Source organism: Bartonella krasnovii, assembly GCF_003606345.3.
GTDB lineage: Bacteria > Pseudomonadota > Alphaproteobacteria > Rhizobiales > Rhizobiaceae > Bartonella > Bartonella krasnovii.
In genome coordinates, this window is the sequence record NZ_CP031844.2 from 1,768,014 (window position 1) to 1,825,684 (window position 57,671).

Here is a 57,671-nt window from a genome sequence, read left to right on the forward strand (position 1 = left end):
TCAATAAATATTTTTAAATTAGCCCGTGCTGCTTCTTGACCAATAAAGTCATCGAGAACTTGTGGTCTTAAGGAACGATCCGGATCGTTGGGAAGGGGCGCAGCCCCTAAAAGGCGTTGATCTTCATCTTTATGCATTGTTACCTTTTATTCAAGTAGGAGAAGAGAGCAATTTAAGACTATGGCGGATCAAGAGGGCAGAAGAAATAGTTTCTCCTTCAAGGCTGTTCATGGAAAGAGCAAGAGCGCGGGCTGCTTGCTCACGTTCAAAGCCTAGCTTCATCAAAGCGGAAAGCGCATCCTGCGCAGGTTGATTAGTCACCTCATGCTGCGGAACCGAAACCGTCTTAACCGCTTGTTCAAAGGGGAGTGTTTTACTTTTCAACTCACCCACAATTCTTTCGCTGACTTTTTTACCAACGCCTGGTGCTCGACTAATCATCGCCCCATCGTTTAAAGCAATAGCTTGTGCAAGTTCATCTGGTGATAAAGTGCCCAAGATTGCTAGAGCAACCTTAGCCCCTACGCCTGGAACATTTTGGAGCATACAAAACCACTCCTGTTCAGCCCTTGTTGCAAAACCAAAAAGGCGGATTGCCTCTTCCCGAACATGCGTTTCAATAAAGAGACTTAATGCCTCCCCAACAGAGGGCAAGGAAGGACGCAACCGATTTGAGATAAAAACAACATAGCCCACACCATGAACATCAAGAACGATATAATCCTCAAAGATATGTTCAAGCGTCCCCTTTAATTTGCCAATCATGTTTTCACCCCAATCATATCGCCATCCTTGCCTGATAAGATTGATCAATCCTCTTACGATGCATACTATGACAAAGAGCAAGAGCAAGGGCATCCGCCGCATCATTGCTATCAAATTCAGCCCGTGGGAGAAGAACTTTTACCATCATATGAATTTGTTCTTTCGCCCCATGTCCAACACCAATAACCGATTTTTTCACCTTATTGGGTGCATATTCAAAAACAGGACACTTTGCCTGTGCAGGAACCAACAGCGCAATCGCACGTGCTTGCCCAAGTTTTAGCGTTGCTGTCGCATCTTTGTTAACAAACACATGTTCCACCGCAGCTTCATGGGGCATAAATTGATGCACAACCTCTGAAAGACCTTTATGGATCTGACAGAGTCTGGAAGCTAGATCACACTTTACATCGGAAGAAACTGTCCCTGCAGCAACAAACTGAAGACGATTACCCGCAAGATCGATAACGCCCCACCCAGTATACCGTAGTCCGGGATCAATGCCTATAATACGAATCGTCTCTGCCATAACCCCCAGTTTATACACTTTTCCCCCTTTTGAATAAAGGCTCGCCCACAAAGAAAACAGCAGCAAAACATAAAACCCGTAAAAAGAGGGGCATGTGTCATGATTTATACAGTATAACACACGAACAAACAGCAGCTTTACAAGATGTAAAAATGCCATCACCCCCCCTTCACACCTAACAAACAAAAGATAAAGTATAAAAACTCCCCTTCTATCTCATCTCCAATGTCATAATGATTAAACCATCCCAAACGATCAAAGAGAGAATCCATACATTCATAGGTATAAAAATTCTCCTCTCTGGATAATATATACGCCACCGAGTCTTTTTTCGTTATACCGCCCAAAAGCTGTTTTAAGTAATCCGATTTGTTTTGCTACTGGATTTTCATCTTCTAAAGTACTGGAAGCTGCCGCTTGCCTAGCCTGCACGCATATATTTTATACGAGCCTCTCAAACGGGCGTGAATGAGCAACAAATTGGCGGAAAATTTCTGGGAGTTCGTCCCAATGAGGCGTTTCAAATTCTAATGAGGGAGTCTGAAGGGAAACTTTGACGATTTCTTTTTTTATTTAGTCTGATGATATCTCCCCTTAAACAAAAGCCAAGAGAATATCTTCTAAGAACGCCCAAAGGCTGTTTTGAGCAATTCGATTTGTTTTGCTACTGGATTTTCATCTTCTAAAGTACTGGAAGCTGCCGCTTCTAACCCTGCACGCATATATTTTATACGAGCCTCTCAAACGGGCGTGAATGAGCAACAAATTGGCGGAAAATTTCTGGGAGTTCGTCCCAATGAGGCGTTTCAAATTCTAATGAGGGAGTCTGAAGGGAAACTTTGACGATTTCTTTTTTTATTTAGTCTGATGATATCTCCCCTTAAACAAAAGCCAAGAGAATATCTTCTAAGAACGCCCAAAGGCTGTTTTGAGCAATTCGATTTGTTTTGCTACTGGATTTTCATCTTCTAAAGTACTGGAAGCTGCCGCTTCCCACCCTGCACGCATATATTTTATACGAGCCTCTCAAACGGGCGTGAATGAGCAACAAATTGGCGGAAAATTTCTGGGAGTTCGTTCCAATGAGGCATTTCAAATTCTAATGAGGGAGTCTGAAGGGAAACTTTGACGATTTCTTTTTTTATTTAGTCTGATGATATCTCCCCTTAAACAAAAGCCAAGAGAATATCTTCTAAGAACGCCCAAAGGCTGTTTTGAGCAATTCGATTTGTTTTGCTACTGGATTTTCATCTTCTAAAGTACTGGAAGCTGCCGCTTCCCACCCTGCACGCATATATTTTATACGAGCTTCTAAACGCAGTGAATGAGCAACAAATTGGCGGAAAATTTCTGGGAGTTCGTTCCAATGAGGGGTTTCAAATTCTAATGAGGGAGTCTGAAGGGAAACTTTGACGATTTCTTTTTTTATTTGTTCTGATGACATTTCCCCTTCGCGCTCTGCCCGAAGAAGAAGGAGTTGAGAGGCTATTTGCATCAGCCGTGTACTTAAATACATCGCCTCTTTTGCATAGAGTGCAGAAATTTCTGCTGAAAGGGAACGCGCGACAACTTTCCCTTCTGAATCGATATAGGCTGCTGTTTTTTCAATCAGTGCCATCGTCTCTTCATAGAGACGATTAAAAGCATTTTCAAAAGCATTATGCTCAATCATGATAATAGGTTCATCATAGGGACGTTTATGTACGCTCACGCTTTTATACTCCAAGGATCAGCACAAAACCACACCGTTCAATATTACATCACTCAACGAACAGAGTCTTAAAAAGTTTCTTTTGTTGCTGTATAGAATGCTTTTTTTAAAAATGACTACCTCTTTTAATTTTTTTGTGCAATGCACTTTTTATACTAAGGTTAACGCAGCCGCACAAGGACCATGGGACCTCGTTTTTCTTATAAACGGATCAACTTCCTTGAAAAGGCCCCCTGCAAAGAGCGCCGTTTTTCATAATAATAGGCAACACCAAATTGCAGAGCAATACCTGTTATCATTAAGAGGCTATCGGAAAAAAACGTTCCTGTCATCACTGTTTTGATAATTTGTCCAAACATGGCAAAAATAGTTCCTGTTACAAAGACCGGTAAACTATGTTTTCCTAAGATTGCTAAAGGATGTTTCTCTGAAACAGAAAACCATTTATTGATGCACGGCAACGAAAGAATAAGAAAGGATAATGCAAGAACATGGAGCAAACGCGGCAAGCTTAAAAAAGTTTTATTAAAGTTGAGCAATGGGGAAGACCATCCCAACCAACCCAAAACGCCCCACCAATTTAAGCGAACCCATAACAGTGCCACCAAGAGATAGCCTGCCGCACAAACCACCCAAAAAGACTTAAAAGCGATTGTTTTTCCTTGTTTAAGCGCTAAGGTGCTGGTCAAGCCTATGACAAACAAGAATTGCCAAGACAAAGGGTTCAAAAACCATTTTCCCTTTATTGGATAAGAAGGGGGGGCAATTTTATACAGTCCGCAGATAAGATAGAGTATAAATGAGCCCAAAAGCAGCCACTTTGTCTGTTTACGCCCCACATATAGGATAAAAGGCGCAAAAAACATCAAAACCATATAAAGCGGCAGAATATTATTATAGCCTAATTGATGTCCCAAGCTTAAACTATGCAAAAATGCTGTAAGCGGCTGTGCGACAAAAAGCCCCATATTGTTCATCGCTAACAGTTTTTCTGTTCTCCATAAGAAAAAGGCTCCTAAAAACAGACTTAATGTGACAAAAGTAGTCAAAAGATATGCACCATAGAGCTGCAAAGCCCTGTACCAAAGTTTACGCACAATGAAGGAAAAAGACTTCTTCTGTAACCGCGCATGAAAGCTTAAACCCAGTGAAACGCCTGAAAGCAGAACAAAAACTTCTGCAGAATCAGAAAAGCCAAAATTTTTATGGGTTATATGCTCATAGAGCGTTCCGGGAATATGGTTGATAAAAATCGTCAATAAGGCTAAAGAACGAAAAACATCAATGCGTGTATCACGACGAAAAGACTGCGTCTTATGATCAACAACGGCTTGGTATTTCATAAAAATGGACTCCCACGCGTCACAAAACTTTGAAGTTACATAAAATGGTGGTTACCCTTATCACAAACAAGCATGAAAAGGATGAAGCTTTAATTTTTAAGAGTCAAGTTTCTTTTTAAGTATTTCTTTTTAAAAGGCAAAAGAACTAAAATAACCATACGCATATCACAATAAAAAAGAAGTTGGGATCATCGCAAAGAAAGTAAGATGAAACTTTAACTTTTAAGTATTATTTTTTTAAAGAGATATTATTTTTTAAGAGACTGGGATATGGCATGACACAACGAAAAAACAAACCGATTGAATCCCCTCTTGTTCCTCAATTGGTTTTAACCCTTGATGTTCGGCGCAAAATTCCACACAGCTTTTTGCGTCCCATTTTGCAAACAAAATCTTTTGCCTGTGTCATCCTTTACGATTCTGAACGGCAGAAAGATGATGGCTCTTTTTTACAAAAACAGGCTCAAACTTACGCAGAAGATATTCAAAACAATGACGCCGCTCTTCTTATCGCTGGTGACAGTCGTATTGCTGGACGTATAAAGGCTGATGGATTACACATAGAAGATGATCTTAACGCTCTTGAAAGCTTTAAAAATCAGCAAAAGGAACAAAAAATCATTGGCTTTGGCAATCTACGCAATCGCCATAGTGCTATGCTTGCCGCAGAAACAGAGGTTGATTATCTTCTCTTTGGCAAATTAGGGGCTGATAAAAAACCCCAAGCGCACCCTCGCAATCTTCAGTTAGCCACATGGTGGGCAGAGATTATGGAAACTCCCGCCATTATTCAAGCCGGCAGTGATTTTGCAAATTTTGATGAAGCCTTAAAAACGAGATGTGAATTCATTGCCGTAGAAGAAGTTATTTTGGGGAACGACAATCCTTTGTCTCTGCTTCAACTTTGCCAAGAAAAATGTAAAAACGCCCCCTTGTAAAGCGCCTCCTTTTACAACTTTTCTTGTAAAGGAAAAAGCCTCTAAGATAACGTATACGCCCAAAACTACATGGGCACCCCCCACTCACGTCTTGTAACCACAGCCCTATAGATACACATATTCCGTAAACATAAAGATCCTATAGATCCAAAGAACCTATTGCTCAAAACGATAGCCCCCGCCCTTCTTCAAACAGCAAGCGATTGCGCAAATGTTAATGAAGAGACCGCTTGTGAATTCATTACCGTGGATGAAATCATTTTACTCCTCTTAACAAACACGGGAGCTGGGATCATGATTTTGGGACTCGTTCCAGAGAGGTTGAGAGGCGAGAATAGCCTCTCATTCAAAAAACAAATTTTGTAAGTCAAAAAACTATTTTTATTTGCCAATTTTCTGAAATTACTTTATGACTTAAAAGGTATTTTTGGTCGCATACGCAACGACCAATAGGGATTAAAAACCCTAAGTCCGATACATAAAATGAACCCACTGTGTGGGTATCCCGGAATTCCGGGAGATTTTGCTATGTCCAGGTGTGTCTTACGCACTAAAAGCAAAATGCTGACTCGGACTCAGTGTTTTTAACTCCCGGAATACTTATGCGAGGGCGCTCGCAACCGGCGGGAGGAAAAATGCAATCTCAAAATCTCAATATTGATCTTTTGGTTGGCAAAAAAATTCGCTTAAAACGAAAAATACTCAAAATGTCTCAAAAAACCTTAGGGGACGCTTTAGGCGTCAGTTTCCAACAAATTCAAAAATACGAAAACGGCTTAAATCGTGTAAGTGCAGGGCGTTTAATGGAAATTTCTGATATTTTGAATGTTCCGATTTCCTTTTTTTATGCGGATATCATGCCAAAACAACAGCCTTCATACTATCATGATGAAGCGATCTCCAATAGAGAAGAATACCTACTGCTTAAAAGATTTAGAACACTTACTTCGATAAAACAAAGGGCCATTTTACAATTACTCTCTGAACCCAATGAAAGCTTTTAATATCACGTGAGTACGACAAGCTCTATTCATCAGAAGTTATCTGTAGAACATCTCCCTCTTCAATATGGAGGCTTTTTCATTGTACCAAACCACACACTCTTTCATAAAATAAAACAATCTTCATTTTTTATTACTCATCTGCTGAAATTACTTTATGATTTAAATGGTATTTTTGGTCGTATACGCAACAATCAACGTGGATTAAAAGCCCTAAGACCCAATACATAAAAACAAATCCATTTGCAGGTATCCCAGAATTCCGGTAGATTTTGCTATGTCCAGGTGCTCTTTAGCACTAAAAGCAAAAAAGCTGATTTGAGTTCAGTATTTTTGACTCCCGGAATACGCATAAGGGGGTGCTCGCAACCGACGGGAGGAAAAATGCAAACCAACAATCTTTATAACGGCATTTTCATGAATAAATAAAACACTCTGTATAATTTGCTTCCAGCAAGCCAATATTCAATGCGCAAAATAACTCTACTTTTTTCTTTCTTTTTACCCCTCTCAACAAACACGGAGGTAGATGTCATGATTTTGATCATCGTTCCAGAGAGGTTGAGAGATAAGAATAACCTCTCATTCAATTAAAGAGAGGTAGGGAATTCACGTCGGGCATGTACGACAGCTACAATTTCGATCTGATTTGCAGCTACTCGATACAATATAAGGTAATTTGGATGTGCTATAATTTCCCGTAACCCTAATATCCTCTCACTCTGTCTGTACAGATATGGATGTTCAGCCAATGGCAGTACAGATGTTTCCAAAAACCTTTTCATTCGGCGTGCAGCGGATGGATTTTCACGAGCAATGTAAGTTAAAATCTGACGCAAATCATCGCGAGCCGAAGACAACCAAACAACCGGAAGCATCACTTTTTCTGTTCATTTTCAAGCTGACTGATTATAACGTCCATTTCAGCCATGACCTCATCATGCGGAATAGGAGGAGATAGGTTTGCAAGACTTATCGCGACCTTATCGCGCAACCACGCCGTGTGGCTGCTTTCCTGTTCAATAGTTTCGAACTCTGAAATGAACGGAGAAAGGGTGTTTTTCATAGGGGCATGTCCTTTCTATTCCTTGATATTAAAGGTAATGACTATTGGTTATGTTGTCAATATTAACAAATTGAAAATGTTTAACTTTTAAGAAGACAAAGTTTTTTGATCTTAAAACTTAAAGCTTTTTACCCCTCTCAACAAAACGGGGGCTGATATCATATTTTGATCATCGTTCCAGAGAGGTTGAGAGGCGAGAATAGCCTCTCATTCAAAAAACAAATTTTGTAAGTCAAAAAACTATTTTTATTTGCCAATTTTCTAAAATTACTTTACACATTAAAAGGTGTTTTGGTCGCATACGCGGGCGACCAATAGGGCCTTGAAAACCCGAAAACTCAAACATGAATCTATCCCACTGTGTGGGTATCCCGGAATTCCGGGGGTTTTTGCTATGTCCAGGTGCTCACTAGCACTAAAAGCAAAAAGGCTGATTTGAGTTCAGTATTTTCAAGCTCCCGGAATACTCATGCGAGGGCGCTCGCAACCGGCGGGAGGGTAAAATGCAAACCAACAATCTTAATATTGATCTTTTGGTCGGCAAAAAAATTCGTTTGAGACGAAAATTACTCAAAATGTCTCAAACAACTTTAGGAAACGCTTTAGGCGTCAGTTTCCAACAAATTCAAAAATATGAAAACGGCTTAAATCGTGTAAGTGCAGGGCGTTTAATGGAAATTTCCGATATTTTGAATGTTCCGATTTCCTTTTTTTATGCGGATATCATGCCAAAACAACAGCCTCCATACCACCATGATGAAGCGATCTCCAATAGAGAAGAATACCTGCTGCTTAAAAGATTTAGAACGCTCACTTCGATAAAACAAAGGGCCATTTTACAATTACTCTCTGACCCCAATGAAAGCTTTTAATATCACGTGAGTACGACAAGCTCTGTGCATCTGCATACATGACAAACACCCCCCCAAAGAGCAGCGCTTGAAAATTTATTGGGGCAATCTGTAGGAGCATCTCATGCAATCATTTTACTTTGTCCGCTAAGCATAAGCTTTAAATATTATGAAAGATAAGGGTAGTTTTTTTAAAAATATTTAAATATTGATAAATAAATACTTGTTAATATACTAATATATGCTAGTAAAATAATAGAAAAATTATTTTTTCTCTTATGAAAGAACTTTCTTAAGAAAAAACGAAACAGAAAAAGTAAAAATGATAGAGGGGGGAATGAAGATGTTAAAATATTTATTTCTGTTACAACTTTTGTTAGTGGCTGGTTGTGCATCTTCGGGGAACTATGTATCGAATTATGTTGATGAAAATCTTGTGGAGAAGGATATAGAGATAAGATTAATCAAAAAAGATCTTGCTAACGGTATCAAAAGATCTTTAACATTAAATCCAACCACACTTCCCCTCTTATAAAGTGATACAATAGAAAGCTTTACGCCTTTATTTATTCGATCTGTTGCGGCGAACGGGAGAGAATATGATTTATACAGATCAACCCCCAAAAGCAGCCAAACATGGGTGTGGAATTGTTTTTCACACGAACACCAAAGGATGATGGACGTATAATTTCTGTACTTCAGTATGATTGGTCTGGAGAACCAAGTTATTATCTACGTATTTATCAGAATAAATAAGCCCGCTCTTTGAATATGGACATTCTCTCTATTTCAAACATAAAGACTTAAATTTTTTTTTGCAAAAGATAAAGAGATTTGATCTCATTTTATCGGCTCTAACAAGTGTTCAGACACCCGAAAACCCGAAATGTTAAGGAGTATTTAGCCTTAAAAGTTATCCTTTTGAAGGTAAGGCATGTTCCTTTTCGCTTTATAGGAACAGATGTGGAACTTGTTGATGTATCAAGATGGCAATTGATGAAAAGAACAAAAACAAATAATGCATAATCCTGCATATCTGGACAAAGTTTTGAAAATAGCTTTCTTGGAAGGAATAGATCTAACAATACAAAAGTTAGCGGATCATCTCCATATGACGAGGTCTTCTCTCTCAAAAGTAATGAACGGACATGCTTTTATGAGTAGCGCGCTTGCAGTTAAGTTAGAATTGGCTGTTTTTTGTAAAGCAAAGTTTTAGTTAGATATGCAAACAAATTATAATTTATAACAAACAAAGCAACAGGCCTCCCTATTTTTCCTCTGTTTTCTGATTCACCTTAAACACTGCTTTAATTTCGTTCATATGGTACTTTGCTTTGTTTTTAGCTGCTACTCATTGCCTTCGTTTTTTTGAAGTTTTTTATTTGTTTCTATTACGAAGCATTTTCTATCGACTGTTTTGACATAAAAGAATGCCATTTATTTTCTTTCGTCTTATTCAATGAGCACAGTAGTAAAAAGAGCTGATAAAAGCCTCAACATTTGTTTAAAAGTAAGGCAATTTTACAGCTCATCATGGATGAGAATAGAAGCTAACCTCATGTAACTCGTGCACACCACGCTCTTGATAACGCAATACACACTATAGAGCCTATACGCTCTCTTCTCCTCAATATTTCACATTTTTCATAAGCAGTTCTTCATAAGCAGTTTATGGTGTATTTGTAAAAGTAGCCTCATGGTAGACGCTTTTTTATTTTAGGGTGATGCATATTGATAAGAGAAGGTACCTCTCTGAGTCATTCTTTCATTATCGTTGTTTAAAGGTGTTAAAAACAGCACTGTTTAAAACAGTCTGGTTCTTATCGATGTTTATGCTATTTTATAAAGGGACCTTCCTTAACTGAAATGAAAAAGAAGAAAGCCATGGGATTCTGATACCGCTTGTAATGATGAACAAAAAATGTGAAAATTCTGATCGATAATGAGGAGGAGATATCGATGATCAAGAGAGGTGTTAAACTGCTTGTCCTAGGAATGGTAGGGCTTACAAGTTCTGTTGTAAGTTCTACTGGCAACACTGATGAATCGGCAAATTTTGAACACTCTTTCAATACGATTCAAGAATCTTCCCCCCCAGAAGAACCTTTTCACCCCTTAAAAGCTGGAGACTATGACCAAGCCTATGACTATTACATCCAAGGCTATTATTTAAAAGCTTTTCGAGAAGCGCTTCGACGTGCTGAAAAGAATGATCCTTTTGCGCAAACACTTCTTGCCCGAATTTATATGGAAGGATGTGCTGTTCCTGTTGACGGGGCACGGGCTGCTTTATGGTTTGAACGCGCTGCAAAACAAGGGGAACCCCAAGCGCAACTTCGCTATGGGCTTATGTTATTTGATGGTAATTTTGTAAAACAAAATCAAGAGCTTGGTGCACAATATATTCGAAAAGCTGTCGACGCAGGCGTTAAAGAAGCCTATTTTTATTATGGACAACTGCTTCTTTATAAAGCCTCCCAGGAAAAACAAAATCTTCCCGGCGTTTCTTCTTCAAGCCGTGAAAATGAAGCCATCGAGCAAGCTTTAAAATGGCATTTAAAAGGGGCTGCTCTTGGAGATGCTGAAGCTGCTTTTGCGGCGGCAAAAATTCTTTCTTTAGGTACGTTAAATCGACCAAAGGATGATCGTAATGCCCGCAAACTAATGGAGGCCGCAGCTCAAAACAATCACTTAAAAGCGCAACTTTATTTAGCACAATGGCTGATAGAAGGCCGTGGAGGTGCAAAGGATTTTGACCATGCTTTTCATTTGCTGCTTCACAATGCCAATAACATGGTCGCCCCCGCCCAAATTTCTCTTGCAAGACTTTATCGAGACGGTATCGGAACAAAAGGCGATATAATAATGGCAGCAGCATGGTATATGCTTGCGAAAGAAGCAAAAATGCAAGCCCCTGATCTTGAAAAAATGCTCCAAGGTATGGACAACAAACAACAAGAAAAGGCGCGCAAAGAAGCAATAAAGCTCCTTCCTGTTTTTTAAAATGCACTGTATCATTTGCTGAACACTATCCAATGTGCAAAATAAGCTATCCGCGACACTGTAAAATATTGTCCTCAAAATATGGAAAGATCAGAAGATCAAAAGAGCGCTGCTTTATTGCTTTCATAAAAAACACAGCACTTCTCGTTTAAAAAGCTGTTTTTTATTGTAAATTTCTTGAAATTACTTTACACATTAAAAGGTGTTTTGGTCGCATACGCGGGCGACCAAGAGGGCTTTAAAAACCCGAAACCTATGCGTAAATCTGCCCCACTCTGTGGGTATCCCGGAATTCCGGGAGATTTTGCACTGTCCAGGTGCTTACTAGCACTAAAAGCAAAATGCTGATTCGAGTTCAGTATTTTAGACTCCCGGAATACGCATAAGAGGCGCTCGCACTAGGCGGGGGAAAATGCAATCTAACCTCATGTGACTCGTGCACACCACACTCTCGATAACGCGATACGCGCTGTTCAAAGCCATATATAGATGCTTTATTGCTTTCATGAAAAACACGCCGCTTCTTATGCAAAAAACTGTTTTTTATTGCCAATCTGCTGAAATTACTTTACACATTAAAAGGTATTTTGGTCGCATACGCGGGCGACCAAGAGGGCTTTAAAAACCCGAAACCTACGCGTAAATCTGCCCCACTCTGTAGGTATCTTGGAATTCCGGGAGATTTTGCACTGTCCAGGTGCTTACCAGCACTAAAAGCAAAAAAGGCTGATTAGGTTTCAGTATTTTAGACTCCCGGAATACGCATAAAAGGCGCTCGCACTAGGCGGGGGCAAATGCAATCCCAAAATCTCAATATTGATCTTTTGGTCGGCAAAAAAATTCGCTTAAGACGAAAATTACTCAAAATGTCTCAAAAAACCTTAGGGGATGCTTTAGGCGTCAGTTTCCAACAAATTCAAAAATATGAAAACGGCTTAAATCGCGTAAGTGCGGGGCGTTTAATGGAAATTTCCGATATTTTGAATGTTCCGATTTCCTTTTTTTTATGCCGATATCATCACAAAACAACGCCCCCCATACCATTATGATGAAGTCATCTCGAACACTGAAGAATACCTGCTGCTCAAAAGATTTAGAACGCTTACCTCGATAAAACAAAAAGCTTTTTTACAGCTTATCATGGATGAGAATGCAAGCTAACACCACGCACGAGCACACCACACTCTCGATAACGCGATACACACTGTTCAAAGCCATATATGGATACTTTACTGCTTTCATAAAAACACACCGCCCCTCATTAAAAAGCTATTTTTTATTGCCAATCTGCTGAAATTACTTTATGAATCAAAAGGTGTTTTGGTCGCCTACGCAACGACCAAGAGGGCCTTGAAAACCCGAAACCTACGCGTAAATCTGCCCCACTTTGTGGGTATCCCGGAATTCCGGGAGTTTTTGCTATGTCCAGGTGCTTACCAGCACTAAAAGCAAAAAAGGCTGATTAGGTTTCAGTATTTTCAAGCTCCCGGAATACTTATGCGAGGGCGCTCGCAACCGGAGGGGGCAAATGCAATCCAAAATCTTAATATTGATCTTTTGGTCGGCAAAAAAATTCGCTTAAGACGAAAATTACTCAAAATGTCTCAAAAAACCTTAGGGGATGCTTTAGGCGTCAGTTTCCAACAAATTCAAAAATATGAAAACGGCTTAAATCGTGTAAGCGCGGGGCGTTTAATGGAAATTTCCGATATCCTTAATGTTCCGATTTCCTTTTTTTATGCCGATATCATCACAAAACAACGCCCCCCATACCATTATGATGAAGTCATCTCGAACACTGAAGAATACCTGCTGCTCAAAAGATTTAGAACGCTTACCTCGATAAAACAAAAAGCTTTTTTACAGCTCATCATGGATGAGAATGCAAGCTAACATCACGCACGAGCACACCACATTCTCTATAAAGCGATACGCGCTATAAGGTGCACCACGCTCTTTTCTTACCTCATACACTTTGAAGGGACACACGCCCCTTCTCAATCCAATTTCTCAGCAATCAGGCTTCTCGGAACACAACTCCGCTTTCCGTTTCATGGAATTGATTTCACAAGATTATTCGGACAAGTTTCCCCGCACAATATCCACGCGTCATTCTCATAAAACAACGCCTCATGATTTTACAAAATTTCTATCACCCGTATTTCTCTCATCCGTCTCAATGAGATTTACGACACAATGGGATAAATTTCCCCAAAATCCTCAAAAGTCTCAAAAATTTTTGTGCAATTTTTTAAAAAGCTTGCGTCTTGGCACTTTTTATGGTCTTGCAAAGAACTGAAAAGCAAAAATACATCAAGGTCCTTTTTGTCCTTAAACTTTTCTCTGCAAAGTTCATAAGAAAACTTATGAGAAAACCCCATGAGCAAATCCATGGTAAGACAGATGAAAAGCCCACAAAGACCATGAGGAAACCGCAAAACGAACAAGAGGTTTTGAACCTAAAAACAACAAAAGAGTTTACTGTTAAGGCAGCAAAAAAAGCGCCGTAAGGACAAAGTAAGAAAACTCTTTTTGCAAGAAGAGAATTGGATAGAAACAATGAAAATTAATGGCAATGAAATTCGCCCTGGTAATGTAATTGAGCATCAAGGAAGTTTGTGGGTTGCTGTGAAATGCAACGCCGTAAAACCAGGAAAAGGTGGTGCATTTAATCAAGTTGAACTAAAAAATTTGCTTGATGGTACAAAACTCAATGAACGCTTTCGTGCTGCTGAAACGGTAGAGCGCGTACGTCTTGAACAAAAGGACTTTACCTTTCTTTATCAACAAGGTGATGCCCTCGTCTTTATGGATTCAGAATCGTATGAACAATTGGAATTGCAAAAAGATTTTGTTGGAGAACGTGCTGCTTTCTTGCAAGATGGGATGACTGTCACAGTTGAACTTTATCAAGAAAAGCCTATCGGCATTTCCCTTCCTGATCAAGTTGCTGTCACGATTGTGGAAGCTGATCCAGCTCTCAAAGGACAAACGGTCACAGCTTCTTATAAACCCGCCATTCTTGAAAATGGGATTCGTATTCTTGTTCCCCCTTTTATGAACGCCGGTGAGCGTATCATTGTCGACACCAACGAGTTGATCTATTTGCGTCGTGCAAATGAAAAAGATAAATAAAGGAATAACAAGATGGCTCATTCTGCAATCATGAATGTCATGGTGCAAGCTGCCATGAAAGCAGGGCGCTCGCTCGTGCGTGATTACGGTGAAGTACAAAATTTGCAAGTGTCTTTAAAAGGGCCAGCCGATTACGTCAGTCAAGCAGACCGTAAAGCGGAAAAAATTATTTTCACTGAACTGAGCAAAGCACGCCCTAAATTTGGTTTTCTGATGGAAGAGTCTAAAGAAATCATTGGAGAAGATTCACAACATCGTTTTATCGTTGATCCTTTAGATGGCACCACAAATTTTCTCCATGGCATTCCTTTTTTTGCCGTTTCCATTGCTTTAGAAAGCCAAGGCAAAATCGTTGCGGGTGTCATTTACAATCCGGTAAGTGATGAACTCTTTACCGCAGAACGGGGTAGTGGTGCTTTTTTTAATGACCGGCGCTGTCGTGTTTCTGCGCGGCGCAGACTAGAAGATTGTGTCATTGCCACAGGCATGCCTCATTTTGGCCGCCCAGGTCATGGAACCTATCTCATTGAATTGCGTAATGTGATGGCAGAAGTTGCTGGCCTTCGCCGTTTTGGTGCAGCATCCCTTGATTTAGCTTATGTTGCAGCAGGTCGAACCGATGGCTATTGGGAAGACAACCTGCAAATTTGGGATATGGCTGCTGGAATCTTGATGGTTCGTGAAGCCGGTGGTTTTGTCACCGATAAAGAAGGCGGTGATGATATATTCCGCAAAAAGAATATCCTCGCCGGCAATGAACACATTCGCACCAAACTAGAAAGAATTCTCAAAAAAGGTATTTAAACCTTATAATCATAATCTTTTAAAAAACCGGTCCTAAAAAGCCCCTTAAAACTTGTCCCCTCCTCTTTAAAGTTTTATAAAATCTTAAAAAAAAACAATGTGAAGAGAGGCTTTTTAACTGTTCTTTACAGACACAACAGAAAATGACATGAGATGATGACAAAACTCTACCACCAAACAACCAATGCCCCTAAAAATGCAATGACAGCTTATCCAATATTATTAAACCTGCTATTTTTCTCAATTCCCCTATAAACAAACTAGAAAACAAAGAACCCATCACAACAAAACGCTTCAAAAAGCAACAAGCACACCAGAAACAAGCCTCTTTATTCTCTTAAGAAATCACCCTTACACAGCGCGCAAAAGCTTTCCTCCAAGCAGCCTCTCTTCTCTGCTAAGAGCTGTCATACATGCCTCTCACTGCTTTTCACCCCTATAGAGTGACAGAAACTTCAGCAAATTCATTGCACGCCCCATCCCCCTTTATTTAATTGTCTTGTAAACAGCCTATGAACTGTGCACGAGATCTGTAGTAACAAAAATGCTTATTTTCAAAAATCGCTTCCTGCATTTCTCTCTTAACCTGTTCTCGATCCTTTTTAACAGCCTCTTCTATTTTCTTTAGCTGCTTCTCACCGAAAATACTTTTTAATTTTTTTTGTGAATTGCTTATTCCAACAAGCTTCTCCCAAAAGATCAACCGATCATCACATTTCTCATTTGAGGATCTTAGCCATTCTCTAGCACCTAATTTGTAAGCTTCTTCAAATGTTGGTAACTCTTCAACAATGAAGAGATCGTTTCCCCTCTTTTTATCATTTTCTCTACAAATATTGATCGCATTTTTAACTGTATTAAAATCGCAACTCTTATCAAAGGCAAGATACCCCTGTTTCACTGTCTTAATAAGCTTTTTATAGTAAATAAACGTTTTTCTTGCCGTTTTATAATCACTGGAAATATCATACAATAACGACAGCACATCCTTTTTACACTGTAATAATAATGCATATTGATCAGACAAAGAATTCGAATGATTTAATATTTCACTTATCTCTTCATATTCTGTAGTAAGTATCGATATATTGTCCCACAATGTATCGATATTTTTTTGATTTTCAGTCTTCTTTTTAGATGGTTTTTCTCTATACCGTTCATATTCAGCTGTAATCATATCATCAACCACATATAAACACCAATGAAGCGACAGCATTGTATGTTTATATCGCGTTTTTTTCGTAACAGGATCTACAAATTTTTGCAGAGAAATTCCATTTTTTAGCATTAACCACACTGTTTTAGCAAAATATTTCTTAAAACTGGAATTAACGAAAATATGAAATATTTCTTCATAATGCTTTTCAATCAAGTCTTCTTTGAGTGCCTCTTTGTACAATAAACACAATTCCCTCTTCCCATGCGCACAAATATTCTTGAGTTCCTTTTCATACAATGAATATACCTTTTCTTGCCCTTGTACACACATCCCCTTTACCAATGAAGGTCTATTGCCGCTGACCTTTATTCCTGCTCTAGGGTTTTTTATCCCCAATACATTCCTCTCCCATTGCCTTACTCCCTCATTCCATTGTTCAATCCATTCTTGTGATATTTCTTGCGTTTTTTGAAAAAGCCTTTGTTCTCCTTCTTCAACAATCTTTTTATATATCTGATACTCTCGATCTTTTTGCTTAAGTTGTTTAGTCAATTGTTTGTTATGATAAATTTTAGCTACCAGTATTATACCTCCCACACAAAACACTATTCCCATTGCAAAGCCTAACAACACGTTCGTTGAGTATCCCCAATACCACAACCCACCCATCACTATGGCGAATACAACCAATCCCATACAAACAGATTGCTTCTTCCACTTTCGGATAAACTTAATTATAGTTATTATGAAACCAATTCTTTCTATCGTGGCAATAATTACGTCTATTATCTCCATCCATTATTTCCCTCTTTATTATTTATGCAACCTTCTCATCAATACCTCAATATTGTATCATTATGTGTATATATGATTCGCTACTATCTATATATTCTATTTTAATTGATATAATATACAACATATAGATATTTTTATTAACAGAATACAACAGTTTGTATTTAATTAGGTTACTTTTGTTGATTGATACACTTTAAAGAAAAGCCAGCCCTCAAAAATTGATAAGCATGGCTGTAAAGAGGGATATTTATACCCTTAAAGAGACGGCTCTTGTATCAAGATCTCTTATTCGTGTGGATCACCTACTCGGGTGAAAATTGTAATTTTGCAAGATAAGCATAAACGCCATTTTTTGCCACAAGTTCGGCATGGGTTCCCTCTTCCACAAGGGCACCTTTCTCCATCACAAGAATACGATCCGCTTTTAAAATGGTTGCCAAACGGTGCGCGATCACCAATGTTGTGCGGTTTTTCATCAGCCCTTCTAAGGCTTCTTGCACAAGTCTTTCACTGTTTGCATCTAAAGCAGATGTTGCTTCATCAAGCAGTAAGAGGGGCGCATTTCTTAAAATTGCCCGTGCAATACCGATGCGCTGCTTTTGCCCCCCAGAAAGCATGGTGCCGCGTTCTCCCACTTGTGTATCCAAGCCATCAGGTAAAGCTTCAATAAATTCAAGGGCATTCGCGGCTTTAGCAGCAGCAATAATATCCTCTTCCATAGCATTTTCAGTCCCGAAAACAATGTTATCGCGCAATGTACCATCAAAAATAGCAACATCTTGGGGAACATAAGAAATTGCACCACGTAAATCCTTTAAAGAGAGGTGATCAATCTCCACGCCATCAAGTCGAATTTTTCCACTTGTTGGGTCATAAAAACGCAAGATTAAAGAAAAAAGTGTGCTTTTTCCTGCCCCTGAAGCGCCAACAAAAGCAACCGTTTCACCCGCTTTGATCGAAAAGGAAAGCGCGCGTAAAATCTTCTCTTGTGGTCTAGAAGGATAAGTAAAATCAACATGATCAAAAACAAGTTCACCTCGAATAGGTTTTGTCAAAGAGACAGGTTTTTTGGGCGCTAAAATCATGGGTTGTTCTTGCAATAATTCAGCCAATCGTTCAGCAGCGCCTGCGGCTTGGATTAATTCAGCCCCCAATTCCGATAATTGCGCAAAGGTTGAGGCACCAAAAACGGCATAAAGGACAAATTGCCCTAAGGTTCCCCCTGTCATCGTTCCATTCAAAACATCACGCGATCCAATCCACAACACAGCAACCACACTGCTAAACACAAGAAAAATGGCAAAGCCCGTAAAAAAAGAACGCAAAATCACAGAAGCCCGCGCTGTCTGAAAGGCGCGTTCTACCAACTGAGAAAAACGTGTCGAAACAAGTTTTTCAGCGGTAAAAGCTTGCACCGTGCGAATAGCGCTGACCTGTTCTGTTGCCACAGCATTAGCATCAGCAAGACGATCTTGCGCCGCACGCGTACGCGCACGAACTTTGCGCCCAAAAACCACCAAAGGAATTGCCACAACAGGAATAGCAGCCAGAACCAGCAGAGACAATTTAGCATTGGTGATCACCATCATCACGACAGCGCCAGTCACGATAATCAGCTGACGCAAAGCCGTAGAGGCGGTTGAGCCAACAGCCAATTTTATTTGTGTTGTATCTGTTAGAAGTCTTGAAACAATCTCGCCGGAATGCGACCGATCAAAAAAAGCAGGAGAAAGTTTCATAATATGGATAAACACATCACGCCGTAAATCAGCAACAATCCGTTCTCCCAATGTGATAACACAATAATAACGGCAAGCTGAAGAAAAGGCGAGAATCAAAGCTAATCCAAACAAAATTCCAAAATAAAAATTGATATGTCCATGGCTTGAATAAGAAAAACCATGATCAAACATTTGGCGGATTGCTATGGGCAAAGCTAATGTGACAAGAGCTGCAACAGACAAAGCAACAAAAGCAAAGATAAACAACCAGCGATAGCGCAAAAGATAAGGAACAAAAATGGCAAGCGAAGAGAATGGAGATTTTTTAAGAGAAGGCTTTGTAGATTTTTCTGGATGATGATATAATTTCATAAAACTCCGCTCACTCTATTAAATGATTTAAACACGTGACACAATGATGCATCTTGAACACTTGTTTTTTGATGCGTGCTCAGCTATAGGAATAAATACTTTAATCAGTGTATCAAAAAGACAAAGGAAGCGCACTTAAAAAAAAATCGAGTAAGTGTTCTTTCATTCTATAAACGCAAAAGGTTTGACGCATGAAAGCGAATATTCATCCTAACTATCATAAAATTACCGTTGTTATGACGGATGGAACCCAATATACAACGCGCTCCACTTGGGGAAAAGAAGGGGATACCCTTAATTTAGACATTGATCCAAGAACGCATCCAGCATGGACAGGTGGGTCCCAGACACTCGTAGACCGTGGCGGTCGCCTTTCTAAGTTCAAAAATCGTTTTGGCAATATTGGTATGTAAAAACCTCATTCTCATGAGGTACAAAGATTTTAAACAAAACGATTGCCTCGTTAAGCGATGAGGCTTTTTTGTGCTGTAAAGAGTACATTTTAAGATATTAATTTAAAAACGTATCCAACAGAAATATAGCGGTCTCAAACCCTTATAAATCGTGATGGCTGCGTTTTTTTTAAATTTAAAGATCAATTGAGATATCAGCATAAGCCTCCTCTCATGAGGCATAAACATTTCAAATAAAAGGATTGCAAACAGTTCATCTTTTTTGAACTGAAAATCCCCATGAAGAGGACATTCTTGCCGCTGCTAAAGCGGCTAATGAACTTGAATTTATTCAAGTTTTACCGGATAGCTTGATGACAGAAGTGATACCATACTTTCTTGAAAGGCAAAACAACGCATTAGTATTGCACGTGCGATCTTAAAAATACCCCCTCTTGTTGCAGTTTGGCACCATCATTAATTTGCCAGCTCCCAATGTTGCTACAGCCCTTAGCACTTGAGACATTCCATTATAGGCATTTTAAGTCCCTTCTTTATAATTTTTATCCACACGGGCTTCCCCCACTTGTAACGTGCAAGCGAATGGTTTTGGTTGATTCAACATAAAAACAGCTTTGAAATGAGAAAATCCTACAATGTTTAGGACTCTCATCCAATATACAAAACAATGAATTATTATCAATCAAAGCGTTGCTGCTTGATTGAGCAACATCTGCTTTAGATGCAAACAGTGAAAAGTTGGTACAACAAGCCTTAGAAGGATTGATCAAAATCGTATAACTTTGATAATTGCTCACCGTTTGGCAATAATTTTAAAAACGGATCGTATTCTCGTGATGGATAAAGGCACCCTTGTAGAAGAGAGAGCCTATACTGAACTTGTGGCAAAAATGGTGTTTATGCTTATCTTGCAAAATTGCAATTGTCACCCGAATAAGAGATTTTAATACAAGAGCAGTATTTTTAAGGGCATAAATACCACTCTTTACAGCCATGTTTATCAATTTAAAAGGGCTCATGGAAAAAGAGGGGCAAGAATTGAGATGTTTTTCTTCTTAAATTCTGGCTGTTCTTTTCTCTGCGTGAGAAGAAGCATTTTTTATAAAAACGCTTTTCCTTTGTGTGCAGAATATAAAATGATAGGCAAGTTAGTCTCTATGGATCATTAAGGTGTGCAAAGAGCTCTCTTCATAACAGCACTCTCATGTTGATTTATAAGAACAATTCATTGTTTTTCATGAGAAAACTTCATATCATAGGATTTTCTCATATCAACGCCCCATAGTGAAACACACAAAATCTCTTGCTTGCACATCATAATAGGTAATCAACTAATTCGACATCTATACCCACAAAGCGAAATATTTACGTGTCAACTTTCCTTTACAGTCATTAACCAAGAGCCTTCAAAATGACCTTTTAGAAAATAGAACTAAAAGGATGAGTCATTCAAAAATCATTTTATGATATAGCTCTATCACGAGCACCTAAAATACGCCTTTGTTGCTAAATATCCCCTTATATCGTATCAATTTTGTAGAACGCTTTAAACCCTTTACATTTAAATCAAAAAATCATAATTGGATTATATTGCATAAAGATGTTTTCTCATTTTTCCATTTAACACACGATAACATACCATTGAGGCCCCCTGAGAAGCTTTCTCCCCTTATATCATGACTTCATAAGCCGCGTGAAAAGGACACGATAAGCCGTTTTGGTGTCTTAAGGTCAAGGACACCGTTAAGCGGCCTATAAGACTTCCTTTGAGCTTTTAAGGACCAAGGTCTGTTATAGTCCCTTCATTAAATGCAGCTCTAATGTCATGATTTTTGAGAACGATTATTAAGAATTTAAGAGGCTGTCCGCCTCTCATTTTGATTTATACACAACCAAAGTACGCTCTCTTTATTCAGGGAGAATAAGAACATACCCTGGAGGTGCTAAACGGAATAAGAGAGCATCATACCCCCAACTAGCAGACATGCAGAAAATATAAGAAATGCCTTCACCAATTGCTAAGAGTAATGTGAACGATAGAGCGGCTTCATCTGCTGTTGCTTCGCGGCGTTGTAAAAAATATCCGTAAAAAAATAAAATGCACCCGATTCCACTCACCGCCCCAAAGACGCCTAATGCGGTATGAATCGGTCCACGCATGTTGAATAGGATAAGAAAAATTGTAAAAATAAACACGCTGAATATTCCAGCGAATACCCCACGTACGATATGGCAAAATTTTCGCATCATAATTGCAGAAACGCTCTTTTCTGCGTATCGATTTTTTTTGGTGCTTGTATTCTTAGAAGATATGCTGTCCACAACTCCCCCCCCTCGATTTTAAAGCTAAAATGCCATGAAATTAATTTTCTATAATGATATCATCATAAAATACAAGAAAAATTTATTCATTTTAATAAAAAAGAGGTGTTTTATTGAGATACAAATCTATCTTCTTTCGCAAGAGTTCTCCAACCCGTTCGTCAATAGAAGACCACCCCCATTGAAGAGAAAGCTATCCTGACACATAAAATCTTCATAAGCTGTATGTCTAATCCATAGAGAAACCACAACTCTCCAATCGCCCCGCTTATCCACCTTTGTAAAACTGTAATCAAATGGATTCTGCTGATGATGAGCAATGATAACATGAAGAAGAGAAAATATCACAATATCAAACGCTTCAATATAATATCATCTTTATGATTTTTATTTAAAAAGTACGCCCTCCCTCATGAATGACAACACACTGCTGCGCATTCACGAATTTCCTTTAAAACACCATCTTCCCTTCTTACAAACGCACCTCTCCCGCAATCTTACCTCACAATGGCACGCATAAAGACTTTTAAAATATCCAATGAAAAGACCCCTCTGAGAAAGCTTTCAAATCTAAAACGCCCTCATCATTTTTATCATGATGAGGACTCCAAAATCACGCAAAAACATGCAAAATATCCGCGCATTTAGGCATAGAGCTTGTACTTCAAGCGCTGTCCTTTTCCTGTTCTTTTATCCATTGTCCTAAAGCAGCCAAATGATTCATCTGCGCACGATGACAAAATGTCTTTTGGGCAACAGCAATATTTTCATGGCAACCAGCCCATGCTTTTAAAGCAGCCGCTTGCAATGCTCGTCGATCAAGAAAAAGTCAATTTCCAAGGCAATGCCCCTAAACTATTCATGGCAGACAAATGCGCTGTCGCTTCCTGATCAGATTGTCCGAAAGACAAGAAAAGCAATTCTTAAGAACAGCATAAGGGACCGTTTGTTTAAGCACACGGACGGTCTTTTCAGCCACCTCTTCAACACCAGCCTTGGCGTACATCCTTATCCCCAATCACCCTATTGGGTTTTAAAATATCCAATGAAAAGACCCCTCTGAGAAAGCTTTCAAATCTAAAACGCCCTCATCATTTTTATCATGATGAGGACTTCCTCAATTACACAGAAACATGCAAAATATCCGCGCATTTAGGCATAGAGCTTGTACTTCAAGCACTGTCCTTTTCCTGTTCTTTTGTCCATTGTCCTAAAGCAGCTAAATGATTCATCCGCGCACGATGACAAAATGCCTTTTGCGCAACAGCAATATTTTCATGGCGACCAGCCCATGCTTTTAAAGCAGCCGCTTGCAATGCTCGTCCATAAGAAAAAGTCAATTTCCAAGGCAATGCCCCTAAACTATTCATGGCAGACAAATGCGCTGTCGCTTCCTGATCAGATTGTCCCCCAGAGAGAAAAGCAATTCCTGGAACAGCACAAGGGACCGTTTGTTTAAGCACACGGACGGTCTTTTCAGCCACCTCTTCAACACCAGCCTTGCGCGCATCCTTGCCATCAATCACCATATTGGGTTTTAAAATCATCCCCTCTAAAACAACACGAGCTTCAAATAGTTCTTTAAAGACAGTTGTCAAAACAGCGTGTGTCACCTCAAAACAACGGGCAATGGAATGTTGACACGACGGTCCATCCATAAGCACCTCCGGCTCAACAATCGGCACAATATTGAGTTCCTGACATAAAGCAGCATAACGAGCGAGAGCTTGCGCATTTTGATTAATGGCACCTCTTGTTGGCAGCGTGTGTGCATCAATGGCAATCACCGCGCGCCATTTCGCAAAACGGGCGCCCAAAGCATAATAGTCTTTCAGCCGCTCACGGAGACCATCTAACCCTTCAGTAATTGTCTCTTGGGGAAAAGCAGCCAAGGGCTTAGCACCGGTATCAACTTTAATTCCTGGCAAAGCACCCGCATCCCGAATAAGATCCGTCAACATTTGCCCTGTTGATGCTTTTTGTCGAATGGTTTCATCAAATAAAATAACACCAGAGATAGCACTTTCCATAGCTTCTTTTGCGCTAAAAAGCATTTCACGATAAGCGCGGCGGTTATCCTCATTGGACTCAACACCAATACTTTCAAAACGCTTACCAATTGTTGCAGTACTTTCATCGGCAGCCAAAATACCCTTACCAGCATGCACCAGAGAAAGTGCTATATCTTCAAGACGTTCATTCATAAAAAATTCCTCTTTATTTTATCGCATTTTCAAACATCAGCAATATGATCATCATACTTGACACAGCCTATGATCTTACAGCTCTTTCAATTTTCCCTTCAACAAAGTCTTTAAGCTTGCATAAGAGCAAGAATACCAGGAAGCACCTTACCTTCCATCCATTCTAAAAAAGCCCCTCCTGCAGTTGAGAGATAAGTAAAATCATTAGCAACACCCGCATGATTAAGAGCAAAAACTGTATCGCCTCCTCCCGCAATTGAAACTAACTTGCCCATCAAACTGCGTTCTGCGGCATGGCGTGCAACGGCAATTGTTCCTTTATCAAAGGGAGACATCTCAAAAACACCAAGAGGTCCATTCCACACAAGAGTCGCAGCCTTATCTATCGCGCTCTTGATATGAGCAATAGAGCGCGTTCCAATATCCAATATCATGCCATCCGCAGGAATATCGCTAATATCATAAAGACGATGCGGTGCATTTTTTTCAAAGCGAAATCCAACGATAGCATCCATAGGCAGTAGAAGTGTACAGTGACATTCCTGCGCTTTTTTAATAATTTTTTTGACCGTCTCCATCAATTCGTGTTCACACAGTGACTTCCCCACATGAATGCCTTGCGCGGCTAAAAAACTATTGGCCATCCCACCCCCAATAACCAAGGAGTCGACTTTTTCCACCAAATGATTGAGAACAAAAAGCTTACTGGAAACTTTTGCCCCTCCCACCAGTGCGACCACAGGATGCGTTGGATTTCCAAGCCCTTTTTCTAAGGCCTGCAATTCCCCTTGCAGTAATCGCCCCGCATAAGAGGGTAACAAATGGGTTATTCCCTCCACTGAAGCATGGGCACGATGAGAAACCGAAAAAGCATCATTGACATAAAGATCCCCATTATGGGCCAAAGCTTCTGCAAAAGAACAATCATTCTTTTCCTCACCGGCATAAAACCGAACATTTTCGAGCAATACAACGCCTCCATTTTGCAATGACTCCACCGCTACCTGTGCAGCTGAACCAATACAGTCCGGCGCAAAAGCAACCGGCTGTTTTATGATCTTTTCCAGCACCGGCACAACAGAACGGAGTGAAAATTCTGACTCGACCTTTCCTTTGGGGCGACCACAATGAGAAAGCAGAATAAGCTTGGCTCCCCGCTTTTGCAGTTCAACGAGCGTCTCTTTATGGCGTTTAAGACGCGTTTCATCGCAAACTTTACCCTGTGCCATAGGAACATTAAAATCCACCCGCACAAGCACACGCTTTCCAGCAACATCAACATCATCAAGTGTACGAAAACCCATTCGCTATTTCCTCTTCACTTTCCGTTGTTTTAAACAAAAATGCATCGAACAAACCTGCTTAATTCTCTTTCCACTAAAACCTCTTCTTTGCTTTTATAGGTCCCCTCTTTGTTTTTGCATGAAAAGGACCAACAACAACAGCCCCCTTCTCTCAACTCTCTGTCTGAAAATCAAAAGCCTCCATTGTCAAACGTATCCATGGTCAAATATACAAAAGCCTCCATTGTTCTTAATCTTCTACATTCCATTGTTTCCAACAAATGTATTGGCTCAATTTTATTTTCACTAAAACACCCTTTTACTTTTATGCAAAAGAGTTTACCTCTTTCGTTTTCTGACGTTTTCTCAAAAATTGTCCTGTATCAGATGTTACTTTTTCAAGCTTACTCTTTCACGCAACTTTTAAAAGTGCCTAGCGCCTTGTATCAAAAAACACCATCAATCTTTCAACAGCATCCTCTCTCTCGCGCATAAAACAATAACCTGTCTAGACTTTCTCAAAAGAATGCGCCTTAATTTGTACAAAACGAGGCTTTTTCTTATAAAAAGAGGACCCTAAGGTCCTTCTTATGGTATCTATATTGTCTTAGCAAAAGCCACCGCCGTATCACTCATACGGTTAGAAAAGCCCCATTCATTATCATACCAAACGAGAACACGACAGAGCTTACCATCAATCACTTTGGTTTGATCATTATGAAAAATCGCTGAATGCGGATTATGATTAAAATCACAACTCACAAGCTTTTCTTCTGTCATATCCAAAATGCCCTTTAGAGGACCTCGTGCAGCAGCCGCAATAGCTGTATTAATTTCTTCAATTGTTGTGGAACGCTGAGCCGTAAATGTCAAATCAACCACAGAAACATTAGGGGTTGGAACACGAATGGACACCCCATCAAGCAATCCCTTTAATTCTGGCAAAACCAACCCCACAGCTTTTGCCGCTCCGGTTGATGTAGGAATCATCGAAAGAGCAGCCGCACGCGCACGATAAAGATCACGATGCATGGTATCTAAAACGGGCTGATCCCCCGTATAAGAATGGATTGTTGTCATAAAGCCCCTTTCAATACCCACCGTGTTATGCAAAACTTGTGCAACGGGCGCCAAACAATTGGTTGTACAAGAGGCATTTGAAACAATACGATGCTCACGGCTTAAAGACTGATGATTAACCCCATAAACAACCGTAAGATCTGCACCCTCTGAGGGAGCGGAAACCAGAACACGCTTTGCCCCTGCATCCAAATGTGCCTTTGCTTTATCACGCGCCGTAAAAATGCCCGTACATTCCAACGCGATATCGATATCCAAATCTTTCCAAGGCAATTGTGCTGGATCACGCTCTGCACAGACCTTTATTAAACCAGTTCCCACATCAATGGCATCGCCCACCACCTTAACATCCTCAGGAAAACGGCCATGAACTGAATCATAGCGCAACAAATGGGCATTTGTTTCCACCGATCCCAAATCATTAATTGCAACCACTTCAATATCTTTTCGTCCACTTTCTATCAGTGCCCGTAAAATATTGCGTCCAATACGACCAAACCCATTAATTGCAACACGAACTGTCATTTCACATGTTTCCTCATCTAATTTTTTAAAGCATAACATTTAAAACACAACAAATGGGCATTTTCCAATCCCAAACCATAAATTCCCAAGACATCAATATCTCGATAAATTAATCACTTACCCACAACACTGCACAGAGTATAATACCCGACAACCACCCCCGCTCATGACAACACACACTGTCATCTTGTTTTTTCTTCTGCGATCTTTTCCAGCTCTCTTTCAACAATTGCCACGACATTTTCAAAAGTAAGACCAAAATGTGCATAAAGGTCATCAATTGTTCCACTCGCCCCAAAGCCCTCCATACCAATAAAAATCCCATCACAGCCAATAAAACGGTCCCATCCTTGAGCAACAGCAGCTTCAATCGCGATTTTAATCGGCGCATCGCCAATGAGAGCCCGCTGATAGGAGCAAGACTGTTGAGAAAAGAGTTCAAAACAAGGCACAGAAACCACACGTGTTGGGATACCTTTTTCTTCTAAGACCTCACGTGCTTTAACCGCAATTTGCAACTCTGAACCGGAAGCAAACAGTGTCACTTGTGCTTCATCACTGGCTGTTAACAATTCATAAGCACCAAGCATACAGAGATTTTCTTCTTCATACTCTTGACGCAACAGCGGTAAATTTTGTCGACTCAAAGCTAAGGTAGAAGGCGTGCTACGCGCTTTCAAAGCCAATTGCCAACACTCAATTGTCTCCATAGCGTCAGCAGGACGGAATACAAGATGATTAGGCATAGCACGCAGGCAAGCCAAATGTTCCACGGGTTGATGGGTCGGACCATCTTCTCCAAGCCCAATAGAATCATGGGTCATGACATAAACCACCCGCAGCCCCATAAGAGAAGACAAGCGCATAGCAGGACGCATATAGTCAGAAAAGCATAAAAATGTTCCCCCATAAGGGATAAAGCCTCCGTGGAGAGCGAGCCCATTCATGATAGCGCCCATAGCATGTTCACGAATACCATAATGGAGATAGCGCCCTGAAAAATCCTCCGCCGTGATACTTTTCATCTGGCTGCTTTTTGTATTATTAGATCCTGTTAAGTCGGCAGAACCACCAATGGTCTCACTCACGACTTCATTGATCACTTCCAAAGCCATCTCAGAAGCTTTACGCGTAGCAACAACAGGAGACTCTTCAACAAGCTTCTGTTTATAAGCATCCACAGCACCATCAAATCCCCCCACGAGATCACCACGCATCAATCTTTCAAATTCCACCCGCTCTGAGACAGGAAGATCAGCCAATTTTTCTTCCCACTTTTGTCGCTTTTTAGCAGCATTAAGCCCTGCCAAGCGCCAATTATCAAGAATATCGGCTGGAATAACGAAAGGCTCTGCCTCCCACCCTAAGGCGATACGGGTCTCAGCGATTTCCCGTGCTCCTAAAGGGGCCCCATGAACTTTATTGCTTCCCGCTTTATTGGGCGCCCCAAAGCCTATCGTTGTTTTACAGGCAATCAACGTTGGTTTATCACTTTTGCGTGCTGCTTCAATAGCTTGTGCAATAGCGGCTTGATCATGCCCATTTACTTTGAGTGTATTCCAACCGGATGCTTTAAAACGGGCGATTTGATCTGTACTATCCGCAAGAGAAATTTCTCCATCGATAGAAATATTATTATCATCCCACAACACGATAAGCTTATTAAGTTTCAAATGTCCTGCCAAGGAAAGTGCTTCTTGCGAAATGCCTTCCATCAGGCATCCATCCCCCACCAACGCATAAGTATAATGGTTGATAAGATCGCCAAAACGGGCATTTTGCAACCGTTCTGCAAGAGCCATCCCCACGGCATTCGCTAACCCCTGTCCCAAAGGTCCTGTCGTTGTTTCAATTCCTGCCGCATGCCCATATTCTGGATGACCTGCAAGCTTTGCCCCTAATTGGCGAAAACTTTTTATATCCTCAAGTGAGATATCTTCATAACCAGAAAGATACAGCAGAGCATAAAGCAACATAGATCCATGTCCTGCTGATAAGACAAAACGATCACGGTTAGGCCAACGAGGTTTTTTAGGATCATGAGCAAGGAATTGTGTATAAAGAACCGTAGCAATATCAGCGGCTCCCATTGGCAAGCCGGGATGACCAGAGTTGGCTTTTTCAATCGCATCAATAGCAAGAAAACGGATAGCATTGGCCATCTGATTCTGTTGGTGGGTATTTGTCATGAATGATCGACCATTTCGTTAAATACGTTATACTGTTGCTTTTTCCGTATTCTCTTAGATTCTCTTTAAATTCCTTAAGAAATACTCTTTTTTTCATCATCAGCGTGAGACTTTTTGTCATCGCTTCACATACATTAATAACACATTCCCCTCACGCATCCTGTATATCCATGTCATTTATGACAATACGCGCAAAAAATCCAGCTTTTAATTAATATCTATCCCCTGCTTTGCTTGCTAAAATATCCTACATACTTAAAAATGAAAGAGACACACTATGAAAATGTAAGTGATTCGTTTTTGCATAACGCATTGATAAAGGATACAATTACTCAAAGGACAAAAGCAATGAACCAAGAGACTACGGTTCTGCAAGATGCTCTAGAGCACTTAGAAAAAGCACTTAGAACCTTAGAGATCACCATAATAAACCGCAACGCCGTTATTGATAAAAATAACGAATGGGAAGAAGAAATTCAACGAATGAATGCTGACCGCAGCCATCTTGCTCAAGCACTTGACAAAGCTGAAGCCCAAATTGAACGCTTAGAATCCGTTAACAAAGAAGTTTCCAAACGTCTTATTAAAGCAATGGAAACGATTCGTGTTGTCATTGATAGATAAAGGTTTGGATAAATAAAGGTTTGAACGTATGGAAACAGTTTCCGTTACCATTGATGGTAAAAACTATCGTATGGCTTGTAATAAAGGACAAGAAAGTCATCTTATTGCGCTTGCAGCTCAATTAGATCAATATATCACCCATTTAAAGAAAAATTTTGGAGAAATTGGCGACCATCGTTTATCGGTAATGGCGGGCATAATGATTATCGATGAAATGGAAGAAATAAAACGAGAAAATAAAAAGTTACAAGAAGACTACGATGCTCTTTTACGACTCCACAATGAAAAGGAGCGCGCCATGGGAAGAATTATGCGTGACACCACACAACGCATTGAAAAGCTCACCAATCAATTGCTCAAAGATGACCAAAATAGCAAAAACATTCAAGAACAAGAACAAGAAGATTTCTAAACAGCACCATCACGAAAAAAAGCAAGCCGATTTGACTTTTTCTCCACACCTCAAAAGGCACAAAAAACTCTCCTCCCCCATAAACAGTTCGATTTCTTATTAAGAAAATTCCAGTGACTAGTTACGCATTGCCCACACAGAATTAGCTTAAAATCAGATCAAAAAACTCTCTTGAATATTTCATTGATACACAAACTCTTCATACTTCCAAGATTCCGCCTTATACTACCATGCTAGCAATGAGATATCTCGCACAATAAACGCCCCAAAATCACCCCCCCAAAAAACAAATGTCATTGTTAAAAAATCGTAATGTATAAAGCCAACTGCTTTTACATAAAAATGGCGCATGAACAGCATATTTTTTAAATACGTTCACCCATTACTTTATTCTCATGCCTAATCTTCATCATTTTGGGGAACACATAATTTTATTCAATTCTATTTGCAAAAGTTTTATCCATTCACAAAAGCTTAAAGTGAAAAAAATTTTAAAGCTCTCATTCAAATAGCAAAAGAATAAATTTTCATGATCAATGAATCTCTCGCTTATAAAACATCAATAAAGCGATATGAAACATATTTTAAAAGGTGATAAAAAGAAAATCCACCATAGGTAACCATCTTCAAAACGAAAGATAAAATTCCCATATCACCACATCCCACCCCAAAACCTAATGCCCAAACATTATAATACCGTGTTTTCACAATGGAAGATCAAAGCAATAATCGGTCTATTGGGACGCTCACGAGAAGCACGCAGACCCGTTGTTTCTAAAACCCATTCAAAGGCACATGGAAAAAACACCATGTATAAGCGGATCAAATCCCCTTCGTTCCATCTGGAGAGACAGAGGCAATACGCAAAAGGTTTGTTGCACCAGGCGTTCCAAGGGGAACACCGGCTGTCACAAGGAAGCGATCACCTCCTTGGCAAAAACCTTCCTGAAAGGCAATGATAGCTGCACGATCAACCATATCCTCTAAATTCTTCGCATCCGCAGTAACCACACAATGAAGCCCCCAAACGAGTGCCAAACGCCGTGCTGTTTCCACAATGGGCGATAAAGCAATAATCGGTCTATTGGGACGCTCACGAGAAGCGCGCAGACCCGTTGTTCCTGAAGCCGTATAGGCAACGATAGCGGCAAGTGAAAGTGTTTCAGCAATCTGACGCGCTGCAAGAGAAATCGCATCCGTCCCGGTTGATTCTGGTGTTGGATGTTGTGCTCCAACCTGAGCAGCATAAGTTTGATCTTGTTCAATTTGCCGTGCGATTTTATCCATCATAAGCACCGCTTCTTCTGGATAACGACCAGAAGCAGATTCAGCCGACAACATCACCGCATCTGTTCCAGCATAAACCGCAGTCGCCACATCCGATACTTCTGCACGCGTTGGCACAGGAGATGTGATCATTGACTCGAGCATTTGTGTTGCTACCACCACCGGTTTTCCAGCTAAACGGCAAGCTTTGATCAGCTCCATTTGAATCGCAGGAACCCTTTCCAGAGGCATTTCCACCCCGAGATCTCCGCGTGCAATCATAATACCATCAGAAACGTCAATAATCTTTTCTATATGTTCCAAGGCTTGAGGCTTTTCGATTTTAGCCATCAAAGACACTTTGCTTTTTGTTAACCGGCGCACCGCTATAATATCTTCTGGACGTTGAATAAAAGAAAGGGCAACCCAATCAACAGGCTGCTGTAACAGAGCCTGAAGATCAGCCTTATCTTTTAAGGTCATCGAATCAAAAGGCAAAATTGTATCCGGAAAACTCACACCTTTTCGATCAGAAATACGGGTTCCAGCAACCACACGACACTGAACAAAATGATCATCACACACTTCAGCACGCAGTTCTAACTTTCCATCATCAATTAACAAGCGATCCCCTGGTTTAATCGCTGAAAAGACATCCTCATGAGGGAAAAAAACACGCTGTGCATCGCCAGCCACATCGCGATGATCTAACGTAAAGCTTTGCCCGACACGCAAATCTTCTTGACCTTTGTCAAAACAACCAATACGCAGTTTTGGTCCCTGAAGATCCACCAAAATACCAATGGGGCGCCGAACCGTTTTTTCAACCTCCCGTATTGACTTAACCAAATCGCCCAGCGTGTTACGATCCGTATGACTCATATTAAGGCGAAAAACATCTGCCCCTGCCCTAAAAAGCTTCTCAATCATTACACGAGAAAAAGAAGAAGGACCAAGAGTCGCAATAATTTTTACTTTACGGGCCCGTTTCACGGTGGAGAATTTCCTGAAAAAGAAGGGATAACTGAATTGTTGAACAAAGAATCATCCGTCAACTGTACCATCCAACTGGTTTGATTACCGGTATCGATTTCCTTAAACTCAGCCTTTTGATATCCACGCGGGAAACAATCATGAACCCCTTGAATGGTAAATTGGCTATCTTGCACACACATGGTGACAGAGCCTGCCCAGCTTCCTTTTTTTTGTGCTCCTTCCGCATAAAAATAATAAAACCGCGAGGCAAGAGGTCCTTCGATTAAGGTCTTACATTCTGTCACGGGAACCACCCACCAGCCTTCGCTCACCCACCCTGAAAACGTACGATATCCAAGAGCAACCCCTACAGACTGTTGCGTTGTATTACACACTCTAAAGTCAGCCTTTGCACAAACAACAAGGGGAAATAAGAGCAAAATGCTCAAAAGAAAAACCTTTAATCTTTTCTGAAATGCCCAATATTGTTTTTTCAAAATCACAAAACTTCCTCTATAATATCAATTCCCAAAACACATTATACGTCTTTTTTTTCAAAAGCCTTTCAACTCTTAAAAACATATATTTTTATATTTTTCTTTTTATAGCCCTTTTATCGATGCATATATCTTAAAAACTTTACAAAATATTTAAAGTCAATTTGTAAAAAAACTGTGGTGCTTGATTGATTTTTTATTTTTCAAGCTTTTCCAACATAAACTTGTCATCAAAAAAATAACTTAAAACATATAACCTGGAGAAAATACAATGAATGATACAGTGACCGATCAAACACACGCTATATCTGTCAACCAATTACGCTCTTTTATCGAACGAATTGAACGCCTAGAAGAAGAAAAAAAAACCATTTCCGATGATATTAAAGACGTCTACACGGAACTTAAAGGCTCTGGTTTTGATAGCAAAGCTGTTCGAAGCATTATACGGTTGCGTAAAAAAGAAGAGCACGAACGAATGGAAGAAGAAGCCATCATTGAACTTTATAAAAATGCGCTTGGGATGAGTTAATAATATTGATAACATTGGAAATTTTCTTAAAGAAAATGGAAAGAAACGCATGAATACACAAAAATTCTGCCCACTGTGGGTAGTTTGTGCAAAATAACACAAAATTTATATAACTTGTGACAAGACAACTTCACAGGATGTATAACATTGCAACAGCCCTCACATTTGAAAGGATTCATGAAAAGCGCATTTTTACTTCTTATTCTGCAATCATTGTATCCATAGGGGCCTCTTTACCCAGAGGAGCGTTTTATCTATACGGGTCTCCCCTTGTAAGCCAACCCCACACTTGTGCATGACAGCAAAGCATTTTTGAGTCCTTCAACCTAAAAACAGATGTGAAATTGAAAAACAATGAATGGTGATGATCAATCAACTCATTCTCTAGGATAAAAAAATATTTAAAGGGATCAGCAGCAGAAATTCGCTAAACAAAGGTCTGAATTGTTTACAGAAGAGAGATGGTTAAGGATCTTCATCTTGTTAAGATCGTGAAAAATTCGGCATATTTAGACATCTGGCATAAAGCTCTTTAATAGAGCTTTATTCAAATCTTTTATTCAAGTCTATTGACGGGCTTATAACGCTCATTGATTAAAGAAGTTAGAATATGATCTCTCCATTTTCCAGAAATCATCAAATAATCTTTGGCATAGCCTTCTTTTTCAAAATGAAGGCGCTTTAATAAAAGTTCGCTTTTTATGTTCTCAGGTCTATAATTTGCCATCACTCTATGCAAATGATAAACATGAAAGATATGGCGTATGAGAGCCGATAAACTCTCAAACATAAGGCCTTTGCCTTGTTGTTTCTCATCAAGAGAAAAACCAAGATGACAGGCTTGAAAAACACCACGAACCACATTTGTGAAGTTTACAACACCGATGATTGTATTTTCATTTTTGAGTCGTACGGCATATCGATAGGCTTGCCCTTGTGCGCTTTCATAAGCAAATGCATTGGCGCGTGCTTTCCAAGCTGTTAGAGTGTAGTAACCCTCAGATCTCAACGGTTCAAAAGGGCGCAGATGATTCGCATTCCGCAGGTAATAAGCAGACAGTTCAGCGGCATCTTCTAAACCAATCAATGTGGAAATTGTTCGCTTTGTTTTAATTGTCATCATTTTCTCCTGCTAGAAATGTTACAATAACACGTTGATTTGTCGTGACATAACGTCAAATACTGTGAGCTTTTCCCATCACAAAGCTTCTCATATAAGAATCAATGAGGATCATTTTTTTCCTTCATAAACAGTCATAAACAGTATTGGTGTGTTTAAGGTATAAAATAAAAACAAGAGAATGCTTTTTATAAATGCGCTCAAGTGCCACGGGTTATAGCAATATTAGGAACTTGCAAAGTGTGTGAATGTATTGCTCTGCTTGCATCCAGGGCATTTTGAAAAACGCACCACACCACTAATTTTTTCTTTATCAAGATTTTTTATCAAAAATTGTGCAAAAAAAGCCAAACATAAACAGTAAAGTTTGCTTCAAAAAAAACATTAACCAGCGTTATAATTTTTAACCGCAGTCAAAAGCATATTTCTACAATCTGCTCTTTATGAACTCATAAGGCACGGTCGTCATTCTTCAATATTTCCAAGCGCTTCTACAGAAAGCGATGAGACAATACGAATCTCTTAAAATGCTTAGTGGGACATTACCGTGAACATGCTTCTATTTCTTCGCGTAAAATTTCAAGTTCTAGCCATTCTTCTTGCTTTTGTGTGCAAATATTTTTCTTTTTTTCCAATGCAGTTGATAAACGCTCAAAACGTTCTTTATCACTGCGATAAAGAGTGGGGTCAGAGAGTTCTTGTTCAATTTTTTTGATTTCATTTTGCAAAACAGCGATTTCTTCAGGCAATTTTTCCAATGCATAAACCTGCTTATAGGACAATTTTTTTCGTGTTTTCTTCTCTCCCGCACTATCCAAGCTAGGATCTGTTGATGAGGCATTTTTTCCGCTCTTCCCTGAGCAAGATTTTGCAGATGCTTTACGGTGCGATAATTCTATTTCTTTGCGTTGAAAGGTCAAAGCCTGTTTATTTTGCGCCATCATATCACTATAACCACCCGCATACAAAACCCAATGACCATCGCCCTCCGGTGCCAACATATGCGTTACAGTACGATCTAAAAAATCTCTGTCATGGCTTACCAACAACACTGTTCCCACAAAATCAGCAATAAACTCTTGCAACAAATCCAAAGTTTCCATATCCAAATCATTGGTTGGTTCATCAAGAATTAAAAAGTTTGCCGGACGCGAAAGAAGGCGCGCAAGCATGAGTCGTGCTCTTTCTCCTCCAGAAAATTCTTTAAGGGGGGTGCGCGCTTGTTCCGGCAAAAATAAAAAGTCTTTCATATAAGAAACCACATGCCGTTCCTGCCCATTGATCACAAGAGTATCACCCCGCCCCCCTGTGAGATAATGTGCCAAAGTTTCTTCTTCATTGAGAATACGTTGCTGATCAAGCAATGCTATAGAGAGGTTATAGCCATGCCTCACCGTTCCACTATCCACGGCTTCTTGCCCAATCAACGTGGAAAGAAGCGTTGTCTTTCCGATGCCATTAGGCCCTACCAAACCGATTCGCTCCCCCCGCTGAATACGCAAAGAGAAATCTTTCACGATAACGCGATCCCCATAGGATTTTGAAATTTTTTTTGCTTCGAGCACCAATTGACCAGAATCATGACTTTTAGCAGCGCTCAACAGTGCACTTCCAGGCTGCCCTTTATAGGTTTGATGACACTGTCTTAAGTTTTTTAATTCGCTCAAGCGCCTTACATTACGCTTACGTCGTGCGCTCACGCCATAACGCAACCATTGCTCTTCACGGACAATTTGACGCCCCAATTTATGCTGCTCGAGTGCTTCTTCTTCTAGAGCTTTATCGCGCCAATTCTCAAATTCTGAAAAACGCTTTTCCAGTCTTTTCGTTATCCCACGATCAAGCCATACCGTTGAACGCGTAACATTTTCCAAAAATCGTCGATCATGAGAAATCACCACAATCGCTGAACGCAAAGAAGACAAAACCCCTTCCAACCATTCAATGGTTGGTAAATCAAGATGATTGGTCGGCTCATCTAAGAACAAAATATCAGGTTTTGCTGCAATAGCCCGTAACAATGAAACGCGCCTCTTTTCACCCCCCGAAAGCGTTTCTAATTTTTCTGCACCCGAAAATCCTAAATTTGTGCGAAGCATATTGATCCACTGAACATCCAGTGTCTCGTCCAATCCTGCTTCCATATAAGCGTTAATATCCGCAAAACCTGAACAATCCGGATTTTGAGCGACATAACGAAGTGTCACGCGAGGGTGGCGAAAAATTTCGCCACCATGAGGCTCTAATATTCCTGCGGCAATCTTTAACAGAGTGGATTTTCCACAACCATTACGGCCCACCAACGCAATACGCGCCCCCTGCTCAACCGATAAACAAGCTTGGTTGAGCAAAGGTGTTATCCCCACGTTTAAGAAAATGCGGTCAAGCCGCAGCAATGGCACCGCCATTAACGAACGCGGCGCGGACAAGGTGCTTTATACATCACCCCTCTTGCATCACGGTAAGTACATAATTGTCGTACAGGAACTCTTTGCGCACAAGGTGCTTGGTAAACATATCCTCTGCGAGAGCGATATGTACACAATTGTGAGGCCTGTTTTTGTTGTCTTCTTTGATTTACAGCCTCACCCGTTACTACTCCAGCCAAAGCCCCAAATGCCGCACCAGTAAGCGCTGCTCCAGGTGTACTTCCACCAATAGCCGTACCCGCCAAGGTCCCAATTGCAGCTCCTCCTACACCGTAACGAGCAACGCGTTCATCCGTTGTCGTACAAGCCACCGAACTAAAACCAATCGCAGAAACGACAGCCACTTTTAAAATTGATTTTAACATAGTAAAATCTCTCCTTCTCAATATCCATACATAATATATCGTTTATGTCGGTACTCAATCACTAAGCCCCCCCCTGCCTTATTCAAAATATATTGGAAGAGCTTTACGAAATAGGCACAGACGCTAACAATATAGCTTTTCCAGAACCTAAATGGCAAGAAAAGGTTCCACAAATACGGTTAGAAAGTGTTAAAGAAGAGCCAAATGACACATTTTTATCACAAATTGGCCATTTTACTCCTTCAAGCGTTAAGCCTTGTAAGTCAGAAAAACCGATAAGACTAAACAAACATCCTTCAGGCAAATCATATGATACAAGTTTTGGCAAAACCGGCCAGCCTTCTTCCAAACCGCTTGTCAACAACACTGAAACCCCTTTTTCAGCCATCATCAACGCTTGCGTCATATGAGAAAGGCTATGATCACTTCGCTCTCCTCCCAAAGCCCCGCACAAAATCAACTTTTTAGCACCCTTTTGTAGTGCTCTTTCACAAGCCAAAGCACTATCTGTCATATCTTTATCAGAGGGAAAAACTTCCCGCGGAACATGGCTATATTTGTCAATCAGAGTCTGATCAGATGAATCGAAATCCCCCAACCATAACTCAGGCATCACGTTAAGTGCTGCCGCATGACGCATCCCACCATCCGCAGCAATCACCCGACTGTTTTGAATTTGATTAAGTAAACGATCAGTGATAAAAAGATCTCCATTTAACAATATTGTAAATGTTGTCATGTCACATTTTGCCTTTCACAAAATTTTCATCTCGAGCATCCCTTTATCCATGAGAACTATTTTTTCTAAACAATAACCGTGATATAGCCAAACGAATCCTCATCCCTAAAGCTTCTCTCAAAAAGACACACACGATACAAAGACACCCATGAAATTTGCCACATTCCAAAGCAGAAATAACCTGCACCGCGATCCAATACACGCCATTTTTCAACGAAATTTTCTTTTTCGCTCTCTGCCTTATAAAGCAACTTTCATCAGTTTAATGCTTCTCCTTTCAGCTTGTCATACACCCCTTTCTCAAAATGACAAGCTTTCTTCCAGTTCTTCTGAAATAATCAAACGTACCGACAGTCATAATATCTATGTCACATTAAGCACACTGCAACACCCCCGTATTTTGCAAATGTATGGTGGTGCCTATCATGATACAAAACTTGAACGCTTTTTAGCAAAAATCATCCGTAAACTAACCATTGCATCCCACCATTCTCCTCAAAGCTATTCTGTCACAATTTTAAACTCAGAAAATGTCAATGCATTTGCACTCCCCAATGGCTCGATCTACATCACCCGTGGTATGCTAGCACTTGCCAACGATTCTTCAGAAGTTGCTGCAATTTTAGCCCATGAGATGGCCCATATCAGAGCTAATCATGGCATTTTGCGCCTACAAAAAGAAGCCCAATTGAAAAAGATGACAAATCGTATGTCTCCACATCTTTTTTCTACTATGGGAAAAAATCGCAATCCCGTACACAACAAGCAACAACTTGCACAATTTTCCCGCAATCAAGAGCTGGAAGCTGATTCCCTTGCCCTCGAAATGCTCCAACAAGCAGGATATGATCCATTTGCCTCCCCACGCTTTCTTCAAACAATGGAAGCCTATAGTGCTTTTCAGAATATTTCTGGCACTAAAAATGCTTCCTTAGACTTTCTAGCGTCTCACCCAACCACCCCTCAACGCATTCGGCTTGCGATAGAAAAAGCCCGTAAAATCAATCAACAAAACAACGGAAATACTGATCGTGATTCTTTCCTCAAAAGCATTGATGGCATGACTTTTGGAGGAAGCTTTTACACAGGCTTTATACGTGGCAACGAATTTATTCATCCGCAATGGCGCATCGCTTTTTCTGTTCCCAATAATTTTACAATAGAACATTCAGCACAAACCGTTTGGGCTAGCGGGCCCAATAAAATTGCGATTCGCTTTGATGCCATTCCCCATCCAGCGAAAATGTCTGCAAGTGATTATTTGAAAAGCGGGGGAATTATCGGGCTAGACCCATCATCTATCCATCCCCTCACAATTCAAGGGCTCCCTCATCAAGGACACTTAAATCAAAATTTACTTGCAGCGCAAGCTCGTGCGACTCACGAACAATGGCAATTTGATGTGGTTGTCATTCCGTTCAATAACTATATTTTTCGTTTTCTAACAGCCGCCCCCTATAATTCTCAAAATTTTGCAGAAATTGCCCAAAAAACGGTCCAAAGCTTTCACCCTCTTTCAACTTTAGAGTTAAAAAAATTGAAACCCTTAAAGATCAGTATTATTCGCGTTAAACAAGGAGAAAATATTGCAAATCTTGCCAATAAAATGCAACACACACCAAACAAAGAAAAACTCTTTCGGATTCTCAATGCCCTCTCACCAACTCAAACGTTACGCGCTGGTACAAAAGTAAAAATTATCACCGAATAAGGCTTTTTTATCTGCGACAATCTTGATTCTTTTCTGTCTTTAATCACGCCCTCCCCCCAAATATTTGTAAATGCAACCAGCTTCATCACGCCCTACCACCCCCCCCCCGCATCTATATCCCTTAAAAAAGCCTATCGCGGTTTATATAGCGTGAAGATCTTCTACAATGAACTTGTATCAAGAAGAGCAGAGCGCAATTTCTGCACAGACCATCTCAAAGAAACATCACCCTCCAATCTCCCTCTGCTCATAAAGACGGTTCACTGCACCTCAAAAGGAGGCATATGGCTTGATAAAGCAAACTGAACCCTCAATCAGAGCTTCATCATGCCATACGCCCCCGCACCTAAGCACTCTTCTTCCCCTCACAAAGTCTTCACGGCTTATATATCGTAAGCGTCTTCTGAATGAACCGTAAGGAGAGCAGAACGCAATTTCTGCAAAGCTCGTGCTTCAATTTGACGCACGCGTTCTTTCGAAATTCCTAATCTTTCACCCAAGACTTCTAAAGTCGCCCCCTCTTCATTTAAGCGACGAAAGCGAATAATTTCCAGCTCCCTTTCGTTGAGAATTTGCAACGCATCGTAAAGCCATTGCGTACGGCGTTGACCATCAATCACTTGCTCAATTAAAGCATCAGGCAGCGGACTCTCATCAACCAAAACATCCATCTTCGCAATGGGATTATCACTGTTTTCAGAAACAGAAACACTCAAAGAATTATCCGAACTGGAAAAACGAAAATCCATTGTTTCCACATCGCGTACAGAAACACCGAGTTTTTCAGCGATTGTGCGAAAAATATCCTGCTTTGATAAAGCACTATCATCTTGCACCAGTTTTGCACGCAAACGCCGCAGATTAAAGAAAAGTGCTTTTTGCGAAGAACTGGTTCCCCCTCGAACAATTGACCAGTTTCGCAAAATATAATCTTGAATAGAAGCCCGTATCCACCATGTTGCATAAGTTGAAAAACGCACTTCCCGATCAGGTTCAAAACGTGCAGCAGCTTCCAACAGTCCCACATATCCTTCTTGTACCAAATCCCCTAAGGGCATTTTGAAACGTTTAAAGCGGTTTGCAATAGCAATCACCAAACGCATATGAGCTGCGGCAATTTGATGCATGGCATCATCATCGCGTTTATCTTTCCATCGCAGAGCCAAATCATGCTCTTTTTGTCGTTCTAGATAAGGTGCTTGCATAGCAGAACGCATCATATTACGTCCTAAGCTTTTGTCTGCATCGCTATAATTTTTGCTGCTTTTATAAACAGCATTTGAAAGATTACCCATAATAACCCCTTGCGATTAAAATTATCAAAATTGATTTGGCAACGACATCATTGTTCTTTCTTAAAAAGAACTCAAAAGTTGTCCACTTCTGAACTCACTACTTTAGCGTGTAAATTTATAATCGCAATTGTTTTTTTTATGATCATGATAAAACTTCTTGTCATAAGACATAATTTCACCTGCAAAATACCCCTACAATATGCCTTTTAGTCTATGAAATATTTGAAAAAAGCTTCTCTTCACTTTTCATGACAAAACAACAAAAAAATAAAATACTCAGACAAAATACATGCTGTTTTTTTGATGACTGATTCCATTTCCTTTTAATTTTAGAGAATCTGCTTATACTTTTTACGCTTTTGGTTTACATTACAACCAATAAGTGTAATTTACAAATATAAACTATTCCAACTGAATGAAAACTGAATAAAAAAGCAGCATCTAAGTTTTAAAGACGCAAAAAGAAACATCAAAAAACGACAGAATGATTGAAGCAAGCGCAACAAACGTGTTAAAGAGAGAACAGCATTATGGAGTTGTCGCAAAAGGCTTTTTACCACTGTCACACTGAGAAAGAAAATGATCATGGATAGCAAGATTGTTCAACAGAATGAGATTCTTCAGGATGATATTCTCATTGAAAAATATGGAAGAGGTAAATTTGAAGGTTTTCGTTTTTATGCCAACAAAAATAATAGCGACCAAACAGCTGAGTCTCAATGCTCAACAGAGAATGAGAATTTGATTCTTGCTTTTTCCAAACGTGCAACGCGTTTTTGTGCTTGTGCAAATGGTGATTTTACCCTCAGTTCTGATGGCATTGTGCGTTGGATTGGTCAACCTGTGGGACAACTTGTTGCGACAGAAGATTTTTTCAAACCCAAATTGATTGTTTTAGCAGACACGCAACTCATCGGAGAATCCCGCGATAACGTCATAAAACGATTAGAGCGCTTTGTAACCTTTCATTTTGAAACGGCTTTAAAGCCCCTTTTTGATTTGCGCAATGCTGATAATTTAACAGATTCAACCAACAGTCTTGCCTTACAACTGGTTAACGCTTTAGGGGTTTTACCCCGCCGCGAAGTTTTAGACCTTGTCAAAAACCTTGCGCAAGAATCACGTGCCGTACTTCGGCGTCTAGGTGTGCGTTTTGGTGCTTTTCATATCTATGTTGCAGGCATGCTTAAACCCGCTCCGGTCCAAGCCATTACCCTTTTGTGGAATCTTCAAAATGCGGGACAAGACCAAACGGGCTTGGGTGAAATTTTTACAGCGCTATCTGCCGGTCGAACCTCTTTAATTGTTGAGCCTACCTATAACCGACAATTTTATCAATTAGCCGGGTACCGAATCTTAGGACAACGTGCCGTACGGATTGATATTTTAGAACGTCTTGCCAATCTCATCCGCCCCACCCTTCAGTGGAAACAAGGAAGTGATCCCAAACCCGATGGCGCCTATGACGGCAAAAGCTTTTTTGTGACCCCAGCCATGATGTCTATTCTTGGGGCCAATGGGAACGATATGGAAGAAATCCTCAAAGGACTTGGCTATCAATCATACAGCATAAGCAATACTATTTTTGAACAAAATCTTCTAGCTCACCAAGCCCCTTTTCCTGTCAAGGCAACAACACAAGCGACCCAACCAGCAGAGTGTGTTGGCAGTCTATGGCAAACAATCAGTATTTCAGAAACAACACAAGAAGAAAAAAATACTTCGTCTTTGAACAGTTCATCCTCTCATATTGAAAAACATCCCCATAAAATCAATCGTTTACCAGCAGCTGAACCTGTTGGAAATTTCACCAATCCCACTTCCCCTCTCGCAGAAGATAAAGTTATTTTATTATGGCATTATAGGCATCAATTTCACCACCACACACAAAAAAAACGTGATAAATCTGGACATAAGTGGAAAAATAAACCGAAGAGCGCTGTAAAAAGAGGGGACAATGCAAATGGAAATTCCTCTCAAGAAGCATCTCCACAAACAAAACATTCTCATAAGTTTCATAAGTCCCAAGGCAAGCGTGCAAATTATAAGCCTTTTCAAAAAGAAAAACGTCTTAACCCTGATTCACCTTTTGCAAAATTAGCTGCGCTACGCGATCAACTCACCAACCATAAAGACACACACACTCTTTCCTCTAAAGAGCATTAAAGTAACAAATGGAGTTTGATCTTGACCCACGTCGTAACCGACAACTGCATTCACTGCAAATATACCGATTGTGTTGAAGTTTGTCCTGTTGATTGTTTTTATGAAGGTGAAAATATGTTGGTCATTCATCCTGATGAATGCATCGATTGCGGTGTTTGTGTACCAGAATGCCCAGCAGAAGCCATTATACCTGATACAGAACCAGGACTCGAAAAGTGGCTAGAACTTAATCTTCATTATGCAAACAAATGGCCTAATCTGACAACCAGAAAAGACCCCCTTCCTCAAGCCAAAGAAATGGATGGCGTTCCAAACAAATTAGAAAAGTATTTTTCAGAAAATCCAGGAAGTGGAGAAGAGTAATGCTACAGTGTACAGCGCTCTCTTGCAACAATTGAAAGACTTCTCTTGTAAAAATAAAAAATCCTCAAGCGAAATGATTGATTCTTTTGAAGTTTGATGTTAGTGTTATTTTAACATGATCATCTTTCTAAGTATTTTTCTTTGCTTTTTTTAGTAAAGCAATGTATTTTTTTTGAATTTAAAAGTACTCGGCTTTTATGCTCACTTAATTGGTACAATATACTTGGTTAAAGAAAACTCAACCCTCAGGTTTATAACCTGTTTTCCGATGCATTTGTTGATCATAAGGGAGTAAACTAAAATTATGGCATCCCAACATGGAACGTCCTCAAAAACTAAAGAATTTGCAACCTCTGAATATATCGTCTACCCCACGCATGGAGTAGGACAAATTATAGCGATTGAAGATCAAGAAGTTGCTGGGCATAAATTAAAACTTTTCGTTATTCATTTTGCAAAAGATAAAATGGATGTCAAAGTCCCTATTGCAAAAGCTCTTTCCGTTGGAATGCGTAAATTATCTGCTGGAGATTCCGTCGAACGCGCGTTAAAAGTTTTACGCGGAAAAGCACGCGTTAAACGAACCATGTGGTCCCGTCGTGCTCAAGAATATGACGCTAAAATCAACTCAGGAGATCTTATTTGTATTGCTGAAGTGGTTCGTGATCTTTTTCGCTCTAACCTACAGCCTGAACAATCCTACTCTGAGCGCCAACTTTATACCGCTGCTCTTGAAAGAATGGCCCGCGAAATTGCAGTTATTAATAGCCTTTCTGAAACAGAAGCAATTAATCTCATCGAGATGCACCTTTCCAATAAGCCAAAACATGAATTTAAAACTGAAAGAGAGGAAACAGCTGAAAACAGTAAAGCTGTCTACGCTGCATAATACACTCTTTCATAACAACAGGATATTTTGATAAAACCAGCTTTTTGCTGGTTTTATTTTTTATCATCCTCTGTATTCTCAAGGATAAAATTTCTTAAAGCACCAATCAACACTCTAGCTTTTCGAAAAATTGTACTCGCCACCGTTTCATGCGCTTTACTTCACATAGCAAGCTCATTGACTAATCATCATAATACATCATTTTTATATTCAATCATCAGTACGAATACAGAAAGATGCTTTCCCATTAAACCATTCAAATGACTCCTTCACACATCCTAATAATTCAACATATTGATTTATAAAGATAATTTATAGTTTTTTTTCTTATATTGAATGCTCCCTGAATATCGTAAAGTTTTTTCGTTTCCAATCTATTGCGTGTTCAATCAATTAAAAACACTCGCTTACCCGTTACAAACGGAGAGGTTATGTAAGTAAAAACTTTACAAAAAAGGCATGTCTATTATGAACCATTTCAAGAGTCAAAAGCTATTCGCACACCCACGAGCTCACAAAGTGTATGACAGTGCTAGCCTGCACTTTTATGCAGCTAAAGGTAAATAAATTTTATATTATTTCATGGAACTTGTTATGCCTTTCACGAGAGCACTGTCGCAAAATAGGTTGAAAAGTACGTTGCAAGAGGTTCTTAAAAAAACACATAAGATGATGTTACAATACAAAGATATCCCTTTTGGAGTGTTTTATTTTACATGATGGTTGGTAATCTCATCAAAGAACAAGAAAAACACACCCCACAATAGAATCATCTTCTTACGGAAAAATCTTACCCTCTATTCTAGGAAGCAGAAAATGCACAACTAAAGAGCGTGCATTCACCAAGAAGTCAAAGGAAACCTAAGCATAGAAGAGAGATAAAATACTAAAGTCTTAAACCACGAAAACGGAACATCCACGATACATTCCCGTTTTTTAGATCAATAGCTTCTTTTCAAATCAATGGCATGAGGGCAACGCAAGGTTACCTCAACAACCATCTTAAAGTGCAAATGCACAACTAAAGAATGCGCATTCACCAAGAAATCAAAAGAAACCTAAGCATAGAAGAGAGATAAAATACTAAAGTCTTAAACCACGAAAACGGAACATCCACGATACATTCCCGTTTTTTAGATCAATAGCTTCTTTTCAAATCAATGGCATGAGGGCAACGCAAGGTTACCTCAACAACCATCTTAAAGTGCAAATGCACAACTAAAGAGCGTGCATTCACCAAGAAGTCAAAGGAAACCTAAGCATAGAAGAGAGATAAAATACTAAAGTCTTAAACCACGAAAACGGAACATCCACGATACATTCCCGTTTTTTAGATCAATAGCTTCTTTTCAAATCAATGGCATGAGGGCAACGCAAGGTTACCTCAACAACCATCTTAAGGCAGAAAATGCACGACTAAAGAATGCGCATTCACCAAGAAATTAAAGGAAACCTAAGCATAGAAGAGAGATAAAAACACTCAATCCTTAACCACTAAAACAGAACGTCCACGATACATTCCCGTTTTTAGATCAATATGATGAGGGCGACGCAACTCACCAGAATTTTTATCCTCGATATAAGTCGGCGCCTTCAGAGCATCAGCCGAACGGCGCATGCCCCTCTTCGCTGGAGAGGTTTTTCGTTTAGGTACAGCCATAAAAAGTCACTCCCAATCCATTAAAACAAGAAAAGCAATGCCAAAAATGACAATGCTTCATTTAAAAACACCATAAAATTCGAGGACATTATATACTGATAAAAAAGAAGAGGCAATGTCAAAATGATCTTTCTCTTACTAAAAATAACCTTCCTTTTATCGAAAATGGTAACACAATGACCAAATGAAGAGCAAAAGCACCACAAAGTTTATAAGTTTTATACACCCATGAAAATATTTCCATAAAGCTAATATTTAATTTTTATTTGGCATTATTTTATTAAGCTTTAAAAGGGATTTGCACATATAGTAAAGATACGCATAATAAAGAGAAATGGATTTTTAATAAAAACCTACGCCCATTGATGAACACAAGAAAAAGCAATAACCTCTCTCTTTGAACATCATCATTATTTTGTAAAAACAAAGGAAGCAAGAATGCACGAATTTACCACCCTTCTTGCAAAACATGGCCAAAGCGTTGAAAATCGATTGAACATACTGTTAAGTGATCATATCCAAACTGGTGAAATTTCACGCCCTGAAAACTTAATAAAAGCCATGCGCTATGGGGTGCTAAACGGTGGAAAACGCTTGCGCCCTTTTCTCGTGATTCAAAGTGCTGCACTTTTTGATATCCCTGTAGAACATTCACTTGATGTTGCATGTGCCTTAGAATGTGTTCACTGTTACTCGCTCATTCACGATGATCTTCCGGCCATGGATAATGATATCCTCCGGCGCGGGAAACCCACCGTCCACATAGAATTTGATGAAGCAACAGCAATTCTAGCAGGCAATGCCCTCTTGACATTTGCCTTTGAAATCATTGCCGATAAAGCTGATGCATTATCTACAGAGATGAGAATAAAATTGATCACAGCTCTTGCACAATCAGCTGGACTTGGTGGTATGCTAGGGGGGCAAATGCTGGATCTTGAAGCTGAAAAAAGACCGCAAAAAAGTACTGACATCATCACACTACAACGCATGAAAACAGCTTCTCTGATAAGCTTTGCTTGCCAAGCAGGCGCCATCATTGGCAATGCGCCAGAAGAATTATCGGCAAACTTGACGGCTTTTGGAACCTACCTTGGTTTAGCCTTTCAATTAACCGATGATCTTCTTGATGTTACTGCCAACACACAAACCCTAGGAAAAACCGCCGGAAAAGATGAAACAGCACAAAAGGCAACTTTTGTTCGTCTCTATGGCATTGAAGAAACTCAAAAAAAGCGAGATGCGCTCATCACAAAAGCAGAAGCCCTCTTACACCCTTTTGGTATCAAAGCACTTCCTCTCCAACAAGCAGCGCGCTTTAGTGCAACACGCAAAAATTAACGTCATCCGCCCTATTGCATTCCGCTCTATTGTACAGAGCCTACACTGTTCCCTTTGTTAAATGTCCAAGAGATTTTTTTAAAAATCTTACCATTGATCTCCATGATATTATTGCTCCCATCATTCAATGGATAAAACCTTGAAGGGGATATAACAAACCCTAAGAAAGGTTTTATGAAAACAAACACATGAATTTATAAAACACACGTATAATCATAATCTCACTGAGCTTTTTTGAGCGTTCCTTCTTAAAAAAAATACTGCCAACAAGTAAATCAATAAATAAAGAGCAAAAATATAAACGAGTGAGAAAAAGCCAAACCTATTGACCATAGAAGCACTCATATAAAAAAACACCAAGAGACTCAGTCTTCCAACGGTTGACAAGAAAGACTCATATGTAGCCCTGAAATGATCGCTTATACAATCATGCAAAATAACTTCTACACGCAGATAGGTATACTTAATGAGATAAAAAATCATACAGACGAAAATGACAGCAATTTCTTTTCTTGGTTCAAAGAAAGCCATTGTAAAAATCAGGGAGGCTGAAAGAAGCAGCAATAAAACAAAATTTATCTTCTCACTTAATTTTGTAAAGAGAAAACTAGCCAAGAGCTGAGAGAGTAATATCAGTGAAAATGTCACCCCAAGATCAAAATAAGTGACATGAATATGATGATCTTTAAAGATCCACTGCCAATATTGCGAAAAGATATTGAAAAAAATCAATGAAAAATAAAAGCATAAAGAGATATAAGGAACTTGAACAAAAATAGAGATCATCTCTTTAGCTTCACAAGCGAAAAAATTTTCCTGAAGAGAATTTCTGTGGCTAGGTCTTTTTTCTCCTTTAAGATCATCAAGAAAAAATAGACCAAAGAATGTTGTCATCAACATTAAAAATGCCGCGATATACCATATATATTGGCTCGAATAATCAGCAAAATAAGCACCAATCAAACTAAAGATAAACATGCCAATGTAATTATATTGAGAACTTAATCCCAACACTTTTTTAGTCGATGTCACTTTTGCTTTTGCATATTGCAAAAAGTAAAGCATTATAAGCCCCCGCAATCAATGTCAGCGACACTGCATTAAAAGATTCTGCCACAAGAAAACCGTAAAAGCTTGTAGAAACGCCCATAAGAAAGAGCCATATAGCAGCAAAAGCCGCTGCTAAAACAATCGATATTTTATAACTTTTTCGATCGGCAAAATACCCCAGAGGAATATCAGTCACCATCATAATAAAAGCCTGAAATGACTTAATGATCCCGATATCAATAAGCGTTAGCCCTTTTTCAAGCATATAAAAGACAATAAAAGCGCCTGTTAAAATTCTTATACCGTTAAATAAAAAGCCAAAGGCGAATATACTTTTCATTCATTCCCCCAATAGCGCCCCAAAAAGGCATCTATATACATTATTTTATATCCATAAAGCTGATTTTATGACAAATAGGACAATAACCACTATAAGGATCTTCAGTCCTATCAATTTTATAGCTGGAAAAATGCTTCAAAATACCGAAAGAAAGAATGAATCATGTTCTTTTTATAATTTGTCAAAGTCTTTTTAATATTCCACGAACGCAAAAACCACCAACGAGCCAGCATCCACATTTACGGATCTATCAAAATCTTCATATCATTTTACTGAATAGTCTTAACAAACTCAAACGCATCGATATCAGTCATAGGCTTTTTATAACATGCATAACATCTGGTTTTCCTTGAGATCTTAAGCGGTCCTATAGCTTTCACCGTACAAAGCAATCTATAACACACAATACATTGATTTATAATCATCATTCATTGTTTTTTTCATGTCGAATGAGAATCCTGAATATTGTACTGTTCTTTCATCCACTCATAGTGCATCAATTCAAATGACTTAACTGAGCCTATTAAAAACGGAGATGACATGTGCGTAAAAACGTTACAAGTAAAAACTAAAATGTCTCTTATGGTACCATCTCAAATTTTAAGAACTGTATAAAAGAAAGCGCAAACATATGATGCTGCTGATTTTTTTATTAAACTTAAAAGATGGGGGGACTCTCTCTAAGTTCTATACCCTTCGCGAGAACTTTACCATAATAACATTTCATAAATCCTATCGTAAAATGGAAACCTTAAGAGATATCTCTTTAAAACAAGGTATCTTTTTTACTTCAACCTTGTGCAATTGTTTAACCTTGTCCAAAGCGTTTATGAATATAATCACTCAAAAGCCCCTCGAATTCTTCAGCAATGTGATCACCTCGCAAAGTTTTTACCTTTTGTCCCTCAATAAAAACGGGTGCCGCTGGACTTTCTCCCACGCCGGGCAATGAAATTCCAATATCCGCATGTTTTGATTCCCCCGGTCCATTGACGATACACCCCATCACAGCAACCTTCAAACTTTCAACCCCGGGGTATTTTTCACGCCAAACGGGCATATTTTTGTGTAAATCTGTTTCAATTTTTTGCGCCAATTGCTGAAAGACCGTTGAAGTTGTACGGCCACATCCAGGACAAGCTGCAACCACGGGGAGAAATTGCCGAAACCCCATCACTTGCAAAAGTTCTTGCCCCACTTTTACTTCTCGTGTTCGATCCCCACCCGGTTCTGGCGTTAAGGAAATTCGTATTGTATCGCCAATCCCTTGCTGTAATAAAATGCCCAAAGCCACTGAAGAAGCCACAATCCCCTTCGTTCCCATCCCTGCTTCTGTTAAGCCCAAATGAAGGGCATAATCACAACGCTCTGCCAAGGCAATATAAACAGCAATAAGATCTTGAACATCACTTACTTTAGCAGAAAGAATAATTTTATCACGCCCCAATCCCATCTCTTCAGCCCAAAGAGCCGACCGTATAGCCGACTGCACAACCGTTTCCCGCATTACTTCAGCAACTGATAAAGGGTTTTCTTGTCTCGCATTTTCATTCATAAGCTGTGTTAACAACGCATTATCAAGAGAGCCCCAATTCACGCCAATGCGAATAGGTTTATGATAACGACAAGCAATCTCAATAATTTCTGCAAATTGACGATCTTTTTTGGCGCCAAAACCCACATTTCCAGGATTGATGCGATATTTGGCAAGTGCCTCAGCGCACGCCGGATGCTCTGATAAAAGCTTATGGCCAATATAATGAAAATCTCCAACCAATGGGACAAAAAATCCTAACCGCTCCAATCGCTCTCGTATTTTTGGAACAGCTGCCGCCGCTTCATCACGATCAACCGTAATACGAACCAATTGTGAGCCCGCTTGCCAAAGAGCAGCCACTTGAGAAACGGTTGCATCAACATCAGCAGTATCTGTATTGGTCATTGACTGTACAACTATCGGGTTCTGTCCCCCAACCATTATATCACCAACAGCAACACCAACAGAGTGACGACGCTCAAGAGGTTTCGATAAAAAATAGGTCGTACTCATCAACTCCTCAAATTTTTAAAATCTGCACGATCAGTCATCATTGACATTGACTTTCTCCGCGCTTCAAAGGACAAACACACACTACCCACCAATCTCAACAGATTGCTTAAAGTTCCATCTGTTCCCCCTGATGCAATTTAAGCTCATAAGCGAGAGGTCCATTTCATAGATGCCTCAGACAAATCCTCCCACGCCTGCTCACATTCATAGTTTTACACTTGGTTGCTCCAAAAAGAAACTGAAATCAGACAAGGACAAAATCACATTTTTTAAGTAGCACCCTATACCCTTACATCCACGTCATCGAAAAACAATATTTTACAACACAATAGATAACACTTATCACAGCACAATTTTTAAAAATGCGCGAAAGGTACCACCTAATTAAGACAACATATTGATTTATAATAATCTCTTTTTTATAAATTTGAATAAAAAAACTTAAACATCGTCAGCTTCTCTCATTTCAGATTTGTTCATCATCAGTCAAAGCTATGCCCCTTACACACTTAAAAGCGCCCATGGAGATAAAACTAAAAAAGTAAAAATACTTGAAGAACTGTCTCCAAAAGCAATCGCAATACTTTGAAACAAGGACAAGATAATCAAGATAATGAAGCACCCAACTTGATCCCTTTATAAAATAATGATGGGGATGCACATCGAACTTGATAGCCCTCACGAGTAATTATTCTTTGCAGAAGATTTTACCGTATATCCTTCACCCCCCTCATTATGAAATGAACGCAAGCCCGTTAAGAAATGCTTCATTAAACCCAAACGCTAAATTTTCACCTTACCCCCCAGCCGCATAATCAATGCAACCTTTCAAATTTTAAGCCGTTATAGCAAAACCCCAAATAAAATTCCAACGATCATGCAACAATTTAACACATGAAGGAGTCTACAGATGTGCCTATTTTCAACCAATGCTAAAAATGCTAAAATTAAAAAACGTATTGCACAATTAAAAAGAGAACTGGTCCCCGTAAATCATTGGAGTTCTCAAAATGATAGCTTTGAAAATATTTCTGAGCTGTTTAACACATGGAAACAAAAGGGGCGTCATGCGCTTTATCACCTAAACGAACAGGCAACAGAATTAAAGAAAAAAGCAAAAGAAAACCCTAAAAAAACCCTTGCATTAGCTGCAGGATTAGTTGTAGCAAGCCTCTTACTCATACGTAAAAATTACTAACACCAATAACTTTTCCCTTTTAATGCCCGATTCAAAGCGGGCATTTTTTCTGTCGTTGATAAAGCATAATACTTGACACCTCTAACCTTATGCCCCCAAAGAATAAATTTTTCACCCCACAGTCTATCATCCAGCTTTTTATCAATGCAATCTCTCTCACACATGCAATCCGCACCACCACACACAAAAGAACAAGTATTTCTAAAGAAAGAAAGAAAACTTTGCTATAGATATGCAGTCCATACGAATATTTAGTATGTTAAATACATCTGATCTCTCACCTCAAAGGAGGGAATATTCACGGTAAATAAAATAACACCCCAATTTAATCTCAAAATTCTCCAAGATTTATTTTAAATGTAGGCTAAAATAACAAATTAATACTGGAAAAAATTACACTTTTACTCTATGTACTCCTGCTTATCATTGTAATTAGGGAAAAAAGGGGAGATATTTTGATATTGAGAACTTACACTTTTCTCACAAACAGATGTTTTTTACAAAAATTTGCCTTTAGACAAAAGGAATGTTTCGCAATAGCCGTGTGTACAGCATCCTTTGAATTTCAAATACATGCCTTCGCAGTAATTCTGCCATTTTTTTTCAACGAATTTTACTAAAACATAGAACAAATAAGACAGGCTATTTACAAAAAAGTGTGTGAAAAACAAAAAACCATTCAACAGCTCATTGACCAACTTAAAAGTCCTAAAAACGATCAACTTTAACCATTCAAGCACAATACACAGCCCTGCAGATTTACGAATGCGAATTCTATAAATACAAGCTTTGGCAATAATTCAACAAGCAAAAGAAAAACGTGAAATGAAAGAATGATAGAAAACGACACAAAAATTATACCAAACCACTTCGTGGTCATTAAACTGAAAAAAGGAGCAAAATCATGAACAAAGCCATTATCACAGCAATGCTGTTGTGCACTGCCATTATCACTGTTGGTTGCGAAAAAACCTACAGCGTAGAAGAATTTAAAAAAGATAAAAAATTATTCGAAGAGTGGGCAGTGAGATGTGGATGGTCAGGAACTTCAAAAAATTGTGAAAACGTACGAGTAGCCGATCATGAACTTGCCATAGAACGTCAGAAAAAAGCTGAAGAAGAAAACCGTAAACGTAGAGAAGAATGGGAAAAAAAGCAAAAAGAAGAGGAAGCAAAAAGAAAAGAAGAATATGAAAAGTGGAAAGCTGATGCTGAAAAACGGAGAGCTGAAAGTGAAGCTAGAGGACGAGCTAAACTTGAAGAATTACAGCGAATACAAGAAGAGAATATTCGTAAAATGTTTGGACCTAAAGAACAAACTGAAAAACAACAAGAAAACGACTAAATCAGAAAAATATTTATGGCAACATTGCCTTTAGCTTGATTAATCAGAATTGATTATAAAAAATCATAACAGAGCACAATTTAAAAATTGTGCTCAATTTTCATAGAAATAAAAAAAGGGAAATAGATTATCGCAATAGAATAATGCTTTTAAGCACCCTGCAAGAACTTATCAAAACACACAAGTAAAGAAGAGTATTTAAAGAACGATAGAAAAAAGGTATATCGACCCAAAGAGATAACGGTTTAATCCCCTATACAATGATGATAGACAACATCACGTCTTTTATTTGTTTTATCTACTCTAATAACCGTATCTTGTACACCCTATTTATAGATTACAATATTATACGTTTGTCAATTATACGTTTGTCACTGTAAAGCTATAGCGCTACAATTTTTAAAACTTAGTATCCTTGTTACACACACAACATATGCTTATAGACTTGGGTCAGAGAGATATATCAAGCCTTATACTTTTGCACATGTCCCACAAGGAGTACACTCGAATAAAAAAGAAGCACCTCCCCCACACCTGAAAGGACGGGAATTTCACCCAGCGCTAATACTCATCTGGCATCTTTTCCAGCAAAACCTCTCACTTCCCATCCATACCACCCCACATCACCATACCTTAAAGGACGCTGTTGCGAGAGTATAGCAAAGCACCTTATCAATTCTCCCCTAGACTGAGTTATTTTAAAAGAAATAGAAGGGATTAAAGAGGCATGCGCTTTAATGTTCTTTAGAGCATTATTTACATCATGACCAATAAGAACTTTAAGAACTTTAAGAGATAGATCATCACAAACCAAACGAAATCTTCTAAAGTGAACAACCACTTGCTATAAGAAAATGGTACAAAAATTAAATTGAAAAAACCCAAAATTTTATCCTCCAGAATCGACCCGCTGCGAAGTATCCACATACGTAACCACAGACATCCCAGGAATGAGCTTTTCGATCCCTTCTTGACCAGGATCTAAAGCAATCCGTACTGAAATACGTTGCGCAATTTTGATAAAATTACCAATTGTCGTATCCGTTTTTAACAATGAAAACTCTGAACCTGTCGCTGGAGCAAAACGAACCACACGCCCTGTTAACTTTTTGTTGTTCAATGCATCAACAGAAAAAACAACCGGTTGTCCCACACGCATCTGAGAAAGTTGCGTTTCTTTATAATTAGCAATAATCCAAATATCATCAGAAATGACCGAGACCAATTGCGTCCCCGGCATAACATATTGTCCCACCCTAGCGCCAACCAATCCAATATAGCCTGTTCGAGGCGATAAAATCTTTGTATGATCGAGATTGAGTTTTGCCAACTCAACCCCCACCTTTGCTCCCGCAACTTCTGACTGTAAACTTTGCCGTTCAAGACTTAATTGTTTTTGCAATTGCCGTTTTGTTTCCAGTGCCGCCAAGAGTTGTGAAAGAGGACGAGAAACAGCAGTTGCCATATTTCCAAAGCCTAACTTTTTATCAGGAACCACATTGGAGAATGCTCGTGAACGGGCTAATTCAACTTCTGCTGTATTAATTTCGCCCTGTAAAAGCTGTGCTTGCAATTCAATACTGGCTAATTTCGCATTTTTTGAATCAAGAACAGCTTGTGCCCGTGCAAATTGCTGACGAAAAAGAGAATCATCAAGCTCAAAGAGCAACATTCCCTTCTCAACGCGTTGATAATCTTGCACATAAATCCGTGCGATAACCCCAGAAATCTGTGAACTAACCAAAGTAACCTCACCTTTAATGGAAGCATTATCCGTTATTTGAATATTGCTCACAAAAGGAGGAAGCCTCCAAGCCCACAAAATCAACAAAACACCCGTAATACCTGATAGGAATGCAACAATCGTAGCCTTTGACCGTAATGCTTTTATCATTTTTTGCACCCCTCTTCTATGGCATCACTTTTTTTCTAATGCACGCACAGAGCATGACTTAACAACCATTGTGACAAGAAAAATAACGAATACAACCATTGAAATATAAAAATAAAGCCGAAAAACGTCATCATAAGCAAAAATATTTGCTGTTAACTTAAATTTCTCTATCAACAGAGAAGTTCCCTGATCACTCCCCAAGCCATGAGCAACAGGAGCACCATAAGAAGGCGAAAATAAAGTATTCATCTCACCAGAAATAAGCGGATCAGTTACAACAATATTTTGTGTCAAGGATTCAAAGTTCTTATGGGCAAAATAAAACTGCAGACTGCCAAAAAAAGCCGACCCCATCAATCCCCCTGTTACTTGTGTGAGCAAAAAAACAGCAATAAAACTCAAAACATAACGCGGCCCTCGCTCACCAGCAAGCACAAACCCTTTGAAAAGAGCAGGAGGTAAAAAAAGGGCATAACTAAAACTCACCAATCCTTGGCTCAACATCATGTCTTGCGGACGCGTTAAATGATTTACACGACTGTCTAAATAAGCACCAAGTGCCAAACACCCCAAAGATAACAGATAAAAATAATCCTCACGCCCTGCGCGTAAAAAAAACACACATACAGCTCCCCCTAACAAAATCCCCAATGTTACCGCAAGATACATGGGCGCCATCTCACGATTGAGCAAACCAAAAAGATTAAAAAAACCAACAGGCAAATTGGATCGCTCCAACAAGAAAACATGAAAAATCAATAAAATAAAAACAGATTGAATCATTTCTTTACTAAAGATCCAACGCAGATCAATCAATGGTTTTTCTCTATTAAGCTCAATCATAATAGCAACAGCCAAAGAGAAAATAGCCAGTGCGAGTCCCCAACCAATCCATGGTGCTTCATACCACCAATACAATACGCCAACAGACATAATCACGGCATTAAGACCAAGACCAAGAGCAATCAAACCATAACTTATCCAATCTAACTTTTGAATAACCTTACTACGGACAACAGGGGTCAGGGGCAAAGTATAGATACAAACCAAACTGATGAGAACCAACCCCATTTCCAGAGCAGAAAGACTGGAAAAGCCACCATTTTCCAGCAAGTCAGGAGAAATCAAATGGGATAAAGGTGCTGCTAAAGCCGCATTCATATAATTCAAACTAAGACCAACAGTAAACTTCTTTGCCGGTGCAAAAGCCTCCATCATATAAAGCAACGCAAGTGAAGCCAAAGGTGCAGCAGCAATCCCCGCAAAAAAACGAATAATCAGCGCAGAACGCAAATCAGTCACAAAGAGCTGCAAAACGCAAACCAAAACGAAGCCAAGGATCGACAGTTCAGCAAAAGCACGCAATCCAAATTGATAGCGGATTTTGATCAACATAATTGCCACACTTACATTTGGTGCCATATAGGCTGCAACCAACCATGTTGTCTCGGCTAAAGTCGCGTGAAAATCACCCGTCAAATGGACAATATTAGATTGAACAATATTGGCCCCTAAGCCATAAGCCCATTGCAAAATAAGAGAAGCAAAAATATAAACAAAACATTTCGGCAAAGGTCCCGCAAAAACACGACCAGGGTGAGGGAAAGGTTTTCCGCCCCTTTTAGCAGACACAACCGTACTCCTTTTTCCGCTCATGTCACCTTTTCCTAATATACCCTGCTACGCTTCTATCAACACAGAACCATCCGCTGACAATTGCTGGAAAAAAGCCTCTATTTTAGGATTGTCCGCATTACTCGTTCCCCCCTCTAACGTCGCTTGAACCTGCAAAATCTGCTGTTCTAAGACATCAAAAGAAAGATGCTCCACAGCCACAACATGCTCGACCAATAAAGAGCAGCCCGAAAAGGTAATATTTGCAACACCTCCGCAAACAGCAAAGAGCTTTTCTCCCGCAGCAGTGCGGACACGAACACTCCCCAACACAATGCTTGCCACCAATGGTGCATGATGTGCCATCACAGTCAAAGAACCTGAAGCTGAAGGAAGAACAACAGACACCACCTGCTCTGAAAACACAATCTTTTCAGGCGATACAAGCTCAAACAAAAAATGCTCTTCTCTATTGTTTTCCACAAAAGTCTCCACAATACCCGATAGAAGGACTCTCAGCCCTCTTTAACAACTTGTTTTTTTTCAACAACTTTCCCTTTTGAATGACCAATTCATGACAGATTTTT

General features: G+C 39.6%; 50 protein-coding genes and 5 pseudogenes (1 of these 55 only partly in view). 22 read left to right on the top strand and 33 right to left on the bottom strand.

The window, feature by feature from the left end; all coding sequences use genetic code 11:
• The 7 genes and pseudogenes from ruvB to D1092_RS07635 form a co-directional block, all read right to left on the bottom strand.
• Positions 1-137, bottom strand: partial view of a Holliday junction branch migration DNA helicase RuvB gene (gene ruvB, locus D1092_RS07605; RefSeq protein ID WP_120121225.1) — the start only. Its footprint begins 955 nt before the window's first position; the window shows 137 of its 1,092 coding nt (coding positions 1-137); the start codon lies at positions 135-137; its stop codon lies beyond the left edge, outside the window.
• 13 nt (positions 138-150) lie between these two features.
• Entirely contained in the window at positions 151-765 is a 615-nt protein-coding gene (ruvA, locus tag D1092_RS07610) for a Holliday junction branch migration protein RuvA (RefSeq protein WP_120121227.1), read from the bottom strand.
• Between the two features lie 13 nt (positions 766-778).
• Complete coding sequence (gene ruvC, locus D1092_RS07615) at positions 779-1,294, bottom strand: crossover junction endodeoxyribonuclease RuvC (protein ID WP_120122707.1); 516 nt, start codon at positions 1,292-1,294, stop codon at positions 779-781.
• Between the two features lie 620 nt (positions 1,295-1,914).
• A pseudogene (locus tag D1092_RS10155) lies at positions 1,915-2,153 on the bottom strand (DUF1465 family protein); the annotation flags it as partial.
• A 47-nt stretch (positions 2,154-2,200) separates the two neighbouring features.
• Positions 2,201-2,439 (bottom strand): annotated as a pseudogene (locus tag D1092_RS10160) (DUF1465 family protein); the annotation flags it as partial.
• Positions 2,440-2,486: 47 nt separating this feature from the next.
• Positions 2,487-3,005: a DUF1465 family protein gene (locus tag D1092_RS07630; RefSeq protein WP_120121229.1), complete on the bottom strand. Its 519-nt coding sequence runs from the start codon at positions 3,003-3,005 to the stop codon at positions 2,487-2,489.
• A 200-nt stretch (positions 3,006-3,205) separates the two neighbouring features.
• On the bottom strand, positions 3,206-4,348 hold the full coding sequence (locus D1092_RS07635) for an OpgC family protein (RefSeq protein ID WP_120121231.1): 1,143 nt from the start codon (positions 4,346-4,348) through the stop codon (positions 3,206-3,208).
• A gap of 275 nt (positions 4,349-4,623) precedes the next feature.
• On the opposite strand from D1092_RS07635, the gene D1092_RS07640 reads away from it, so the two are divergent.
• From D1092_RS07640 to D1092_RS07650, 3 genes are all read left to right on the top strand, one after another.
• Positions 4,624-5,286: a thiamine phosphate synthase gene (locus D1092_RS07640; protein WP_120121233.1), complete on the top strand. Its 663-nt coding sequence runs from the start codon at positions 4,624-4,626 to the stop codon at positions 5,284-5,286.
• 602 nt (positions 5,287-5,888) lie between these two features.
• On the top strand, positions 5,889-6,290 hold the full coding sequence (locus D1092_RS07645) for a helix-turn-helix domain-containing protein (RefSeq protein ID WP_120122708.1): 402 nt from the start codon (positions 5,889-5,891) through the stop codon (positions 6,288-6,290).
• Positions 6,291-6,296: 6 nt separating this feature from the next.
• On the top strand, positions 6,297-6,518 hold the full coding sequence (locus D1092_RS07650) for a hypothetical protein (protein WP_148255698.1): 222 nt from the start codon (positions 6,297-6,299) through the stop codon (positions 6,516-6,518).
• A 359-nt stretch (positions 6,519-6,877) separates the two neighbouring features.
• On the opposite strand, the gene D1092_RS07655 is transcribed toward D1092_RS07650, so the two are convergent.
• Together D1092_RS07655 and relB are read right to left on the bottom strand one after the other, a co-directional pair.
• A complete protein-coding gene (locus D1092_RS07655) occupies positions 6,878-7,165 on the bottom strand; it encodes a type II toxin-antitoxin system RelE/ParE family toxin (protein WP_120121236.1) in 288 nt (95 codons plus the stop codon).
• Complete coding sequence (relB, locus tag D1092_RS07660) at positions 7,165-7,353, bottom strand: type II toxin-antitoxin system RelB family antitoxin (protein WP_120121238.1); 189 nt, start codon at positions 7,351-7,353, stop codon at positions 7,165-7,167. The genes D1092_RS07655 and relB overlap by 1 nt, the downstream gene beginning before the upstream one ends.
• 503 nt (positions 7,354-7,856) lie before the next feature.
• Between relB and D1092_RS07665 the strand changes: the two genes are divergently transcribed.
• From D1092_RS07665 to D1092_RS07700, 7 genes and pseudogenes are all read left to right on the top strand, one after another.
• Complete coding sequence (locus D1092_RS07665; RefSeq protein ID WP_120121240.1) at positions 7,857-8,225, top strand: helix-turn-helix domain-containing protein; 369 nt, start codon at positions 7,857-7,859, stop codon at positions 8,223-8,225.
• 322 nt (positions 8,226-8,547) lie between these two features.
• Positions 8,548-8,739: a hypothetical protein gene (locus D1092_RS10085; protein WP_338155458.1), complete on the top strand. Its 192-nt coding sequence runs from the start codon at positions 8,548-8,550 to the stop codon at positions 8,737-8,739.
• A 1,424-nt stretch (positions 8,740-10,163) separates the two neighbouring features.
• Positions 10,164-11,207: a tetratricopeptide repeat protein gene (locus D1092_RS07680; protein WP_120121242.1), complete on the top strand. Its 1,044-nt coding sequence runs from the start codon at positions 10,164-10,166 to the stop codon at positions 11,205-11,207.
• Between the two features lie 794 nt (positions 11,208-12,001).
• Positions 12,002-12,368 (top strand): annotated as a pseudogene (locus D1092_RS07685) (helix-turn-helix domain-containing protein).
• Between the two features lie 336 nt (positions 12,369-12,704).
• Entirely contained in the window at positions 12,705-13,100 is a 396-nt protein-coding gene (locus tag D1092_RS07690) for a helix-turn-helix domain-containing protein (RefSeq protein ID WP_120121244.1), read from the top strand.
• A gap of 666 nt (positions 13,101-13,766) precedes the next feature.
• On the top strand, positions 13,767-14,342 hold the full coding sequence (efp, locus tag D1092_RS07695) for an elongation factor P (RefSeq protein WP_100128798.1): 576 nt from the start codon (positions 13,767-13,769) through the stop codon (positions 14,340-14,342).
• A gap of 12 nt (positions 14,343-14,354) precedes the next feature.
• Entirely contained in the window at positions 14,355-15,146 is a 792-nt protein-coding gene (locus D1092_RS07700) for an inositol monophosphatase family protein (RefSeq protein ID WP_120121251.1), read from the top strand.
• A 490-nt stretch (positions 15,147-15,636) separates the two neighbouring features.
• Here D1092_RS07700 and D1092_RS07705 read toward each other — a convergent pair whose 3' ends face one another.
• Both D1092_RS07705 and D1092_RS07710 read right to left on the bottom strand, forming a co-directional pair.
• The gene (locus D1092_RS07705; RefSeq protein ID WP_120121253.1) at positions 15,637-17,100 is read right to left on the bottom strand and encodes a hypothetical protein; all 1,464 of its coding nucleotides are present in this window, start codon (positions 17,098-17,100) and stop codon (positions 15,637-15,639) included.
• Positions 17,101-17,402: 302 nt separating this feature from the next.
• Positions 17,403-19,193 (bottom strand): ABC transporter transmembrane domain-containing protein, encoded by a 1,791-nt coding sequence (locus D1092_RS07710; protein WP_120121255.1) that lies wholly within the window; start codon positions 19,191-19,193, stop codon positions 17,403-17,405.
• Positions 19,194-19,384: 191 nt separating this feature from the next.
• Between D1092_RS07710 and rpmE the strand changes: the two genes are divergently transcribed.
• Positions 19,385-19,606, top strand: coding sequence for a 50S ribosomal protein L31 (gene rpmE, locus D1092_RS07715; RefSeq protein WP_005774581.1), 222 nt, complete (start codon positions 19,385-19,387; stop codon positions 19,604-19,606).
• Positions 19,607-20,311: 705 nt separating this feature from the next.
• Positions 20,312-20,543: pseudogene (locus tag D1092_RS09945) on the top strand (ABC transporter); the annotation flags it as partial.
• Between the two features lie 971 nt (positions 20,544-21,514).
• Here the strand turns inward: D1092_RS09945 and D1092_RS07725 are convergent.
• From D1092_RS07725 to tkt, 6 genes and pseudogenes are all read right to left on the bottom strand, one after another.
• Entirely contained in the window at positions 21,515-21,856 is a 342-nt protein-coding gene (locus D1092_RS07725; protein WP_241439173.1) for a hypothetical protein, read from the bottom strand.
• Between the two features lie 736 nt (positions 21,857-22,592).
• A pseudogene (locus D1092_RS07730) lies at positions 22,593-22,968 on the bottom strand (class I fructose-bisphosphate aldolase); the annotation flags it as partial.
• A 132-nt stretch (positions 22,969-23,100) separates the two neighbouring features.
• Entirely contained in the window at positions 23,101-24,132 is a 1,032-nt protein-coding gene (locus tag D1092_RS07735) for a class I fructose-bisphosphate aldolase (RefSeq protein WP_120121258.1), read from the bottom strand.
• Positions 24,133-24,242: 110 nt separating this feature from the next.
• Complete coding sequence (locus D1092_RS07740) at positions 24,243-25,436, bottom strand: phosphoglycerate kinase (protein ID WP_120121260.1); 1,194 nt, start codon at positions 25,434-25,436, stop codon at positions 24,243-24,245.
• Positions 25,437-26,012: 576 nt separating this feature from the next.
• Positions 26,013-27,020: a type I glyceraldehyde-3-phosphate dehydrogenase gene (gene gap, locus D1092_RS07745; RefSeq protein WP_120122710.1), complete on the bottom strand. Its 1,008-nt coding sequence runs from the start codon at positions 27,018-27,020 to the stop codon at positions 26,013-26,015.
• Between the two features lie 182 nt (positions 27,021-27,202).
• Complete coding sequence (tkt, locus tag D1092_RS07750) at positions 27,203-29,209, bottom strand: transketolase (RefSeq protein WP_120121264.1); 2,007 nt, start codon at positions 29,207-29,209, stop codon at positions 27,203-27,205.
• A 348-nt stretch (positions 29,210-29,557) separates the two neighbouring features.
• On the opposite strand from tkt, the gene D1092_RS07755 reads away from it, so the two are divergent.
• On the top strand, positions 29,558-29,833 hold the full coding sequence (locus D1092_RS07755; protein WP_005774573.1) for a DUF4164 domain-containing protein: 276 nt from the start codon (positions 29,558-29,560) through the stop codon (positions 29,831-29,833).
• A 28-nt stretch (positions 29,834-29,861) separates the two neighbouring features.
• Positions 29,862-30,245, top strand: coding sequence for a cell division protein ZapA (locus D1092_RS07760; protein ID WP_120121266.1), 384 nt, complete (start codon positions 29,862-29,864; stop codon positions 30,243-30,245).
• A 549-nt stretch (positions 30,246-30,794) separates the two neighbouring features.
• On the opposite strand, the gene D1092_RS09575 is transcribed toward D1092_RS07760, so the two are convergent.
• The 3 genes from D1092_RS09575 to D1092_RS07770 form a co-directional block, all read right to left on the bottom strand.
• Positions 30,795-30,953: a hypothetical protein gene (locus D1092_RS09575; protein WP_167309322.1), complete on the bottom strand. Its 159-nt coding sequence runs from the start codon at positions 30,951-30,953 to the stop codon at positions 30,795-30,797.
• A gap of 114 nt (positions 30,954-31,067) precedes the next feature.
• Entirely contained in the window at positions 31,068-32,504 is a 1,437-nt protein-coding gene (gene pyk, locus D1092_RS07765; RefSeq protein WP_120121268.1) for a pyruvate kinase, read from the bottom strand.
• Complete coding sequence (locus D1092_RS07770; RefSeq protein ID WP_120121270.1) at positions 32,501-32,989, bottom strand: DUF1036 domain-containing protein; 489 nt, start codon at positions 32,987-32,989, stop codon at positions 32,501-32,503. The genes pyk and D1092_RS07770 overlap by 4 nt, the downstream gene beginning before the upstream one ends.
• Before the next feature lie 265 nt (positions 32,990-33,254).
• Here D1092_RS07770 and D1092_RS07775 point away from each other — a divergent pair, with 265 nt between their 5' ends.
• Positions 33,255-33,515 (top strand): DUF2312 domain-containing protein, encoded by a 261-nt coding sequence (locus tag D1092_RS07775; protein WP_039760779.1) that lies wholly within the window; start codon positions 33,255-33,257, stop codon positions 33,513-33,515.
• Positions 33,516-34,071: 556 nt separating this feature from the next.
• Here the strand turns inward: D1092_RS07775 and rimJ are convergent.
• The 4 genes from rimJ to D1092_RS07795 form a co-directional block, all read right to left on the bottom strand.
• Positions 34,072-34,635, bottom strand: a complete 564-nt coding sequence (gene rimJ, locus D1092_RS07780; RefSeq protein ID WP_120121271.1) for a ribosomal protein S5-alanine N-acetyltransferase — start codon at positions 34,633-34,635, stop codon at positions 34,072-34,074.
• Between the two features lie 542 nt (positions 34,636-35,177).
• Positions 35,178-37,043 (bottom strand): ABC-F family ATP-binding cassette domain-containing protein, encoded by a 1,866-nt coding sequence (locus D1092_RS07785; RefSeq protein ID WP_120121273.1) that lies wholly within the window; start codon positions 37,041-37,043, stop codon positions 35,178-35,180.
• The gene (locus D1092_RS07790) at positions 37,043-37,429 is read right to left on the bottom strand and encodes a glycine zipper domain-containing protein (protein WP_120121275.1); all 387 of its coding nucleotides are present in this window, start codon (positions 37,427-37,429) and stop codon (positions 37,043-37,045) included. Before D1092_RS07790 ends, D1092_RS07785 begins: the two co-directional genes overlap by 1 nt.
• A gap of 103 nt (positions 37,430-37,532) precedes the next feature.
• Positions 37,533-38,168, bottom strand: coding sequence for a thiamine diphosphokinase (locus tag D1092_RS07795; protein WP_120121277.1), 636 nt, complete (start codon positions 38,166-38,168; stop codon positions 37,533-37,535).
• A gap of 148 nt (positions 38,169-38,316) precedes the next feature.
• Here D1092_RS07795 and D1092_RS07800 point away from each other — a divergent pair, with 148 nt between their 5' ends.
• Positions 38,317-39,879: a M48 family metalloprotease gene (locus D1092_RS07800; RefSeq protein ID WP_120121279.1), complete on the top strand. Its 1,563-nt coding sequence runs from the start codon at positions 38,317-38,319 to the stop codon at positions 39,877-39,879.
• Positions 39,880-40,262: 383 nt separating this feature from the next.
• On the opposite strand, the gene D1092_RS07805 is transcribed toward D1092_RS07800, so the two are convergent.
• Positions 40,263-41,174 (bottom strand): RNA polymerase factor sigma-32, encoded by a 912-nt coding sequence (locus tag D1092_RS07805; protein ID WP_148255699.1) that lies wholly within the window; start codon positions 41,172-41,174, stop codon positions 40,263-40,265.
• Between the two features lie 579 nt (positions 41,175-41,753).
• On the opposite strand from D1092_RS07805, the gene D1092_RS07810 reads away from it, so the two are divergent.
• From D1092_RS07810 to D1092_RS07820, 3 genes are all read left to right on the top strand, one after another.
• On the top strand, positions 41,754-43,340 hold the full coding sequence (locus tag D1092_RS07810) for a hypothetical protein (protein ID WP_174767372.1): 1,587 nt from the start codon (positions 41,754-41,756) through the stop codon (positions 43,338-43,340).
• A 21-nt stretch (positions 43,341-43,361) separates the two neighbouring features.
• Positions 43,362-43,703, top strand: coding sequence for a ferredoxin FdxA (gene fdxA / locus D1092_RS07815; protein ID WP_120121285.1), 342 nt, complete (start codon positions 43,362-43,364; stop codon positions 43,701-43,703).
• A gap of 304 nt (positions 43,704-44,007) precedes the next feature.
• Complete coding sequence (locus tag D1092_RS07820) at positions 44,008-44,592, top strand: CarD family transcriptional regulator (protein WP_120121287.1); 585 nt, start codon at positions 44,008-44,010, stop codon at positions 44,590-44,592.
• 1,480 nt (positions 44,593-46,072) lie between these two features.
• Here the strand turns inward: D1092_RS07820 and rpmF are convergent.
• Complete coding sequence (gene rpmF, locus D1092_RS07825; RefSeq protein WP_005774555.1) at positions 46,073-46,252, bottom strand: 50S ribosomal protein L32; 180 nt, start codon at positions 46,250-46,252, stop codon at positions 46,073-46,075.
• Between the two features lie 438 nt (positions 46,253-46,690).
• Here rpmF and D1092_RS07830 point away from each other — a divergent pair, with 438 nt between their 5' ends.
• Positions 46,691-47,593 carry a polyprenyl synthetase family protein gene (locus D1092_RS07830; RefSeq protein ID WP_120121289.1) on the top strand — a complete coding sequence of 301 codons (903 nt, stop codon included), beginning with the start codon at positions 46,691-46,693 and terminating at the stop codon, positions 47,591-47,593.
• Positions 47,594-47,806: 213 nt separating this feature from the next.
• Here the strand turns inward: D1092_RS07830 and D1092_RS07835 are convergent, their stop codons facing one another.
• The 3 genes from D1092_RS07835 to ispG form a co-directional block, all read right to left on the bottom strand.
• On the bottom strand, positions 47,807-48,658 hold the full coding sequence (locus tag D1092_RS07835; protein ID WP_241440185.1) for an MFS transporter: 852 nt from the start codon (positions 48,656-48,658) through the stop codon (positions 47,807-47,809).
• Positions 48,612-48,983 (bottom strand): hypothetical protein, encoded by a 372-nt coding sequence (locus D1092_RS09950; RefSeq protein WP_241436057.1) that lies wholly within the window; start codon positions 48,981-48,983, stop codon positions 48,612-48,614. The genes D1092_RS07835 and D1092_RS09950 overlap by 47 nt, the downstream gene beginning before the upstream one ends.
• Positions 48,984-49,791: 808 nt before the next feature.
• Positions 49,792-51,033: a flavodoxin-dependent (E)-4-hydroxy-3-methylbut-2-enyl-diphosphate synthase gene (ispG, locus tag D1092_RS07840; RefSeq protein WP_120121291.1), complete on the bottom strand. Its 1,242-nt coding sequence runs from the start codon at positions 51,031-51,033 to the stop codon at positions 49,792-49,794.
• Between the two features lie 910 nt (positions 51,034-51,943).
• Between ispG and D1092_RS07845 the strand changes: the two genes are divergently transcribed.
• Together D1092_RS07845 and D1092_RS07850 are read left to right on the top strand one after the other, a co-directional pair.
• Entirely contained in the window at positions 51,944-52,231 is a 288-nt protein-coding gene (locus D1092_RS07845) for a hypothetical protein (RefSeq protein ID WP_120121293.1), read from the top strand.
• Positions 52,232-53,135: 904 nt separating this feature from the next.
• Positions 53,136-53,576 carry an EexN family lipoprotein gene (locus D1092_RS07850; protein ID WP_120121295.1) on the top strand — a complete coding sequence of 147 codons (441 nt, stop codon included), beginning with the start codon at positions 53,136-53,138 and terminating at the stop codon, positions 53,574-53,576.
• 568 nt (positions 53,577-54,144) lie between these two features.
• Here the strand turns inward: D1092_RS07850 and D1092_RS07855 are convergent.
• From D1092_RS07855 to atpC, 4 genes are all read right to left on the bottom strand, one after another.
• Positions 54,145-54,390, bottom strand: a complete 246-nt coding sequence (locus D1092_RS07855; RefSeq protein WP_120121297.1) for a hypothetical protein — start codon at positions 54,388-54,390, stop codon at positions 54,145-54,147.
• A 75-nt stretch (positions 54,391-54,465) separates the two neighbouring features.
• Positions 54,466-55,470: an HlyD family secretion protein gene (locus tag D1092_RS07860; RefSeq protein ID WP_120121299.1), complete on the bottom strand. Its 1,005-nt coding sequence runs from the start codon at positions 55,468-55,470 to the stop codon at positions 54,466-54,468.
• 24 nt (positions 55,471-55,494) lie between these two features.
• A complete protein-coding gene (locus D1092_RS07865) occupies positions 55,495-57,126 on the bottom strand; it encodes an MFS transporter (RefSeq protein ID WP_120121302.1) in 1,632 nt (543 codons plus the stop codon).
• Between the two features lie 24 nt (positions 57,127-57,150).
• Entirely contained in the window at positions 57,151-57,567 is a 417-nt protein-coding gene (atpC, locus tag D1092_RS07870) for an ATP synthase F1 subunit epsilon (protein ID WP_120122711.1), read from the bottom strand.
• Between the last annotated feature and the right edge of the window lie 104 nt (positions 57,568-57,671).

Bases quoted from the DNA above. Each gene is read 5' to 3' on its own strand.
- D1092_RS07705 (WP_120121253.1), bottom strand. From the start codon at position 17,100: ATGGAGATAATAGACGTAATTATTGCCACGATAGAAAGAATTGGTTTC.
- rpmF (WP_005774555.1), bottom strand. From the start codon at position 46,252: ATGGCTGTACCTAAACGAAAAACCTCTCCAGCGAAGAGGGGCATGCGC.
- D1092_RS07850 (WP_120121295.1), top strand. From the start codon at position 53,136: ATGAACAAAGCCATTATCACAGCAATGCTGTTGTGCACTGCCATTATC.
- gap (WP_120122710.1), bottom strand. From the start codon at position 27,020: ATGACAGTTCGTGTTGCAATTAATGGGTTTGGTCGTATTGGACGCAAT.
- D1092_RS07795 (WP_120121277.1), bottom strand. From the start codon at position 38,168: ATGACAACATTTACAATATTGTTAAATGGAGATCTTTTTATCACTGAT.
- D1092_RS07785 (WP_120121273.1), bottom strand. From the start codon at position 37,043: ATGGCGGTGCCATTGCTGCGGCTTGACCGCATTTTCTTAAACGTGGGG.
- ispG (WP_120121291.1), bottom strand. From the start codon at position 51,033: ATGAGTACGACCTATTTTTTATCGAAACCTCTTGAGCGTCGTCACTCT.
- D1092_RS07755 (WP_005774573.1), top strand. From the start codon at position 29,558: ATGAACCAAGAGACTACGGTTCTGCAAGATGCTCTAGAGCACTTAGAA.
- ruvA (WP_120121227.1), bottom strand. From the start codon at position 765: ATGATTGGCAAATTAAAGGGGACGCTTGAACATATCTTTGAGGATTAT.
- D1092_RS07810 (WP_174767372.1), top strand. From the start codon at position 41,754: ATGATCATGGATAGCAAGATTGTTCAACAGAATGAGATTCTTCAGGAT.
- D1092_RS07665 (WP_120121240.1), top strand. From the start codon at position 7,857: ATGCAAACCAACAATCTTAATATTGATCTTTTGGTCGGCAAAAAAATT.
- D1092_RS07805 (WP_148255699.1), bottom strand. From the start codon at position 41,174: ATGGGTAATCTTTCAAATGCTGTTTATAAAAGCAGCAAAAATTATAGC.
- D1092_RS07790 (WP_120121275.1), bottom strand. From the start codon at position 37,429: ATGTTAAAATCAATTTTAAAAGTGGCTGTCGTTTCTGCGATTGGTTTT.
- D1092_RS07760 (WP_120121266.1), top strand. From the start codon at position 29,862: ATGGAAACAGTTTCCGTTACCATTGATGGTAAAAACTATCGTATGGCT.
- D1092_RS07635 (WP_120121231.1), bottom strand. From the start codon at position 4,348: ATGAAATACCAAGCCGTTGTTGATCATAAGACGCAGTCTTTTCGTCGT.
- D1092_RS07830 (WP_120121289.1), top strand. From the start codon at position 46,691: ATGCACGAATTTACCACCCTTCTTGCAAAACATGGCCAAAGCGTTGAA.
- D1092_RS07800 (WP_120121279.1), top strand. From the start codon at position 38,317: ATGAAATTTGCCACATTCCAAAGCAGAAATAACCTGCACCGCGATCCA.
- D1092_RS10085 (WP_338155458.1), top strand. From the start codon at position 8,548: ATGTTAAAATATTTATTTCTGTTACAACTTTTGTTAGTGGCTGGTTGT.
- rimJ (WP_120121271.1), bottom strand. From the start codon at position 34,635: ATGACAATTAAAACAAAGCGAACAATTTCCACATTGATTGGTTTAGAA.
- D1092_RS07775 (WP_039760779.1), top strand. From the start codon at position 33,255: ATGAATGATACAGTGACCGATCAAACACACGCTATATCTGTCAACCAA.
- relB (WP_120121238.1), bottom strand. From the start codon at position 7,353: ATGAAAAACACCCTTTCTCCGTTCATTTCAGAGTTCGAAACTATTGAA.
- D1092_RS07725 (WP_241439173.1), bottom strand. From the start codon at position 21,856: ATGATGCGAAAATTTTGCCATATCGTACGTGGGGTATTCGCTGGAATA.
- D1092_RS07645 (WP_120122708.1), top strand. From the start codon at position 5,889: ATGCGAGGGCGCTCGCAACCGGCGGGAGGAAAAATGCAATCTCAAAAT.
- D1092_RS07680 (WP_120121242.1), top strand. From the start codon at position 10,164: ATGATCAAGAGAGGTGTTAAACTGCTTGTCCTAGGAATGGTAGGGCTT.
- tkt (WP_120121264.1), bottom strand. From the start codon at position 29,209: ATGACAAATACCCACCAACAGAATCAGATGGCCAATGCTATCCGTTTT.
- D1092_RS07835 (WP_241440185.1), bottom strand. From the start codon at position 48,658: ATGCTTTACTTTTTGCAATATGCAAAAGCAAAAGTGACATCGACTAAA.
- D1092_RS07740 (WP_120121260.1), bottom strand. From the start codon at position 25,436: ATGGGTTTTCGTACACTTGATGATGTTGATGTTGCTGGAAAGCGTGTG.
- D1092_RS07640 (WP_120121233.1), top strand. From the start codon at position 4,624: ATGACACAACGAAAAAACAAACCGATTGAATCCCCTCTTGTTCCTCAA.
- efp (WP_100128798.1), top strand. From the start codon at position 13,767: ATGAAAATTAATGGCAATGAAATTCGCCCTGGTAATGTAATTGAGCAT.
- D1092_RS07845 (WP_120121293.1), top strand. From the start codon at position 51,944: ATGTGCCTATTTTCAACCAATGCTAAAAATGCTAAAATTAAAAAACGT.
- D1092_RS07860 (WP_120121299.1), bottom strand. From the start codon at position 55,470: ATGATAAAAGCATTACGGTCAAAGGCTACGATTGTTGCATTCCTATCA.
- D1092_RS07820 (WP_120121287.1), top strand. From the start codon at position 44,008: ATGGCATCCCAACATGGAACGTCCTCAAAAACTAAAGAATTTGCAACC.
- ruvC (WP_120122707.1), bottom strand. From the start codon at position 1,294: ATGGCAGAGACGATTCGTATTATAGGCATTGATCCCGGACTACGGTAT.
- D1092_RS07865 (WP_120121302.1), bottom strand. From the start codon at position 57,126: ATGAGCGGAAAAAGGAGTACGGTTGTGTCTGCTAAAAGGGGCGGAAAA.
- D1092_RS09950 (WP_241436057.1), bottom strand. From the start codon at position 48,983: ATGAAAAGTATATTCGCCTTTGGCTTTTTATTTAACGGTATAAGAATT.
- D1092_RS07690 (WP_120121244.1), top strand. From the start codon at position 12,705: ATGCGAGGGCGCTCGCAACCGGAGGGGGCAAATGCAATCCAAAATCTT.
- D1092_RS07735 (WP_120121258.1), bottom strand. From the start codon at position 24,132: ATGAATGAACGTCTTGAAGATATAGCACTTTCTCTGGTGCATGCTGGT.
- D1092_RS07710 (WP_120121255.1), bottom strand. From the start codon at position 19,193: ATGAAATTATATCATCATCCAGAAAAATCTACAAAGCCTTCTCTTAAA.
- D1092_RS07700 (WP_120121251.1), top strand. From the start codon at position 14,355: ATGGCTCATTCTGCAATCATGAATGTCATGGTGCAAGCTGCCATGAAA.
- D1092_RS07655 (WP_120121236.1), bottom strand. From the start codon at position 7,165: ATGCTTCCGGTTGTTTGGTTGTCTTCGGCTCGCGATGATTTGCGTCAG.
- rpmE (WP_005774581.1), top strand. From the start codon at position 19,385: ATGAAAGCGAATATTCATCCTAACTATCATAAAATTACCGTTGTTATG.